Annotated in this window: 45 protein-coding genes; 24 read left to right on the forward strand and 21 right to left on the reverse strand. The window is 67.0% G+C overall.

Annotation, left to right across the window (positions count from 1 at the left end; all coding sequences use genetic code 11):
- Positions 1-4: 4 nt before the first annotated feature.
- From tatC to E3T29_RS14995, 5 genes are all read right to left on the reverse strand, one after another.
- The gene (gene tatC, locus E3T29_RS14975) at positions 5-760 is read right to left on the reverse strand and encodes a twin-arginine translocase subunit TatC (RefSeq protein ID WP_134346376.1); all 756 of its coding nucleotides are present in this window, start codon (positions 758-760) and stop codon (positions 5-7) included.
- A 65-nt stretch (positions 761-825) separates the two neighbouring features.
- On the reverse strand, positions 826-1,038 hold the full coding sequence (gene tatA, locus E3T29_RS14980) for a twin-arginine translocase TatA/TatE family subunit (protein WP_134346377.1): 213 nt from the start codon (positions 1,036-1,038) through the stop codon (positions 826-828).
- Positions 1,039-1,166: 128 nt separating this feature from the next.
- Positions 1,167-2,819 carry an FAD-dependent oxidoreductase gene (locus tag E3T29_RS14985; protein ID WP_134346378.1) on the reverse strand — a complete coding sequence of 551 codons (1,653 nt, stop codon included), beginning with the start codon at positions 2,817-2,819 and terminating at the stop codon, positions 1,167-1,169.
- A complete protein-coding gene (locus E3T29_RS14990) occupies positions 2,812-4,971 on the reverse strand; it encodes a molybdopterin oxidoreductase family protein (protein ID WP_134346379.1) in 2,160 nt (719 codons plus the stop codon). Before E3T29_RS14990 ends, E3T29_RS14985 begins: the two co-directional genes overlap by 8 nt.
- A 6-nt stretch (positions 4,972-4,977) precedes the next feature.
- Positions 4,978-6,390 (reverse strand): MFS transporter, encoded by a 1,413-nt coding sequence (locus E3T29_RS14995; RefSeq protein WP_134346380.1) that lies wholly within the window; start codon positions 6,388-6,390, stop codon positions 4,978-4,980.
- 266 nt (positions 6,391-6,656) lie between these two features.
- Here E3T29_RS14995 and E3T29_RS15000 point away from each other — a divergent pair, with 266 nt between their 5' ends.
- Positions 6,657-7,451 carry an RNase H family protein gene (locus tag E3T29_RS15000; RefSeq protein ID WP_134346381.1) on the forward strand — a complete coding sequence of 265 codons (795 nt, stop codon included), beginning with the start codon at positions 6,657-6,659 and terminating at the stop codon, positions 7,449-7,451.
- A gap of 72 nt (positions 7,452-7,523) precedes the next feature.
- Positions 7,524-7,910 carry a TraR/DksA C4-type zinc finger protein gene (locus E3T29_RS15005; protein WP_134346382.1) on the forward strand — a complete coding sequence of 129 codons (387 nt, stop codon included), beginning with the start codon at positions 7,524-7,526 and terminating at the stop codon, positions 7,908-7,910.
- A gap of 146 nt (positions 7,911-8,056) precedes the next feature.
- Here E3T29_RS15005 and E3T29_RS19735 read toward each other — a convergent pair whose 3' ends face one another.
- The 4 genes from E3T29_RS19735 to E3T29_RS15025 form a co-directional block, all read right to left on the reverse strand.
- Positions 8,057-8,200, reverse strand: a complete 144-nt coding sequence (locus E3T29_RS19735; RefSeq protein ID WP_166792427.1) for a hypothetical protein — start codon at positions 8,198-8,200, stop codon at positions 8,057-8,059.
- On the reverse strand, positions 8,200-8,397 hold the full coding sequence (locus tag E3T29_RS15015) for a hypothetical protein (RefSeq protein WP_134346384.1): 198 nt from the start codon (positions 8,395-8,397) through the stop codon (positions 8,200-8,202). Before E3T29_RS15015 ends, E3T29_RS19735 begins: the two co-directional genes overlap by 1 nt.
- Before the next feature lie 224 nt (positions 8,398-8,621).
- Complete coding sequence (locus E3T29_RS15020) at positions 8,622-9,860, reverse strand: exonuclease domain-containing protein (protein WP_134346385.1); 1,239 nt, start codon at positions 9,858-9,860, stop codon at positions 8,622-8,624.
- Positions 9,861-9,963: 103 nt separating this feature from the next.
- Positions 9,964-11,427, reverse strand: a complete 1,464-nt coding sequence (locus E3T29_RS15025; protein ID WP_134346386.1) for a sugar porter family MFS transporter — start codon at positions 11,425-11,427, stop codon at positions 9,964-9,966.
- 245 nt (positions 11,428-11,672) lie between these two features.
- Between E3T29_RS15025 and E3T29_RS15030 the strand changes: the two genes are divergently transcribed.
- Positions 11,673-12,581: an oxygenase MpaB family protein gene (locus tag E3T29_RS15030; protein WP_134346387.1), complete on the forward strand. Its 909-nt coding sequence runs from the start codon at positions 11,673-11,675 to the stop codon at positions 12,579-12,581.
- A gap of 12 nt (positions 12,582-12,593) precedes the next feature.
- Here E3T29_RS15030 and E3T29_RS15035 read toward each other — a convergent pair whose 3' ends face one another.
- Both E3T29_RS15035 and E3T29_RS15040 read right to left on the reverse strand, forming a co-directional pair.
- Positions 12,594-13,874 carry a M18 family aminopeptidase gene (locus E3T29_RS15035; protein WP_134346388.1) on the reverse strand — a complete coding sequence of 427 codons (1,281 nt, stop codon included), beginning with the start codon at positions 13,872-13,874 and terminating at the stop codon, positions 12,594-12,596.
- A gap of 49 nt (positions 13,875-13,923) precedes the next feature.
- A complete protein-coding gene (locus E3T29_RS15040; protein ID WP_134346389.1) occupies positions 13,924-14,670 on the reverse strand; it encodes a hypothetical protein in 747 nt (248 codons plus the stop codon).
- A 127-nt stretch (positions 14,671-14,797) separates the two neighbouring features.
- Here E3T29_RS15040 and E3T29_RS15045 point away from each other — a divergent pair, with 127 nt between their 5' ends.
- From E3T29_RS15045 to E3T29_RS15065, 5 genes are all read left to right on the forward strand, one after another.
- Positions 14,798-15,298 carry a DUF2087 domain-containing protein gene (locus tag E3T29_RS15045; RefSeq protein ID WP_134346390.1) on the forward strand — a complete coding sequence of 167 codons (501 nt, stop codon included), beginning with the start codon at positions 14,798-14,800 and terminating at the stop codon, positions 15,296-15,298.
- Positions 15,295-17,442: a DEAD/DEAH box helicase gene (locus E3T29_RS15050; RefSeq protein WP_134346391.1), complete on the forward strand. Its 2,148-nt coding sequence runs from the start codon at positions 15,295-15,297 to the stop codon at positions 17,440-17,442. Before E3T29_RS15045 ends, E3T29_RS15050 begins: the two co-directional genes overlap by 4 nt.
- A 179-nt stretch (positions 17,443-17,621) precedes the next feature.
- On the forward strand, positions 17,622-18,425 hold the full coding sequence (locus E3T29_RS15055) for an amino acid ABC transporter substrate-binding protein (protein WP_134346392.1): 804 nt from the start codon (positions 17,622-17,624) through the stop codon (positions 18,423-18,425).
- Positions 18,426-18,437: 12 nt separating this feature from the next.
- Positions 18,438-19,106 (forward strand): amino acid ABC transporter permease, encoded by a 669-nt coding sequence (locus tag E3T29_RS15060; RefSeq protein WP_134346393.1) that lies wholly within the window; start codon positions 18,438-18,440, stop codon positions 19,104-19,106.
- Entirely contained in the window at positions 19,093-19,953 is an 861-nt protein-coding gene (locus E3T29_RS15065; protein ID WP_134346394.1) for an amino acid ABC transporter ATP-binding protein, read from the forward strand. The genes E3T29_RS15060 and E3T29_RS15065 overlap by 14 nt, the downstream gene beginning before the upstream one ends.
- Before the next feature lie 35 nt (positions 19,954-19,988).
- Here E3T29_RS15065 and E3T29_RS15070 read toward each other — a convergent pair whose 3' ends face one another.
- The 5 genes from E3T29_RS15070 to E3T29_RS15090 form a co-directional block, all read right to left on the reverse strand.
- Positions 19,989-20,285, reverse strand: a complete 297-nt coding sequence (locus E3T29_RS15070; protein ID WP_092111002.1) for a hypothetical protein — start codon at positions 20,283-20,285, stop codon at positions 19,989-19,991.
- Positions 20,282-20,629 (reverse strand): hypothetical protein, encoded by a 348-nt coding sequence (locus E3T29_RS15075; RefSeq protein WP_241987843.1) that lies wholly within the window; start codon positions 20,627-20,629, stop codon positions 20,282-20,284. The genes E3T29_RS15070 and E3T29_RS15075 overlap by 4 nt, the downstream gene beginning before the upstream one ends.
- Positions 20,630-20,998: 369 nt before the next feature.
- Positions 20,999-21,538 carry a hypothetical protein gene (locus E3T29_RS15080; RefSeq protein ID WP_134346395.1) on the reverse strand — a complete coding sequence of 180 codons (540 nt, stop codon included), beginning with the start codon at positions 21,536-21,538 and terminating at the stop codon, positions 20,999-21,001.
- Positions 21,539-21,698: 160 nt separating this feature from the next.
- The gene (locus E3T29_RS15085; RefSeq protein ID WP_134346396.1) at positions 21,699-24,686 is read right to left on the reverse strand and encodes an AAA family ATPase; all 2,988 of its coding nucleotides are present in this window, start codon (positions 24,684-24,686) and stop codon (positions 21,699-21,701) included.
- A complete protein-coding gene (locus tag E3T29_RS15090; RefSeq protein WP_134346397.1) occupies positions 24,683-25,879 on the reverse strand; it encodes an exonuclease SbcCD subunit D in 1,197 nt (398 codons plus the stop codon). The genes E3T29_RS15085 and E3T29_RS15090 overlap by 4 nt, the downstream gene beginning before the upstream one ends.
- Positions 25,880-26,052: 173 nt before the next feature.
- Between E3T29_RS15090 and E3T29_RS15095 the strand changes: the two genes are divergently transcribed.
- The 7 genes from E3T29_RS15095 to E3T29_RS15125 all read left to right on the forward strand — a co-directional run bounded on the left by E3T29_RS15095 (position 26,053) and on the right by E3T29_RS15125 (position 33,398).
- The gene (locus E3T29_RS15095) at positions 26,053-26,841 is read left to right on the forward strand and encodes a DeoR/GlpR family DNA-binding transcription regulator (protein WP_134346398.1); all 789 of its coding nucleotides are present in this window, start codon (positions 26,053-26,055) and stop codon (positions 26,839-26,841) included.
- Complete coding sequence (locus E3T29_RS15100) at positions 26,838-27,839, forward strand: 1-phosphofructokinase family hexose kinase (RefSeq protein ID WP_134346399.1); 1,002 nt, start codon at positions 26,838-26,840, stop codon at positions 27,837-27,839. Before E3T29_RS15095 ends, E3T29_RS15100 begins: the two co-directional genes overlap by 4 nt.
- Positions 27,836-29,848 (forward strand): fructose-specific PTS transporter subunit EIIC, encoded by a 2,013-nt coding sequence (locus tag E3T29_RS15105; RefSeq protein WP_134346400.1) that lies wholly within the window; start codon positions 27,836-27,838, stop codon positions 29,846-29,848. The genes E3T29_RS15100 and E3T29_RS15105 overlap by 4 nt, the downstream gene beginning before the upstream one ends.
- Positions 29,849-29,952: 104 nt before the next feature.
- A complete protein-coding gene (gene ptsP / locus E3T29_RS15110; protein WP_134346401.1) occupies positions 29,953-31,704 on the forward strand; it encodes a phosphoenolpyruvate--protein phosphotransferase in 1,752 nt (583 codons plus the stop codon).
- Positions 31,705-31,757: 53 nt separating this feature from the next.
- Positions 31,758-32,036: an HPr family phosphocarrier protein gene (locus tag E3T29_RS15115; protein ID WP_092340598.1), complete on the forward strand. Its 279-nt coding sequence runs from the start codon at positions 31,758-31,760 to the stop codon at positions 32,034-32,036.
- 142 nt (positions 32,037-32,178) lie between these two features.
- Positions 32,179-32,451: a hypothetical protein gene (locus tag E3T29_RS15120; RefSeq protein ID WP_369827297.1), complete on the forward strand. Its 273-nt coding sequence runs from the start codon at positions 32,179-32,181 to the stop codon at positions 32,449-32,451.
- Positions 32,452-32,453: 2 nt separating this feature from the next.
- Positions 32,454-33,398, forward strand: coding sequence for an FHA domain-containing protein (locus tag E3T29_RS15125; protein ID WP_134346402.1), 945 nt, complete (start codon positions 32,454-32,456; stop codon positions 33,396-33,398).
- A gap of 50 nt (positions 33,399-33,448) precedes the next feature.
- On the opposite strand, the gene E3T29_RS15130 is transcribed toward E3T29_RS15125, so the two are convergent.
- A complete protein-coding gene (locus E3T29_RS15130; RefSeq protein ID WP_134346403.1) occupies positions 33,449-33,955 on the reverse strand; it encodes a hypothetical protein in 507 nt (168 codons plus the stop codon).
- Positions 33,956-34,257: 302 nt separating this feature from the next.
- On the opposite strand from E3T29_RS15130, the gene E3T29_RS15135 reads away from it, so the two are divergent.
- The 3 genes from E3T29_RS15135 (at position 34,258) to E3T29_RS15145 (ending at position 38,341) form a co-directional block, all read left to right on the forward strand.
- Positions 34,258-36,069: a gamma-glutamyltransferase family protein gene (locus E3T29_RS15135; RefSeq protein ID WP_134346427.1), complete on the forward strand. Its 1,812-nt coding sequence runs from the start codon at positions 34,258-34,260 to the stop codon at positions 36,067-36,069.
- Positions 36,070-36,238: 169 nt separating this feature from the next.
- Positions 36,239-36,439, forward strand: coding sequence for a hypothetical protein (locus E3T29_RS15140; protein WP_134346404.1), 201 nt, complete (start codon positions 36,239-36,241; stop codon positions 36,437-36,439).
- Between the two features lie 654 nt (positions 36,440-37,093).
- Positions 37,094-38,341 (forward strand): PLP-dependent aspartate aminotransferase family protein, encoded by a 1,248-nt coding sequence (locus tag E3T29_RS15145; protein WP_134346405.1) that lies wholly within the window; start codon positions 37,094-37,096, stop codon positions 38,339-38,341.
- Between the two features lie 39 nt (positions 38,342-38,380).
- Here the strand turns inward: E3T29_RS15145 and E3T29_RS15150 are convergent, their stop codons facing one another.
- Positions 38,381-39,148, reverse strand: a complete 768-nt coding sequence (locus tag E3T29_RS15150; RefSeq protein ID WP_134346406.1) for a gamma-glutamyl-gamma-aminobutyrate hydrolase family protein — start codon at positions 39,146-39,148, stop codon at positions 38,381-38,383.
- A gap of 210 nt (positions 39,149-39,358) precedes the next feature.
- Between E3T29_RS15150 and E3T29_RS15155 the strand changes: the two genes are divergently transcribed.
- The 5 genes from E3T29_RS15155 to E3T29_RS15175 all read left to right on the forward strand — a co-directional run bounded on the left by E3T29_RS15155 (position 39,359) and on the right by E3T29_RS15175 (position 44,083).
- Positions 39,359-40,090: a PspA/IM30 family protein gene (locus E3T29_RS15155; RefSeq protein ID WP_134346407.1), complete on the forward strand. Its 732-nt coding sequence runs from the start codon at positions 39,359-39,361 to the stop codon at positions 40,088-40,090.
- Positions 40,091-40,230: 140 nt separating this feature from the next.
- Positions 40,231-41,064, forward strand: a complete 834-nt coding sequence (locus tag E3T29_RS15160; protein WP_134346408.1) for an arginase family protein — start codon at positions 40,231-40,233, stop codon at positions 41,062-41,064.
- Between the two features lie 226 nt (positions 41,065-41,290).
- Positions 41,291-42,079: a crotonase/enoyl-CoA hydratase family protein gene (locus E3T29_RS15165; RefSeq protein ID WP_134346409.1), complete on the forward strand. Its 789-nt coding sequence runs from the start codon at positions 41,291-41,293 to the stop codon at positions 42,077-42,079.
- A 168-nt stretch (positions 42,080-42,247) separates the two neighbouring features.
- Positions 42,248-43,714: an NAD(P)/FAD-dependent oxidoreductase gene (locus E3T29_RS15170; RefSeq protein WP_134346410.1), complete on the forward strand. Its 1,467-nt coding sequence runs from the start codon at positions 42,248-42,250 to the stop codon at positions 43,712-43,714.
- A 9-nt stretch (positions 43,715-43,723) separates the two neighbouring features.
- A complete protein-coding gene (locus E3T29_RS15175; RefSeq protein ID WP_092340589.1) occupies positions 43,724-44,083 on the forward strand; it encodes a Fe-S oxidoreductase in 360 nt (119 codons plus the stop codon).
- 67 nt (positions 44,084-44,150) lie between these two features.
- Here E3T29_RS15175 and E3T29_RS15180 read toward each other — a convergent pair whose 3' ends face one another.
- Positions 44,151-45,641, reverse strand: coding sequence for a catalase (locus tag E3T29_RS15180; protein WP_134346411.1), 1,491 nt, complete (start codon positions 45,639-45,641; stop codon positions 44,151-44,153).
- Between the two features lie 46 nt (positions 45,642-45,687).
- The gene (locus tag E3T29_RS15185; protein ID WP_134346412.1) at positions 45,688-46,170 is read right to left on the reverse strand and encodes a Fur family transcriptional regulator; all 483 of its coding nucleotides are present in this window, start codon (positions 46,168-46,170) and stop codon (positions 45,688-45,690) included.
- 96 nt (positions 46,171-46,266) lie between these two features.
- Here E3T29_RS15185 and E3T29_RS15190 point away from each other — a divergent pair, with 96 nt between their 5' ends.
- A complete protein-coding gene (locus E3T29_RS15190) occupies positions 46,267-48,324 on the forward strand; it encodes an MMPL family transporter (RefSeq protein ID WP_134346413.1) in 2,058 nt (685 codons plus the stop codon).
- Positions 48,325-48,339: 15 nt separating this feature from the next.
- Here the strand turns inward: E3T29_RS15190 and E3T29_RS15195 are convergent.
- Positions 48,340-49,296: amidase (locus tag E3T29_RS15195; protein ID WP_134346414.1), on the reverse strand; the 957-nt coding region annotated here is incomplete at its 5' end.

Genomic DNA, 49,296 nt, shown 5'->3' on the forward strand with positions numbered 1-49,296 from the left:
CGAGTCAGAGCAGGAGCCCGTCGCTGCCGACCGGGGGTAGCCGGCGAGCCACCCGGCGATCGTGGAGCACCGCGATACCGTAGGCGGCGAAGTAGAGCACCACCATGGGAATGGCGAGCAGGAACATCGACACCAGGTCGGCGGCCGGGGTCGCGATGGCGGTGAACAGAATAATGACGAGCATCGCCACGCGCCAGGATTTGATGATGGAGCGCGCGCTGATCACCCCGGCGAAGTTCAGCAGCACGATGAACACCGGCAGCACGAACGCGATTCCGATGGCGATCATGAGCTTGAGCACGAAGTCGAAGTAGTTCTGCGCGTTGATGAGCGCAGCATCCTGTCGGGGCGCAAAGCTCGTCATGAGCTCGACCACGTGCGGCAGCACGTACCAACCGGCCGCGCACCCGGAAAGAAACAGCGGCACGGCAGTGAAGAAGAAACCGAAGGTGTACTGCTTTTCCTTGCGGGTAAGCCCGGGGGTGAGAAACGCGAAAATCTGGTAGAGCCACATCGGGCTCGAGACGATCAGGCCGACATAGAACGAGATGCGCAGTTTGAGGTCGAACGCACTCGTAATGTCGGGGTAGTTGATCTGCGCGTTGCGATTCTGGGCTCGCACGATCGCGTAGATCGGCTCGCGCAGGCCGTCCCAGACGAAACTCGACAGAAACCAGCCGGCGATCGCACCGACCAGGATGCCGAGGGCCGCCAGAAAGAGCCGCTTGCGCAACTCCAGCAGGTGCTGTCCGAGAGACATCTTGCCTGTGCGCTTGTTTGCACCTTTATCCGGGGCGCTCCGCACCCCCTGCACGACCATCTGGCCTAGACCTTCGGGTTCGGCGTGCCGCTCGAATCGGTGCCGGAGCTGCTGTCGGTCGATGTTTCCTCGGTGCGCTCCGGGGTGATCTCGCTCTTGAAGATCTTCATCGACTGACCGAGACTGCGGGCGAGCCCTGGCAGTTTCGGAGCGCCGAACAAGAGCAGAATCACGACGAGAATGATCAGAAAATGCCATCCGGTCAGGTTACTGAGCATGTAAATTCTCCCTCGAATCAAGTCGGTCGTGCAGCAGTGTAACGGCCACACCCGTGGCGAAACCGGGTAAAGCTCAGCATTTTCTTGGGTTGTAACATTTTCCCTAGAAATCCGGGAGAAACGGATGCCTACCCGGCTGTTCCAGCGGCGGGTTCGGACGTGGCGAAGCGCTCGAGAACGTCGATGATGCGCATTTTGCAGCCGCCGCATCCGGTGCCGGCCCTGGTGGCCGAGCTGATGCAGGCAACGCTGGTGTTGCCGGCCGCGGCCGAGTCGGCGATGGCTCCGACCGTGACCCCGTTGCACCAGCACACGGTCGCACCCGGGTCGAACGCACTGCCCGCGGAGGGCTCGTAGTCCGGCCCGTCGTAGCGCAGCAGTACGGAGCGATCGGCTGGCAGTTCGCTGCCGCGCTCGAACAGCAGCGTCAGTTCGGCGGCGGTGCGCGGCATGCCGACGCAGACGAACCCCTCGAGAATACCGTCACGGGTGACCATTTTCACGTAGCGCCCGTGCTCGGGGTCGGCCCACTGCGAGACGCTCAGGGGTGCCCCGGAGCACCCGGCAGCGTGGGCGTCGATGCTGGCGTTATCAGCGGCACGATCCCACGGGTCGGCGCCGGTGTTTCCCACCGACACGACGTCGATGCCCTCGGCCTTCAGCATGACCACGGCCGACACCGAAGCAGCCAGCGGCAACGCCGCACCCCGGCCTACCACCTCGACGGTGAATCGCGCTGCCAACCAGTCGGCCTGGCGCCAGCCCGGCCCGATCAGGCCGCTGGGCCCGCCGGAGGGCAGCGCGGTGGAAGCGCCGGCGCGAGGCGCAGGAGCCACGTGTGCGCAGTCGCCGATCGCGTAGATGCGCGGGTCTCCCCAGCTCTGTAGGTTTTCATCGACCAGGATTCCGGTCGACACCGGCAGGGCCGCCAGCTGGGCCAGCTCGATGCGGGCGCCGACACCGCAGGAGAGCAGCAGCAGGTCGCCGTGGATCTGCTTGCCGTCAGCACAGATCAGGGCGTCGAACCGGTCCACTCCGTCGTCGTCCTGGTGAAAGAGCAGGCTCTCGGCGCGAGAGTGGTTGACCATGGTCACGCCGGCCCGGCGGGCGCTCTGCGCGAGCACGCTGCCGCCGCCGCGGTCGAGGTTGCGTGCCATGGGAATCTCGCCGTGATAAACCACGCAGGCCTGGGCACCGGCGGTCGCCGCAGCGAGGGCAATCTCCATACCGAGCACGCCCGCGCCGAGCACGACGATGCGGGCTCCGGCAGTCACGGCCGCGAGCACCCGCTGCGCGTCGTCGAGGTCACGCAGCACGGTAACCCCGCGCGGGAGTGGGGCGCCGCTGGTGTCGAGGGTGGCGGCCTCCGCTGGCGGCGCCTGGCGATCGCGGCGCACGCGGGTGACGCCGTCGAGGGTGGGCACGTTGGCACGGGCGCCGGTGGCGAGCACGAGCCGGTCGTAGCGCAACAGCGTGCCATCGCTGAGCGACACCGCACGGCGACTGCGGAGGATGGCCGTGACGCTCAGGCCCAGGCGCAGGTGCACGCCGGCCTCCCGGGCGGCGAGCGTGTCGGTGATATCCAGGCTCTCCCGGTCGGCGTTGCCGACGGCATATTCGGCGATGAGCACCCGGTTGTAGGCGTCCGCGCTCTCGGCCCCGACTACGGTCAGCGTTGCCGCGCCGGCCCGCACGAGCGGCAGCAGCTCGTCGACGAAACGGGCACCGACCGGGCCGTAGCCGACCAGCACGATGTGCTCAGGGTTCCGGTGTTCAGACATGGGCGCCTGCTTCCACGAGCGCACGCACTCGAACGGTCGTCTTCTTGAATTCGGGCATACCGCTCACGGGATCGGTCTCGTCGTCCGTCAGCAGGTTGGCACGCTGATCGCCGGCAAAGTGAAACGGCAGAAAGACCGTGTCAAAGCGGATGTCGGTGCTCACCTGGGCCCGGCAGCGCACCGTTCCCCGGTCGTTGCTGACCTCGACCCAGGCCTCGTCGATGATGCCGAGCTGCTCCGCGGTAGCCGGGTGCAGCTGCAGTCGGGCCTCCGGCTGGGCATCGGCGAGCTCGCGCACCCGCCGAGTCTGGGTGCCGCTTTGGTAGTGCTCGAGCAGGCGGCCGGTGATCAGCGTGAGGGTGCCGTCGACCTGCGCCGGTGCACCGAGGCGACGGGCCTGGACGGCGACGAGGTGGGCGCGGCCGTCGGGGTGGGCAAAGCGGTCAAGAAATAGGCGGGGCGTTCCGGTGGACCCTGCGGGATACGGCCAGAAGGCCGGCTTCTCGGAGTCGAGCAGCTCATAGCTGAGCCCGGAATAGTCGGCCAGGCCTCCCGCCGACGCCCGGCAGAGTTCGTCGAACACCTCGGACGCTTCGGCGCTGAACGTTGACGCCGAGTCGAGCCGGCGAGCGAGTTCCTGCCAGATCCACAGTTCGCTGCGCACGCCCTCCGGCGCGTCGACGGCCAGGCGGCGACGGATGACGCGGCCCTCAAGCGAGGTCATCGTGCCCTCCTCTTCGGCCCACTGGGTCACCGGCAGCACGACATCGGCGAGCACCGCAGTTTCGGAGAAGAAGAAGTCGGCGACGACCAGAAAGTCGAGGGTTTTCAGGGCGGCGCGCACCCGGTCTGCGTTCGGAGCCGAGACGACCACGTTAGAGCCGTGCACGAGCAGGCAGCGGACGCCGCCCGGCTCGCCCAGCGCGCTGAGCAGCTCGACCGCGGGAAGCCCAACGCCGGGCAGGCTATCGGGGTCGACACCCCAGACCCCAGCGACATGCGCGCGGGCGGCGGGATCGTTGATCTTGCGGTAGCCGGGCAGCTGGTCGCATTTCTGCCCGTGTTCACGTCCACCCTGCCCGTTGCCCTGGCCGGTGAGCGTGCCGTAGCCAGAGTGCGTCGTGCCAACAAGGCCGAGCACCAGGCTGAGATTGATCGCGGCGGTGGCCGTGTCGGTGCCATCGGCGTGCTGCTCGACGCCCCGCCCGGTGAGGATGTAGGTGCCGCTGCCGGTCGCTGCTCCGCGCGCAGCCCCGCCAGCGAGGCGCCGGGCTAGTTCACGCAGCTGCCAGACCGGCACGCCGGTCTGTTCCTGTACCCGGGCCGGCCACCACTGGCTCACGCTGCGGCGCACCGCGTCGAAGCCCGTGGTGCGGCTCGCCAGATAATCGAGGTCGGCGAGTTTCTCGGCGATGACGATGTGGGTCAGGCCGAGCAGCAGCACGAGGTCGCTGCCGGGGGTCGGCTGCACGTGCCTGCCGGCGCCGTCGTCGGTGAGTCGGGCGGTCGCGGTGCGGCGGGGGTCGACGACCACGAGGCCGCCAGCGGCGCGGGCGCCCTCGAGGTGGCCGATGAACGGCGGCATGGTCTGCGCCACGTTGGAGCCGAGAATCAAAATGGTGTCGGCCGTGTCGAGCTCGTCGACCCGAAACGGCAATCCCCGGTCGAGGCCGAACGCCCGGTTTCCCGCGGCGGCGGCGCTCGACATGCAAAACCGGCCGTTGTAGTCGATGCGGCTGGAACGAAGCGCCACTCGGGTGAACTTGCCGAGCTGGTAGGCCTTCTCGTTGGTCAGGCCGCCGCCGCCGAACGCGCCGACCGCGTCAGCCCCGTGTTCCGCCCGGGCCTCGCGGAGTTTCGAGGCGACGAGGTCGAGTGCGTCGCTCCAGGAGGCCGGCTCGAAGGTACCGTCAGCCTGTCGCAGCAGGGGTTCGAGAATGCGGTCCGGCGATGTGAGCAGTTCAGCGGAGGTCCAGCCCTTCTTGCACAGGCCCCCGCGGTTGGTCGGAAACTCCCGGCCCGTGACCGTCACGACTGCGGTGGCCTGCGAAACGGATGCTGCGGCATCCGTTTCAACCGGCGTTTCGACCGGGGTCAGCGTCATCGCGCACTGCAGGGCGCAGTACGGGCAGTGGGTTCGGGCCACGGGCATGGGTTCCTAGATCTTCTGGCCGGCGACGGACGAGCCGCGGCGGAGGTAGACGAAGGCGGTGACACACATCATGACGACGTAGGCCATGGCGAAGGCGTAGATCGCGCTGGAGTAGTCGCCGGTCGTTGTCTTGGAGTGGCCGAGCACCTGCGGGATGATGAATCCGCCGTAGGCTCCGACAGCCGAGATGAGGCCGAGAGCTGCTGCCGTCTTGCGTTGGGTGTTGACGTCACCCGAGTTCTGGTGGGCGTCGTTCACTCCGCTCTTGGCCGAGAACACGCTCGGAATCATACGGTAGGTCGAGCCGTTGCCGATTCCGGTGGCGACGAAGATCAGCAGGAAGCTGCCGAGGAACGCCCAGAAGTTTCCGAGCGGCAGCACCGCGACCACCACGAGGGCACCGACGGCCATGACGCCGAAGGCAGCGACGGTGACGGATGCCCCGCCAAAGCGGTCGGCGAGGCGTCCGCCGGCCGGGCGTGCCAGCGAACCGACCAAGGCGCCGATGAAGGCGAGCGACAGCGAGGCGGACGCGACCTGGAAGGTGGAGTAGGCGGGGAACTGGTCGGCGATGAGCTTCGGGAAGACGCTCGCGAAGCCGATGAAGGAACCGAAGGTGCCGATGTAGAGCACGGCGAGAATCCAGAAGTGCGGCTCCTTCACTGCGGCGATGGATCCGGCGAAGTCGGCCTTGGCGTTGGTGAGGTTGTCCATGTGCTTCCAGGCGCCCCACATGGCCACCAGGATGAACGGGATCCAGAACCAGCCGGCGAGCGAGATATTGAGCGTGCCGACAGCGCCGAGGGTGATCACGATCGGCACGATGAGCTGGGCCATCGAAGCGCCGAGGTTGCCGCCGGCCGCGTTCAGGCCGAGCGCGTAGCCCTTCTGACTCTGCGGGTAGAAGTAGGTGATGTTCGACATCGAGCTGGCGAAGTTGCCGCCGCCGAAGCCGGCGAGCGCGGCGACGAACAGCATGACGCCAAACGGGGTGTCCGGGTTGCCGACGCAGAAGCCGAGAGCGATCGACGGGATCAACAGCAGTCCGGCCGAGATGATCGTCCAGTTGCGGCCACCGAACTTGGGGACCAGGAAGGTGTACGGGAAGCGCAGCGTGGCGCCGACGAGGCTCGGCATGGAGATGAGCCAGAACACCTCGGCGGTGGAGAAGGTGAAGCCGGCGGCCGGCAGCGACACGACGACGATGCTCCAGAGCTGCCAGACCACGAAACCGAGGAACTCGGCGAAGATCGACCATTTCAGGTTGCGGGAGGCGATGAGTTTGCCACCCTGTTGCCACTGCTTCTTGTTCTCGGGGTTCCAATTGTCGATCCATCGACCCGGACGGTGCACCAGCACCGCCTCATCGGTACTGGGTGCGGTGGTGCCTGGTGCTGATTCAACGGTGCTGGATGTCATCGAAATCCCCTCAGGAGGTGGTGCAGAGCTGCAGGCAGCCCGGGCGGCTTCCCTGCTTCGACGTTAGCCAGCGCGTGTTTCCGGCCAACGTGGCACCCGTTACCTTTCGATCACCAGATCATCACAGGCTGTTCGGTGGGATGTTGGGGCGCTGTTACATGACGGACACATTCCAGGCGTGGCCCGGTGATACGGGCAGCGGATGCCGGGCGTGGCAGAATTGGACGACCTGCGCCCTGCGTATCCGCTGTTTGAAAGGCCCGCACATGACGATCACCGCCGCCGCCGACGGTTCTGCCCTCGGAAACCCCGGACCGGCCGGTTGGGCCTGGTACGTCGACGACTCGTCGTGGGCGGCCGGCGGCTGGAAGCACGCCACCAACAACCAGGGCGAGCTGAAGGCCGTGCTCGAACTGTTTCGCGCGACAGCGCACATCGACGACGACCTGCTGGTGCTGTGCGACAGCCAGTACGTGATCAACTCGGTGACGAAGTGGATGAAGGGCTGGAAGGCCAAGGGCTGGCGCAAGGGCGACGGCAAACCGGTGATGAACCTCGACCTGCTGAAGGAGATCGACGAGGCCATCGCCGGCCGCCGGTACCGCTTCGAATGGGTCAAGGGGCATGTCGGGCATCCGCTCAACGAGGCTGCCGATGAGCGTGCGCGCGGCGCGGCCGAGGCGTTTCAACGCGGTCGGCCGGCACCGGCCGGGCCTGGTTTTGCCGGGGCTGCTGCGGTAGCCGAACCGGTGGTGGGGGCGCGAGCTGCGGCATCCGTCGGGCAGAGCGGCAGGGGCGCGCCGACCCTCACCTCGGGCCGGGTCACCGAGCGGGCCGCCGCTTACTCGCACGACGAGCTGTTCTCGTTCGACGACCTCGGGGATGACATCGGCGAGGACCACCGCGACTTCACCGACCCGCACGGCCCCGACGCGATGCGCAGCACCAGTGAGCTGCACCGGGTGACGCTCTCGCTCAGCGCCGAGGAACACCGGCGCCTGGTGCAGCGCGCTACGGCCCGCGGAGTGACGATCGAGGAGTACCTGCGTGGCCAGATCTGAGCTGTGCTTGCTCGCACCCGGCCGTTGACGGACCAGCCCACAGCGGCCAACCGGGCCGTGAGACCATGGAGCATGACCGTGTCACCCTTTGACCCCGCTCAACTACACGCGTTTGAGACCGCTCTCAGCGAACGCCGGCGTGAACTGAACCTAGAGTCCCAGCGCCTCGCAGACACCTTCGCCGGCGTGCAAAGCTCGCGCAGCGACGGCTCGGCCGACGGCACCCACGACGCTGAGGCGTCCTCGCTGCGCACCGAATGGTCACGCATGTCGCGGTTCCAGGGCGAAGCCGTCGAAGAACTCGCGGCGATCGATCGGGCCCTGCAGCGGATCGTCGACGGCAGCTACGGCCTGTGCGTGCGCGGCGGCGAACACATTCCGCACGGGCGGCTGGAGATTAAACCGGCCGCTGACCTCTGCATCATGTGCGCGGAGAAAGCCGCTCCGCGCCGCCGCTAGCCCGGCAATCCGTTGCTGGGACTGCTGCGCGATGACCGCCGGTCGGGTACGGCACTGACGGTGCTGGACAGGTGCCGCATCCGCTGGGGAGAGCTGGTGGCCGTCACCGGTTTGGCGCCGGGCGACCCTCTGACCAGTTCGACAGGTCATTGGTGCTGCTCGACCCTCGTCGGCGCTTCGGCCACAGCATCGGAGATTTTCTGGGTGCCGAAGTAGGCGGTCAGAATCAGGATCAGTGCTGTTCCGGAGAAGATTCCGTCGAGAATTCCGGCCGGAAGAAGAGAGATCATCAGCGCCATGGTGACGTCACCATCATGAGATAGAGGTTGTCCTGCAGGTACGGCACGATGAACGAGAAATGTTCCGAGATAGTGCCCTGCTCTACCCCGAGCAGGAGCAGGGGAATGACTCCGATGAAGACGCTGAATTCCATCAGTCCGCCCTGCACGATCAGCAGAATTGCGGCCGCCTTGTAGCTCTTCTTCATGTCAGTGCCCCCGGCAGCCAGTCTAGCGAGGGGTCGGCGCTAGTCCGTGTCGGGGTCTGCTCGTCGCGCTCGCCACGATCGGCCACCTCGACCTGGAGAACGTAGGTTTTGCGGTGGTCGCCTTTTTGGCCCTCGCCTGGGTCATAGCCCTCGCCGCCTGGCGGTTCGGCCACGTTGAAGAGAAATGGTCGGCCGGCGAGGGCTCACGCCACGAATGAACGCGGTCAGCGCACCCCGATGAGAGAGCGCAGGCCGAATTCGGAGACGATCGGAATGCCGTAGTCCCGAGCTTTGCCGGTCTTGCCGGTGAGTGACGCCGGGTCCGCGGCCACGAGCAGCCGGGTGCGCAGGGTGACCGCCGTACCCAGGGACAGGCCCCGTGCGACCAATTCCCGGCTCCAGTCGGAGCGGGCACGGGCCATGTCACCGGTCAGCACGACGATGTCGCCCTGCTCCAGCAGCACGGTGTCGATCGATGCGATCGGCAGCTGCACCACCGATGCGGGTGCCGCCAGTGCTGCGGCAACGGCCTCCGGAGCGACGTCGAGCATGCGTGCGACCGCGATCAGATCGGCGGAATCCGCGATGCTGAGAGCTCCGTTCGACCAGGCCACCCGCACGAGATCCTCGAAATAGCGACGGTGCAGCGCGGTGCACTCCGCGGCATTGATGCCACTGAATTCGGCCAGGACCCGAAGTTCATGTGTTTCCCGAGGCCCGAGAACCCGATCGAGCAGGCACAAATCGAGCAGGGCGAGGTAGTCGAGGTGTTCCTCAGGGCCGGTGTAGTCAGGGAGTTTCACGGCCGCGCGGGCCAGGAAGCTCGGTCTTGCCACCACGTCGTGCGGAGTTGACGGGTCGCGCTGCACCCACTCGGCGTCGGTACCCGCCGCAATTCTCGGCCAGGCAGAACGCTCGGCACGGTCAAGCGCGTCGATCCACGGTGCAGCTGTCGGCGAGCCGTGCACGTAGGCGGCCAGCAGGCTCGCGCACGCCACGGCCTGCACCAGAGCACCGGGGCCTGGTCCGATTTCGATGTCATAGGCGGCGCAGCAATCGACGAGGAGCCGACCGGCCCCGGGCAAATACGTGCGGGCCAACTGCATGGTGCAGACCGCCTCCAGTCCGCGCCCGGGGGCGTAGCCAATCAGCTCGAACTCGCGCATCAGAAATCCGGTGACGAAGTGGGCGTTGTGCGTCACCAATACCCGGCCGCGCAGCAGATCGACCAGGCGCGGTGCAATCTGCTCGAAGGTCGGCGCGCGAAGCAGTTCGGCCGTGCTGACGCCGTGGTTCGCCACGTCGCCGGCGTTGCTTTCGGGGTTGATCACCGTTTCCCAGCGCTCAGCAATGCGACCACCCTCGTCGAGGTGCACCACGGCGACCTCGACGACCCGATCCCGCTGATACGGGAACAGTCCGGTGGTTTTCAAACATATAACGGCGTATCCACGTTCGGGCATGGTCACACTCCACAATCTTGTGTTGTGAAGTTATCCGCAAACCCCGCTCGACGCGACAGCCCGTTCGGGGGCTTGAGGGTTTTACCGCGCACTGCTTTAATTCCTAGTTGGTCGCAGTAGTCTTCCTGGCCGAGTTTTTCGGCGGCAACAGGGTGTCGGCTTCCTCGAGTGACATTCCGTTGGTTTCGGGCACTTTGCGCAACACGAACCAGAACGAGAGCCCGGCGAACAGAGCGTAGAGCCCGTAGGTGATCGGCAGGGACACATCCGCCATCGGGGGGAAGCTGACCGTGATGAGAAAATTCGCGATCCACTGGGCGGCCGCGGCCAACCCGAGGGCCTTGGCGCGAATGGAGTTGGGGAACATTTCACCGAGGAGCACCCACACCACCGGTCCCCAGGACGCTCCGAACGAGATCACGAATAGGTTCGCGGCAACCAGCGCGATCGGGGCCCAGGCCCCGGGCAGGCTGAGTTCACCGTCGACAGTGACCGACTGGCTGAACGCGACCGCCATTGTGGCGAGCGACACCGTCATACCGATGGACCCGGCCAGCAGAATTGGTCGCCGTCCGATCCTGTCGACCAGGGCGATCGCGACCAGGGTGACCAGGATGTTGGTCACACTGGTGATCACCGAGATGGTAAGTGAGTTCGATTCCGCGAAACCGACCGCCGACCACAGGGTGGTCGAGTAGTAGAAGATCACGTTGATGCCGACGAACTGCTGGAACACCGAGAGGATGATGCCGACCCAGACAATCGGCTTGAGACCGAACGCTCTGCCGCGCAGCGAACCGGACTTGTGCGAGCGGGCATCGACCTCGATCGAGCGGCGCATGTCGCGAATCTCCCGGTCCACGTCACCGCTCGGCCAGAGCCGGGTGAAGACGGCGCGGGCATCCGTTTCTTTGTCTTTCAGAATGAGAAAACGTGGAGATTCCGGCAGGATGAACGCGATACCGCCGTAGACGATGGCGGGTACGGCACCGGCCAGGAACATCCAGCGCCAGGCTTCGAGGCCGAACCAGAACTCGCTGCCTGCGCCGCCCGCGCTCTCGGCGAACACGGCGTCGGAGAGCAGGGCCGTGAAGATTCCGAGGGTGATCGCGAGCTGCTGCAACGAGCCGAGCCGGCCGCGCATCTGTCGGGGTGAAATTTCGGCGATGTAGGCCGGTGCGACAACGGATGCGAGACCGATACCGAGTCCGCCGACCACCCGCCAGACGATCAGGTCGACGACGCCGAACGCGAAGCCGGAGCCGATCGAGCTGATCAGGAACACGACGCCGCCGAGCACCATCATGGGGATGCGTCCGTAGCGGTCGGCGAAGCGCCCACCGAAGAATGCTCCGGCCGCGGCGCCGAGCAACGCGCACGCTACCGCGAAACCTGTCAAAGTGGCGTTCAGCCCGAATTCCTGCTGCACCGCATTGACCGCGCCGTTGATGACCGAAGAATCGAACCCGAACAGAAACCCGCCGAGGGCACCGGCGACGGCCAGCGCGATGACTTTTCTGTTGGTACTGGGTGCTGCCAGATCAGTTGCCTTCACGGACGCGGTCATCGTGTTGTGTATCCCTTGTTCACCTGACTAGCCTACTTCGGGTGTCAGCGGATGTCGTGCCGGGCAGGCAATGAGCGGGTGCGCACCAGCCCGAACCGGCTCCACCGCCGTAATGACGGGATTCGAACTGGTCTCGCTCGGGTTTTCCACGAACATGTTCCATGTTGCGAAGAACTTCGAAACTCACCGCTTGTGCCGCCGTCGTTCGCGGCGGGCGTCCAGCGAGGCGGGGCTATCATCCGAGAATGGGCAGATTCACGGACAGCTGGCGCTCGCACCTCCTGGTGACGCTCTCGGGGAACAGCGAAGGTCGGCCGAAATGGGTCGGCCAGATCGCCACCGGCGACGATGCCGGCTACTTCGGCCCTGGCAGTGCCGCTTGGGCCGTTCACGGGGGCATGGCGACCATGGTCGCCGGCATTCGCGCGCTGCTCATGCAGACCCTGCACCCGGGCGCTATGGCCGGCGTGCACGACTGGTCCCGGTATCACGAAGACCCTCTCGGCCGTCTCTCCGGCACCATTCAGTGGCTCATCACGGTGACTTTCGCCGATACCGTCGTCGCCCAGCGGGAATCCGGTCGGGTCGCCCATTTTCACGACCGGGTGAGCGGCACCTACCTCGACGCCCGTGGCGAGGAACGCCCCTATGCCGCGGGTGATCCCGAGCTGTTGTCGTGGGTGCACGTCGTCTTCACTGACGCTTTTCTGCAATCCCATCTGCTCTGGGGCGACGCGATTCCGGGCGGCGCCGACCGCTACGTCAACGAATGGGCCACGGCCGGCGAACTCATCGGAGTGCAGAATGCACCGCATTCGGCCGACGAACTCGCCGCCCAGCTCGAGGGATTTCGCAGCGCCGGCACCCTGAAAAGTGACGCGCGCGTCGCGGAAGCCGTGCGGTTCATCCGCTACCCGCCGCTCAGCCGCGGCATGCTGCCGTTCTACCGCATCATGTTCGCCGGCGCCGTGGCGTCGATCCCGCGCGAGTATCGCGACATGCTGGGCCTCAAGCGGTCTCGTCTGCCTGTTGTTTTAGGTACCCGGCTCGTTCTCGGGGTGGTGGGCACCCTGCTCGGTCCCTCTTCAACCTCAGAGGATGCCGCCCGCGCGCGGCTCGAGCGCATCAATGGTGCCGACGAGCTGACCGCGTGAGCCGGCGGCCCGCTACACCTCGGGTGCGAAGAAGGCCGCCGTTGCCGCGGCGAGCGCCTGCGGATCGTTGACGTGGCACAGCTCCCGGGCCGAGTGCATCGACAAGAGCGGCACGCCAACGTCGACCACACGGATACCCAGCCGGGTGGCGGTCAGCGGTCCGATCGTTGAGCCGCAGGGAACCGTGTTGTTGGAGACGAATTCCTGGTAGTCGACGCCCGCCTGGGCGCAGGTGCGGGCCCAGAGGGCGGCGCCGTGGGCATCCGTTGCGTAGCGCTGGTTGGCATTGATCTTCAGCAGCGGGCCGCCGCCGAGAATGGGCTGGTTGGCCGGATCGTGGCGCTCGGGATAGTTCGGGTGCACGGCGTGTCCGGCGTCGGCCGACAGGCACCACGATTGGGCGTAGGCCTGCAGGCGATCAGAGTCGGTAGCGCCGAGGCCGTGGCCGATGCGGGTGAGAATGTCGTCCAGCAGCGGTCCGCTCGCTCCGGAACGCGACTGCGAACCGAGTTCCTCGTGGTCGAATGCGGCGAGCACGCTGATCGAGCCGCCCGATTTCTGGTGGCTGGTCGCGATGAGGGCGTGCAGGCCGGCGTAGACCGAGGAAAGGTTGTCGAGGCGTCCGGCGGCGAACAGCTCGTTACCCAGCCCGAAGGTTGCGGGCGGCTGGGTGTCGTTGCTGAGGATGTCGTAACCGGCAACATCCGCTGCCTTGAGCCCAGCCAGACCGGCCAGGTGGGCGAGCAGGTCAGCCTCGGATGCCTCGCCGACACCGAAGACGGGCGTGAGGTGACGTTGCCGATCGAGAGTGAGGCCGTTGTTGACCTCGCGGTCGAGGTGCACAGCGAGCTGCGGGATGCGCAGGAACGGCCCGGTACGCACGAGGTGCTCGGTGCCATCCTGCGTGACCAGCCGGCCGGCTAATTCGAGCTCACGGTCGAGCCAGGAGTTCTGCAGCGGCCCGCCGTAAACCTCGACGCCGGCCTGCAGCCAGCCGTGCGAGCCGATCGTGGGCTTCGGCTTGAGTTTGAAACTCGGGGAGTCGGTGTGGGCGCCGAGAATGCGAAACGGCGTCGTGGGCCCGGCATCGGCCGGCTGCGACCAGGCAATCACGGCGCCGTCGCGCACGACGTAGCAGTCGGTGGCGGCATCGGTCCACGCCTCCGACTCGCTCAGCCGGGTGAAACCGGCCGCATCGAGCCGCCGGGCGACTTCAGCGGCGGCGTGATATGACGACGGTGACGCTTGCAGAAAAACGGAGAAATCAGCGATGTAGTCCGGTGTGGCATCCATTCATCCATCCAACCACCCGCGCAGACAAACGGATGCCGCGGCCGGCTACCTACTCGGCGGGCGCGTCATCCGGTGCGTCGGCCTGCAATGCAGCGCGCGCGAAGGCCGCGCCACCGACCGTGACGGTGCCGCGGTCGCCGTGCCAGGCCTCGGTCTGCTCGAACGCGCCGAGCCGGTCGAGCAGGCGCCATTTGGTGTCGACGAGGTGCCAGACCGATTCCGTCGTCGGTTCCTGGCCATCGGACTGGACCCAGCCCAGCGATCCGAGCGCGCGAGACAGGGTCGTGAGGTAGTCCTCGCGGCGAGCCAGCCCGCGGGTCGCGACGAAGAGCAGCAGCAGGCGGGTGGCGTCAGCGACGGCGGGCGTGCGGCTGGAGTGAATGGTGCGGGCGAGATGCCACCAGAGTTGTCGGGGAGAGCCGGACAGGGCGGCGCCCTTTTTGGTGAGCACCAGCATTCCCTTGCTGACCCGCAGCAGTCCGACGTCGCGCAGGTGCCCGCGCAGCTCCTGCAGCGGTCGCAGGTGCACCTCGCGGTTGACGCTGATCGGCCAGCCCCAGTCGAGCTCGACGGAGGCTTCAACGACGACCGCGGGCGGCAGGTGCCCGGCTTTGGTCAAGCGGATGCCGTCGGCCCCGACCCGGGTCAGAATCCACTGCGCCGGGGCCACCATGCGCGCCATGGCCCGCTCCTGCAACAGCACCGCATCTTTCACGCGGGCCTGCCCGATGAGTCGTCGGAAACCGACGACGGCCTGTTCCGGCAGTCGCGTTTCGATCTCCTGAATCACGTTCACCCACCGAGCCTACTGAGCGATCCCGCCGGAACGCGACGGATGCCCCGCGACACGCGCCAGTGACCAGCGAGAGCAGTGAGAATCTGAGGAGGTTGCAGAGGATTGCCGCTGGCAACACACTGGAGCCATGGCTAATGAATGGCGCCGCGTCGTCGCAGCTCTCGCCCATCCGGATCGCAGAGCCGTGTGGGCAGAAGCGGTGCTCCGCGGGTCAGGCGCTCTGACCGAGCCCAGAACGGTGAAAGCCGCCGCCGCGCTGCGGGACGCGGGATTACTCGATGATGACGGCGATGCTGTCACCGCGGTGTTCGGTGAGCTGCTCGCGAGCGAACCCGAGGTGCGACGCGAGGGTGTCGAACGGTTCATTCAGCATGGGCGAATCGAGCGGTACCCGGCGAAGCAGCCTGATCGTGACGAACTACTGGGATGGGTCGCCGCTGCGCTGCCACCAGAGCGAATGTCGGAACGCGAGTTGGGCATCCGTCTCGCGTTGGTCGTGGACGACGTCGTCACCCTGCGCCGGTATCTCGTCGACGCGGGGCTGGTCTCTCGCACGCCGGATGGTGCGGTCTACCAGGTCGTGCAGCGCCCCGCAGCGTCGGCGGCATCTGGCACCCTTGAAGGATGACCGACACCCGCGCATCCGCTCTGGCTATTCTGCGTACGCTCGTGGGGCGAGACGACGCCTCCTGGCACGACGGACAGTACGAGGCCATCGAAACCCTGGTAGACCACCGCCGCCGCGCCCTCGTGGTGCAGCGCACCGGGTGGGGAAAATCGGCCGTGTATTTTGTGGCCACGCTGCTGCTTCGACGCCAGGGCGCCGGCCCGACCATTCTGGTCTCTCCGCTCCTGGCGCTGATGCGCGACCAGGTGGCCGCTGCGGCCCGGGCCGGGGTGCGTGCGGTGTCGATCAACTCGTCGAACGCGCACGAGTGGAGCGATGTGCTGCGCCAGCTCGACGCCGATGAGGTCGACGTGTTGCTGGTGTCGCCGGAACGACTGAACAATCCGTCCTTTCGGGATGAGCAGCTGCCCGCCCTGATCGCCCGTGTGGGCCTGCTCGTGGTCGACGAAGCACACTGCATCTCGGACTGGGGCCACGACTTTCGCCCGGACTATCGCCGCCTGCGCGAGCTGATCGCGCAGATGCCGACGGGCGTCCCGGTGCTCGCCACCACGGCCACCGCCAACAGCAGGGTCGTGCAGGATGTCGCGGAGCAGGTGGGTATGGTCGCCACCGGCTTCAACGGTGCCGGCACCACGGCGGGCACGGCCGAGGTCGTCACCATTCGCGGCCCGCTCGCCCGGTCGTCGCTGCGACTCGGGGTGCTGAGCCTGCCCGATTCGCGGGCCCGGCTGGCCTGGCTGCTCAGCCACCTCGGTGACTTGCCGGGCAGCGGCATCATTTATACCCTCACGGTCGCGGCCGCCGAGGACACCGCGCGGCTGCTCCGCGAAGCCGGTCACGCCGTGCGTGCGTACACCGGCCAGACCGACACGGCCGAACGCGAGGAATCCGAGGGGCTGCTCAAGACCAACCAGGTCAAGGCGCTCATCGCCACGAGCGCCCTCGGGATGGGCTTCGACAAACCCGACCTCGGCTTCGTGCTGCACCTCGGCGCGCCGTCCTCCCCCGTGGCGTATTACCAGCAGGTCGGCCGTGCCGGCCGGGCCACGGCGTCGGCCGATGTGTTGCTGCTGCCCGGAGCCGAAGACGAGGCCATCTGGCACTATTTCGCCACCGCCTCGATGCCCAACCAGGCCAAGGCCCTCGCCGTGATCGGCGCACTCGAAGCCGCCGGAGCTCCCCTGTCGACGCCGGCGCTCGAAGCTCGGGTCGACCTTCGACGTACGCCGCTCGAGCTGCTGCTCAAGGTGCTCGACGTAGACGGCGCCGTGCACCGGGTCAAGGGTGGCTGGCAGTCCACCGGGCAGCCCTGGGTCTACGACCAGGAGCGCTACGAGCGCATCGCGGCCGCCAGGCTCGGCGAGCAGCGGGCGATGCTCGAATTTGAGAGCACCACGAGATGCCGGATGGAATTTCTGCAGCGTGCCCTCGACGACGACAGCGCAGTGGCCTGTGGTCGCTGCGACAACTGCCAGGGCGTGTGGTATCCAAGCGATGTGGCTGACGACGCCGCTGCGACGGCCGCGAAGTCGCTCGACCGGGTCGGCGTCGCCATCGACGTGCGCGCCCAGTGGCCCACCGGCATGAGCAGCCTCGGCGTCGCGGCGACCGGAAAGATTGCGCTCGGCGATCGCGCCGAGCCCGGCCGCGCGCTGGCCCGACTGACCGACCTGGGCTGGGGTGGTCCCCTGCGCGACCTGTTCGAGACGCAGGGCACGGATGCCGCCGCCCCGCCGGCCATGCTGGCCGCCTGTGTGCGCGTGCTCGCCGAGTGGGAGTGGGCCGAGCGGCCGGTGGCCATCGTCGGGGTGCCGTCGCGGCGGCATCCGTTGTTGATCGATTCGGTGGCAGCGTCACTCGCTAGTATCGGTCGGCTGCCCTGGCTCGGCGCCCTGAGTTGGGCGAACGGCGGCCCCACCGGCGAGCCGGGCGGCAGCAGTGCCTACCGGCTGTCGAGCGTGTGGGATCGCTTCGCTGTGGGCCCCGAGCTGGCCGAGGCCCTTGCCCCGTTCGCCGGCCGCCCCATTCTGCTCATCGACGACCTGGCCGACAGCCGCTGGACCCTGACCGTGGCGAGCCGCGTACTGCGCCAGCACGGGGCTTCGGCGGTGCTGCCCTTCGCTCTGGCCCTGCGCTCCTAGCCTGCGGTCTGAGCGGCCGGCTGATCGGCCGGGTGCGCCGCGCCATGGAACGTAACAGGAATATTCAGGGCCGCCAGCGCCTTGTTACGCTTGGGACGCCGCTACCCGCGGCCTCCGCACATTCTGGGGCAGCGCGGCACAACCCGCCCGCCCCAACGAGTTCGTTAGGCATTCCTGTCATGAAGCTCAGATTCATTCCCGTCGCCGTGCTGTCGATCGCTGCCCTCGCCCTTACGGGCTGCTCCGCCCCCGCGGCGGAGAGCGCAACTGGCACCGATGACTCGCTCAGCAGCGTGCTCGACTCCGGCACCCTCACAATCGGCACCGAGGGAACATACCGCCCCTTCTCGTTCCACGAAGACGGTTCGGGCGAGCTCACCGGTTACGACGTCGAGGTGGCCCGCGCCGTTGCCGACGAGCTCGGCGTCGAAGCGAAATTCGAAGAGACCCAGTGGGACGCCATCTTCGCCGGCCTCACCGCCGGCCGCTGGGACACCATTGCCAACCAGGTGTCGATAACCCCGGAACGCCTTGAATCGTACAAGTTCTCCACGCCGTACACCTACTCCACCGGGGTCATCGTCGTTCCCGCCGACAACACGTCAATCACGTCGTTCGCGAGCCTCAAGGGCTTGACCACGGCGCAGTCCCTCACCAGCAACTGGAACGCCCTGGCCACCGAGAGCGGCGCGACCGTCGAAGGAGTCGAGGGCTGGGCCCAGTCGGTCGCCCTGGTCGAACAGGGTCGAGTCGATGCCACGGTCAACGACAAACTGACCTTTCTCGACTACCAGAAGTCCACCGGCGCCGACAACCTGAAGATCGCTGCGGAGACCGAAGACCGTTCGGAAAGCGCCTTCGCCTTCGCGAAGGACGGCACCGCGCTGGCCGACGCCGTGAGCGCAGCCCTCGCGACCCTCACCGCAGACGGAACGCTCGCCGAGCTCTCCGACAAGTACTTCGGCGCCGACGTCAGCCAGTAGCCCCCAGATTCGATGATCCAACCTGACTGGGAGTTGTTCGTCAGCTCGTTCTGGCCGATGCTGGACGGCGCGATTCGAGGCACGATTCCGCTCGCCCTGATGTCGTTCGCGATCGGGCTCGTGCTCGCGATTGCGCTGGCCCTGATGAGGTTGTCGACCCGCAGCTGGCTATCGGGCATCGCCCGCGGCTACATCTCGATCGTGCGCGGCACTCCGCTCCTGGTGCAACTGTTCGTGATCTTCTATGGGCTGCCGTCGATCGGCGTGACCATCGACCCGTGGCCGAGCGCCGTGGTGGCCTTTTCGATCAACGTCGGCGGCTATGCGGCCGAGGTCATTCGCGCCGCAATTCTCTCAGTACCCAAGGGCCAGTGGGAAGCCGCCTACATGATCGGCATGTCGCACCGGCGTGCCCTCACCCGCATCATCCTGCCGCAGGCGGCCCGGGTGTCGGTGCCGCCGCTGTCGAACACGTTCATCAGCCTGGTCAAGGACACCTCGCTGGCCTCGCTGATCCTGGTCACCGAATTGTTCCGCGAGGCGCAGCAAGTGGCTGCGTTCAGCAATAAGTTCATGCTGCTCTATCTCGAAGCAGCCCTCATCTACTGGGTCATCTGCTTGGTGCTCTCCACCGGCCAGGGTTTTCTCGAGAGACGATTGGACCGCTATGTCGCCCGCTGATCTTCCGGCCGCAGATCGTGCGGCCGAGCCCGTTGTTCCACTACTCCGCGTGCGCGGCCTGCAGAAAAGTTTCGGCACCAACTGCGTGCTGGAATCGGTGGACCTCACGGTGGGCCGCGGCCGGGTGCTCGCCCTGATCGGTCCGTCCGGCTCGGGAAAAACCACCATTCTGCGCTGCCTGAACGGGCTCGAACTGCCCGATGGCGGCACGATCGAGGTCGCGGCAGCCTCCCCTGTTGACCGACCCGGTGCCGGCCGGACGCCCGGACGCGGAGCCACCTCCGTGCCCGTGACCCTTGATTTCGCCGCGAAGACCACGCCGAAACAGCTGGCCGGCCTTCGCGACCGCTCGGCCATGGTCTTTCAGCACTACAACCTGTTTCCGCACAAGACCGTTCTGCAGAACGTGATCGAGGGACCGGTCGTGGTGCAGCGCCGCCCGGTTGCCGAGGCAACTGCCGAGGCGTTCGCTTTACTCGAGCGTGTCGGACTGACCGACAAGCGGGACAGCTATCCGTTCGAACTCTCCGGCGGCCAGCAGCAGCGCGTCGGCATCGTGCGGGCACTCGCTCTGCAGCCCCAGCTGCTGCTCTTTGATGAGCCGACATCCGCCCTCGACCCGGAGCTGGTCGGCGATGTGCTGCGCCTGATCAAAGATCTGGCCGCGGAGGGCTGGAGCATGGTGATCGTCACCCACGAGCTTGAATTCGCCCGCGAGGTCGCGCACGAGATCGCTTTCGTCGACGGCGGCACCATCGTCGAGCACGGCGACCCGAAGCAGCTGCTGCGGAACCCCCAGCAGGAACGCACCCGCCAGTTCCTGCACCGGCTGCTCCACCCGTTCTAGAGCGGAGCAGCCGGTGCAGGCAGGCGCGGCACCCGCTACGGGTGCGGCGTGATTATCACAACGGTGATGCGATCGAGGCCGGGACCGTAGTGCCAGTAGATGCGCCCGGCCGTCGGCGTGCGGTGCTCTATATAGGAGTCCCAGACGGCCTCACCCTTCTTACCGGCGAGCGACACATACTTGTGTGAGCGCAATGCCGGGTCGTCAGGGTTCAGCTGCAGCCGACCGAGGGCCGTACGCACCCGCTTCAGACGGCCGACCAATTGTGGTTTCGTTTCGAGGATGGATAATCCCGAGGCCGCTTCCCTCGTGAGAAGAAGCGTAAAACTCATGACTGAGGCTCGGCGGGCGCGGCCGACTCGTCGACAGCGTGCTCCTCATCGGCGTACCGGGTGAAGTCGCCACCCTCGTTGGTCTCGTCCTTGCTGCTGTGCTCGAGGCCGCGCACCAGAGCGGCGCGAATGCCCTCGTCGTCCCAGACCAGAAGTTCCCGGCGAGGAATGGACACGAGCGGGGTGAGCAGAATCTCGCCCTCAGCGTTCACTGCGACGGCGTAACGATCGTCGCGGTGCACACCAGCCTTACCGAACGCCATTCGGGAGCGTTCATCGGCACTGACTTCACCCATCGGAACGAAATCCGACTTGAGTTCCGTCATCTTCTTCAGTTCCACCATCGTCTTCACCCAATCATCTGGTGGCCCAAATCTGTCCGGGTAAGCCACCGGGACCGATCCGTGCCTGTCTGAAAGTGAGATTACCCCAGATTTACATGTGGGTAAACCCCTAGTCAAGAGATCAAGACCATGTATTATGCGCCGCGCGTCGTCGGTAGGGGCGTCCCAGGGTTGTCAGCGACGTCGCCGGCAGGAAGGGCAGACAAGGAAAGACCAGTCCGGTCGGCAGGGCAATCGGACTGGTCTAAGCAGGATCAATATACAACGGCGAGCACCCCTGCTCAAGTGCCAAATTCACCTGTTTTCTTGCGCGATGAGCGAAATCGGGTTACAGCATTTGGACCAGTACGAAGCCCGTGGAATACGCGGTCAGCGGTGCAGCGCTGCCCCGCGCTGCAGCGCCGGGCGGTGCCGAGAATAGGGCTCGCTCGTCGGGGGTGAATCGTTGTCGGCACGCTCGAGCAGGTAGCGGGTCACCGTGTTCCAGTCGGGGAACAGCGGGGTCAGAAATTTGATCAGCTCGCCCTCGAACCGGTCAGCGCCAACGGCCAATCCGTCGTCGACCAGAAAGTCGCCGCGGTTCAGGTGCTTGTGGTGGGAAAGAATGAGCCGCTTATAGGCCGGTCCGCCGGCATCCACTCCGAGATGTTCCTGCACCCACTCCAGTTTGTGCTGCCAGGCACTCGCATTTCCCCACGGTGCCATCGACAGAATGTAGGTGTCGAACGATTGGGCGAGGGTGTGAAACGCGTCAATGGCACCGCTGATCGGCTCCATGCGGGCGAAAATACCCGGCACCTCGTCGAGCCGCTTCTCATAGCGGATGTACTCGGCGTTGGTGAGTCGGTCGATCCCCGATTGCACGTTGACGAGGGTGTTGTCGAGGTCGATATAGAGGATCTTCTTCATTCGGGCTCCCTGGCGCAGCTCGCTTCGTTGCGGCAACGCTCCGATCGTGACAGGCTCACCGCGGATGGGCAATGGCTAAAGCCCACCTCTTGTGGTCAGCCCGGTGGCCTCGAACGGCGCTTGGACGGTCCGGGAACGATTCCGTACCGCCCACGAACGGTCATTCGACGGGTGCGTTGGCCTCGATTCGGCTGTAGCCCTGGTCGGTGACCGAGATACGCAGGGTCGCCGGGATCTGCTCTTTCATGGAGTCGACGTGACTGATCAGGCCGATCGTGCGTCCGCCGGCGCGCAGGGTGTCGAGGGTGCTCATGGCCGTCTCCAGGGTCTCGCTGTCGAGCGAGCCAAACCCCTCGTCGACAAACAGGGTGTCGAGCGTGATGCCGCCGGCTTGCCCGGTCACCACCTCCGCCAGTCCGAGCGCGAGAGCGAGCGAGGCCAGGAAGGTCTCGCCACCCGAAAGAGAGTGCGTCGCCCGGGCTCGACCGGTGAACTCATCGCGGATCGCCAGCCCCAGTCCCGACCGAGCACCGCCCTTCACTCGGGAGTCATCGTGTTCGAGGGCGTAGCGGCCGCTGGTCATCGTGCGCAGCCGCAGGTTGGCCGCCACGACGATCTCTTCCAGCTGGGCGGCCAGAACGTAAGTCTCCAGCCGCATCCGTTTCGTGTTCGGTTCGTCTCCCTGCACGACGTCGGCCAGGCCTCGTACCTGGGAGTGTTCGTCGAGCAGATCAGCGGATGCCGCGAATCGCGTGGTAACGCCCCGCACGAGCACGTCCAGCTGGCCGGCACGTTCGGCGAGCGAGCTGTGCGCGCCCACAGCGTCATCGCGCGCGCCGCTCGCGGCTGCGAAGGCCAGCCGGGATGGCTCGAGATCGACCGGATCTGGCGCAAGATCGATCAGCTCAGGATCTGCCGCTGCCGCCAGGGCCGCTGCACGCTGGTCGTCATAGGACCGCACATCGTTCGCCAGCTGCGCGGTCTGGCGCTCGCCCCGCCGCGCCGCGGCAGCGGTTTCCTCGTCATCAAAGGCTTGCTCCGCCAGTTGGCTCGCGAGGTCGAGGTCGGCCGCATCACGAGCCGCGGCGCGCTGCTGGCTGAGCACGAGGGCGTCGTCGAGGGCGCGAGCGCAGTCCAGCTCGTGCTGCAGAGCGCGCGCCTGGTCGGTCACGGTATCGCGATCACCACGCTGCGCTCCCACGCGGGCCACGAGCAGGTCACGCTGCCCCGACCGTTCGCTGTGGGTGTCTGCCGCAGTATCGCGTGCCGCCCGAAGGCTCACCACCGCGGCTCGTGCGTGGGCCTGGGCGTCCCGCAGGTCGGCGTTTTCCTGCCGAAGCCCACCGACCAGGTCGGCAGCCGTGCGCGCGGTGGCCAACCTGACCCGGGCGGCCACGCCTTCGGCGCGGAGCTCGTCAACACTTCGTTGCCCGGCCAGCGCCTGCGCCTGCCCGAGACGATTCGTCAGGGAGGCCTGGGTCTCCTGAGCATCGGCCAGTTCGCGCTGCCGGCCCTGCATCTGCAGTTGGGCCGAATCGAGGTCGGCTGCAGTGACCTGTTCGCCCTCCGCTGCTGCGGGAGCCGGGTGTTCGACCGAACCGCAGACCGGGCAGGGCACACCATCGACGAGGCGGCTGGCCAATTCGGACGCCTGCCCGGCGAACCGACGAGCCACGAGGGCCTCGTAGTCAACGGCAGCCGCCGCGTTGTCCCGACTGCGGTCGAGCAGTTGCACGCCCGCCCCGGCCAGCTCGGTCTGCAACGACACCACGTTTTCGGCGGCCGTGAACGCGGCGTCGGACCGGCACACGGCGTCGTCGGCGTCGGTCTCGCCGGAGGCGGCGAGGGTTGCGGCCGCGAGTTGCTCGCCGACGAAATCGATCTGCTGAGGCAGCTCATCGATGCGATTCTGCGCACGCGTCAAACCGTCGGTGTGGCCGGTGAGCACGTCGAACAAAGCGGTGATCTCGTGGTTCAGGGCAGGGAGCTGCTTCTCTTCCGCGAGTACCTCCGCGAGCGCTCCGAGACGTCTCACGAGGGCGTCCATGATCGGACGCAGCGCCGGCTCGGACTCGCTCTGCGCCGTGCTGCCGCTGACACCGGCGCTGCTGTCGCCGAACGGCAGCCAGGCGACCCGCGCCAAGGTTTCAGCGGCCAGAGCGGCCTGCCAGTCGGCAGTCGCGGCCCGGCTGCTGCGAATGTGCGGCCAGACCCGTGCCGCCCGGGCGGCCCGCAGCAGTGTGCTGCGTTCTTCCTCGACCTCGGCCCGGCGGCCGTCGAGGGTGGCGAGAGCGGTGTCGGCCAGAGCGCGGCGGCCCTGACGCCGCTGGGTCTCCGTGGCCGCGCGGTGGTCGGCAGTGGCTTCAGACAGCAGAGCGGCCGCACTGGCCGACTCCTCTGCGGCGGCGTCGACTGCGCTGTTCAAGTCGGCCAGAGCGCCCTGAAACCAGCCCAGGTCGGGGGCGATGGGCGGTTCAGAAAGCCGAAGCTGATGCATGGCAGCGGTGGTGTGTTCGACGATGTCGCGCTGCACGTCAGCGAGCCGGTCGTCGAGTGATTTGCGGCGCTGCACGAGCGCGGTTTCCAGTTGCTCAAATCGGGTGGTCCCGAACAGGGTGCGCAGCACGGCACGGCGTTCATCGGTCTTGGCCAGCAGAAAGTATTGGAACCGGTTTTGGGCGAGCAGGATCACCTGCAGGAACTGGTCGGCCTTCAGGGGCAGGATCGCGCTCAGTTCCAGGCCGACCGCGTGTGGTTTGGCCGCAAGGCCTTGCCACTCGGTGCCGTGGAGCACCTGCAGTACAGCGGTGGGCGCCGCGGTGGTGGTTCCGGTGCCGTTCTTCTTCGCCCGCTCGTAGGCGGGGCTGCGCAACAGGCGATACTCACGCCCGCGCAGGCTGAAGTCGAGTTCGACAAAGGTGGGATCATCGGGCTCGCAGTAGTCGCTACGCAACGGCTGCTTTCCATCGAGAAACCGCGGCACTTGGTCATAGAGAGCGAAGCAGATAGCGTCGAGAATACTGGATTTGCCGGCGCCGGTCTTGCCTGTGATGAGAAAGATGCCGTCGGCATCGAAACGTTCGAAATCGACAATTTGTTCAGTCTTATATGGCCCGAATCCGGCCAGACGCAGTCGCTGGATCTTCATGCGTTCACCTCCTTCACACTCTGTTCGTTTAACAGTTCTGCGACCAAAGCACTTTCAAACTCGCTGGGACCGACCCCGTTGCGCACGAACGACAGGAAGCCAGCCACAATCTCGGTATCCCCCGTGGCCGCGCGAATGCGCTCGGCGTAGGTGGAGCCCTCCGCATCGAGAGTGATCGTGGGGCGGTGCTCGAGCGTCACCGCGTGGACAAATCGGGATTGCAGCGCCCGCATCGCGTCGAGCGGGCGCACCCGGTCGGTGAGAATGGCTTTCACCCAGTCGCCCTCGTTGTCGGCGAATGCTTCGTTAGCGAGCAGGTCGGCGAGTTCGCCGGTGAGTACCGCGAGCCGGCGCGGAACGGGCAGGTCGACCCACTCCACGGCACCAGGGTCGGAGCCCAGGCCGTCGGCGCCGAGTTCGACCAGCCAGGCACCGCGCGGCTTGCCGGCCTCGGCGAAAGAGTAGTGCAGCGGCGCCCCGGAGTAGCGCACCCGCGGGGTGAGGGTGGCTCGCCCGTGAATGTGGCCGAGCGCGACGTAGTCGCAGCCGTCGAACACCGACAGCGGTACGACGTCGAGCCCGCCGGCGGTGATATCGCGCTCCACATCGCTCGACTCGGCGGCCGGGGCGACGCCGGCCGCGAAACAGTGCGCGAGGACGACGCTGCGGCCACCCCGGCCGCCCGCAGTGAGGCGCAGCGCCAGGTCGTCCCGAATGCGCGTCATGGCGAAGTCGAGCACCTGGTCGTGCGTTTTCAACGGTACCCCGGGGTGCAGGTGGCGAATGAGCGCCGGCTCCAGATAGGGGATGCCATAGAAATGAACCGGGCCGTGCTCGTCGGTGAGCGTGATCGGCGAAGCGTATTGCTCGGGCCGGGTCAGGATGTGGATGCCGGCCAGCGCTGCCCACTCGGCCTGAAACCCGAGCCGGGTGGCCGAGTCGTGATTGCCGCTGGTCATCACAACGGATGCCCCGGCCTCTTTCAACCGCCGCAGCGTGTCGGTCAGCAGCGCGTAGCTCTCTTTGGAGGGCATTGCGGAATCGAAGACATCACCGGCCACGGCCACCACGTCGACACCGCGTTGCACCACCACCGCAACCAGTGCGTCCAACACGAGACCGAGGTGCTCGAGCGTGGAATGGGTATGGAAGGTGCGCCCGATGTGCCAGTCCGAGGTGTGCAGAATCTTCATACCAATTACGCTACCGGGGCCCACCGACATGCCCGACCGGCAGCATCCGCGCGCCGCTGCGCAGCAATATTTCTTTGTTTATCTTCTTATTTCTTGACAAACAAAAATAAACACAGCTAAAGTCAATGAAACCAACTTCGTGACCAACATCACTCACCGTCGAGGAGGCATTCGTGTTCGCCGAAGAACGTCAACTCTTGATCGCCGCACTCGTGGCAACCCAGGGCCGGGTCACCGTCACCGACCTCGCCACGCGATTCACCATCACCGCCGAGACGGTACGCCGCGACCTCGACACCCTCGAAGCCGCCCGCCAGCTGCGGCGCGTGCATGGCGGCGCGGTCGCTATCGACCGCCTGAGCCTGTCCGAGCCGAGCCTCAACGTACGCCAGACCCAGCACCTCGACGAGAAGTCGCGCATCGCCGACGCCGCCATGCGCATGATTCCGGCCAGTCGCACCGGTTCGATCCTGCTCGACGCCGGCAGCACCACGGAGCTTCTCGCCGACCGCCTGGCCAGCTTCACTCCGGCTGTCAGCGGCGACCAACTTCTGGTGATCACCAACGCGGTGCCGATCGCCGGCAAACTCTCCAGCAACGAGACAATCCAGCTGCACATTCTCGGGGGCCGCGTGCGCGGGCTGACCAGCGCCATCGTCGGTGCCGGAACCGTCGCGCAGCTCGGGTTGCTGCGCCCCGACATCGCCTTCATCGGCACCAACGGCATCAGCGCCACCTTCGGACTCAGCACCCCCGACTCGGTCGAAGCGGCCGTCAAGGCGGCCATCGTCACCTCAGCGAGGCGCGTCGTCGTGCTCGCCGATTCCAGCAAGCTCGACCAGGAGACGCTCGTCTGTTTCGCCGCCCTCGCGGCCATCGATACCCTGATAACGGATGCCCCGCCATCCGCTAATCTGGCCGCAGCCCTCGCCGCGGCCGACGTCGACGTGGTGATCGCATGATCGTCACCCTGACCCCCAACCCGAGCCTCGACCGCACCATCGAGCTGGCCGGCCCGATCGAACGCGGCGAGGTGCAGCGGGCCGTGGCCGCCCACAGCGAACCCGGCGGCAAGGGCGTCAACATCTGCCGCGCCCTCGAAGCGAGCGGCATTTCAAGCCTCGCAATTTTGCCCGGTGACGCCGACGATCCGGTGCTGCTCGCCCTCACCAGCCAGTCAATTCCACACCTCGGCCTGCCGATCGGCGCGCCCCTCCGCAGCAATGTCGCGATCACAGAACCCGACGGCACCACGACCAAGCTCAACGAACCCGGCCCCGTACTGAGCCTCGCCCAGCAGGATGCCCTGGTGGAACTCGTTCTGGAACAGTCGGTCGGCGCGAGCTGGCTGGTGCTGGCCGGATCGGTCCCCCCCGGCGTGCCCGACGACTTCTACGCGCGTATCATCGTCGAGCTGCGCACCCGACTCGGTAGCCAGGCGCCGAAAGTCGCCGTGGATTCCTCCGGCGGCCCGCTCGCCGCGGCAGCTCTGGCCCACCCCGACCTGCTCAAGCCCAACGGTGAGGAACTCGCCGAGCTGAGCGGCCTCTTCGACGGCGACACGCTCGAAGCAAACCCCGATCTCGTCGTCGACGCAGCTCGCGTTCTCATCGCCGGTGGTGTCGGCGCCGTGCTGGCCACCCTCGGAGCGAAGGGCGCCGTGCTCGTCACCGCCGCCGAAAGCTGGCTCGCCACGACTCCCCCAATGCTCGCCGTGAGCACGGTCGGTGCCGGCGACTCGGCCCTGGCCGGCTACCTGCTGCAGAGCAACCTCGGCGCGAGTGCCCCCGATTGCCTGCGCCAAGCCGCCGCCCACGGCGCTGCCGCCGCCTCCCTGCCCGGTTCCACTGTTCCCGCCCTGCACCAAACCAACCCCAGCGCCGTCACCGTGACGGACCTTGCCCCAGTCCTGGCCTCCGAGCCGGTCCTGGCCACACATCCAAAGGAGGATAACCAGTGAGCGCACTGATCACCCCGGAGCTTGTTGCTCTGGACACCTATCTCGGTACCGAGCCGAAAGACGTCATTCGGCACCTGGCCGAGCTCGTCGTCGGCGCCGGCCGAGCCACCGAGATCGAATCTCTCTACGCGGATGCCCTGGCCCGCGAAGCGAAGACCGCCACCGGCATCCCGGGCGGGCTCGCCATTCCGCACTGCCGTTCCACGGCCGTGCTGGAGCCCACCCTGGCACTGGCCCGCCTGTCGACGCCGGTCGACTTCGGTTCCAAGGACGGCCCGGCCGACCTCGTCTTTCTTATTGCGGCGCCGGACGGCGCCGACCAGGAGCATCTGAAGATTCTGGCCAAGCTGGCCCGGTCGCTCATGAAGAACGACTTCACCGCGGCCCTGCGGGACGCGTCGACCGCGCAGCAGATCGTCGAACTCGTGGGCAACGTCGTCGCCCCGGTGCCGGTTGCTGCCGGCGCCCACGCCGGCAGTGCCGAAAACGCGAACGCCGGCACCGGCCCCGCACGGTCCGGCATGAAGCGCATTGTCGCCGTCACGGCCTGCCCGACCGGCATCGCCCACACCTACATGGCCGCCGACTCCCTCGTGGCCGCCGCCAAGGCCGTCGGAGTCGACCTGCAGGTCGAGACCCAGGGCTCGGCCGGACTCACCCCGCTCGACCCCGCCGTCATCGCAGCGGCCGACGCCGTCATCTTCGCCGTCGACGTCGACGTGCGTGGCCGGGAACGCTTCGCCGGACTGCCCGTCATCAACGCCCCGGTCAAGCGCGGAATCGACGAACCCGGACGATTGATCGAGGAAGCCCTCGCCGCCGCGCTCAACCCGAACGCCCGTCGCGTCAGCGGCACCGTTGACCTCGGTGGCTCATCAGAGGAGAAGAGTGAGCACCTGGGCCAGAAGCTCAAGCGAGCCCTGCTCACCGGTGTCAGCTACATGATTCCGTTCGTCGCCGGCGGAGGCCTGCTGATCGCCCTCGGCTTCGCCCTCGGCGGCTTCGAGATCACCAAGGTCGCCGATGCAGTCGTGCTGAACAACAGCCTGTTCAACCTTCCCGACGGGGGCCTGAACATCTATCTGGGAGCGGTCTTCTTCAAGATCGGCGCCCTGTCGATGGGCTTCCTGGTTCCCGCGCTGGCCGGCTACATCTCCTTCGCCATCGCCGATCGCCCCGGCATCGCTCCCGGCTTCGTCGCCGGTGCCGTGGCCGGATTCATGGGTGCCGGGTTCCTCGGCGGCATCGTCGGCGGACTGCTCGCCGGTGTCGTCGCTGTGAACATCGCCAAAATCAACGTTCCACGCTGGCTGCGCAGCCTTATGCCCGTCGTCATCATTCCGCTGATCGCGTCGATCGTCGCCTCCGGGTTGATGTTCATCGTGCTCGGCGGTCCGATCGCCCTGCTAACCGTGGGACTGAGCGACTGGCTAAACGGCATGACCGGGGCATCCGCTGTGATTCTCGGTGTCATTCTCGGCCTCATGATGGCCTTCGACCTCGGCGGCCCGGTCAACAAGGTGGCCTACGCCTTCGCCGTCGCCGGCCTCGGCGCAGCCACCCTCGCCAACCAGGCACCGTGGCAGATCATGGCCGCGGTCATGGCCGCCGGCATGGTGCCGCCGCTCGCGATGGCCCTGGCCACCGTGGTCGACCGCAAGCTGTTCAGCCTCGCTGAGCGGGAGAACGGCAAGGCGGCCTGGCTTCTCGGGCTCTCCTTCATCTCCGAGGGTGCCATTCCGTTCGCCGCCGCCGACGTCTTCCGCGTAATTCCGGCCAGCATGCTCGGCGCCGCCGTCACCGGTGGACTGTCGATGGCCTGGAACATCACGAGCAAGGCACCGCACGGAGGCGTCTTCGTGTTCTTTGCGATCGACAACTTCTGGTTGTTCCTGCTCGCAATCGCGATCGGTACTGTTGTATCAGCGTTTGCCGTTGTCGGACTCAAGCGCTACGCCGTGCGGAAGCGTCCGGTTGACGCTCCGGAAGCCGTGCTCGTCAACGCCTGATCCGGTGCCGGCGCCGCGCGAACCAGCGCAGCCCAAACGACGCGCGCGACCGCAGTTCCGCAATACAGTGACGCCAGCCGAATGCTGGGATGAAGGAATCGAGGATGATCGTGCAGACGCTTTCAGGCAGTGCCGGTGCAGGCCAGGCACCGGCAGACCAGGCCGAGACCGGCCGCACCTTCTCCGGAGTCGGAGTCAGCCCCGGACGCATCATCGGTTCCATCCTGCTGATGCCCAAAGCGGTTCGTGAACCCGCAGTCGGCGAGCAGTTGGCTGCGGGAACAAGCGCGGAAGACGCATCCGCTCTGCTGCGCACCGCGGCGAAAGCCGTGCAGACCAACCTCACGGCGCGCTCGTCCTCGGCTTCGGGCACCGGCCGGGAGGTGCTGGAAGCCACAGCACTAATGGCGAACGACCCGATGCTGGTGAAGGCCGCAGTCAAGCTCATCACCAACGGCGCCTCGGCGGAACGCGCAATCTGGGACGCCGCCGCGTCGGTGGCCGAGATGCTGCACAATCTCGGCGGCTACATGGCCGAGCGAGCGACCGACGTCCTGGATGTGCGGGGGCGTATCGTCGCCGAGCTGCGCGGCGTTCCCGCGCCCGGAATTCCCTATTCGGACACTCCGTTCGTTCTGGTCGGCGAGGACCTCGCGCCGGCCGACACCGCCACCCTCGACCCGGCGAAAGTCATGGCCCTCGTCACCTCGAGCGGCGGGCCGCAGTCGCACACGGCCATCATTGCTCGCGCCCTCGGGCTGCCGGCCGTGGTCGCCGCAGTGGGGGTCGACTCTCTCGCTGACGGCACCCTGGTCTTCGTCGACGGAGCCGCCGGCACGGTCCTGGTCGACCCCGGCGGCGACGAGGTCGCGCTCGCCAAGGCGTGGGAGACAACCACCGCCGCCCTCGCCGTGTTCGACGGGACCGGGCGAATGAAGGACGGCCACCTGGTTCCGCTGCTCTCCAATGTCGGTGGCGCGAAGGATGCGGTCAAGGCCGCGGCAGCCGGTGCCCAGGGCGTCGGGCTGCTGCGCACCGAGTTCTGCTTTCTGGAACGCGACACCGAGCCCACCATCGCCGAACAGGTTAAGGCCTATCGCGGCGTGTTCGACGCTTTTTCGGGCAAGAAGGTGGTCGTGCGCACGCTTGATGCCGGCGCCGACAAACCACTGCCGTTTCTGACCGATGCCTCCGAGCCCAACCCGGCCCTCGGCGTGCGCGGCTACCGCACCGATTTCACTTCGCCCGGCGTGCTCGAACGCCAGCTGCAGGCCATCGCGCAGGCCACCGAGGGCACCGAAGCCCAGGTCTGGGTGATGGCGCCGATGATCTCCACCGCCGAGGAAGCCGAACATTTCGCCAGCCTCTGTGCCGCAGCTGGCCTGAAAACGCCCGGCGTCATGGTCGAGGTCCCCTCCGCTGCCCTGACCTCCGCGAGCATTCTCGAACACGTCGATTTCGTCAGCCTCGGCACCAACGACCTCACCCAGTACGCCATGGCGGCCGACCGGCAGCTCGGCCCGCTCGCGGGCCTCAACACCCCGTGGCAGCCCGCCGTGCTCCAGCTGATTCGGCTGACCGTGGCCGGATCGCGCGACGAGGGCCACAACAAACCCGTCGGTGTCTGCGGCGAGGCCGCTGCCGACCCCGCCCTCGCGGTCGTATTGGTCGGCCTCGGCGTCACGACCCTGTCGATGACCGCACGGGCACTCTCCGCCGTCGCCGCTGTGCTCGCCAGCGTGACGCTCCCCGAGGCCGAGCAGCTGGCCAAACTGGCTCTGACGGCGCATTCGGCAGCGGATGCCCGTCGCATCGTTCGCGAGAAACTACCCATACTTAACACGCTGGGGCTCTAACCCGCCACACCCGTTTCACCGTACTTTTCACGCGCCTATCCCTGGAGGATCCCATGTCTGAACGAACCGCCGTCATCGCCAGCCGCGTCGGCCTGCACGCTCGCCCGGCCGGAATTTTCGTCGCCGCTGTGGGCGAGCTGCCCCTCGAAGTGACCATCGCCATGGCCGGCGAACCGGCCGACGACGCCATGGACGCCTCGAGCATCCTCTCGATCATGAGCCTCGGCGCCTCCAACGGCGACACCGTCGTGCTGCGGGCCGAGGGTGAGGGCGCCGAGGAGGCTCTCGACTCACTCGTGAAGATTCTCGAGACCGACCTCGACGCCGAATAATGCCCGTTCCCGTTTTACCCAAAATCCTTTACGCCACACAGCTAGGTAAATAGGCTAGGTAAATCTCGAGGTTCTCTTCCTCCTGACCGGTGCACTTGCCGGAACCTGCACCATTCTCTGTGCGAGCGAAAAGGAACTTACCGTGACCGAACGACAGACATACCTGGGCAATGTCGAGAACTCCGCTGACTCCGAGGAGCGCACCATCAAGGACTGGACCGACCTCGGCCAGGAAATGTGGTCCTATCTCACGGGCAAGGGTGCAGCGATCAACTACAGCTTCATCGATATGGTCGTCGAGGTTCCCCGCGATATCGGTCCCGACGCTCCGCGAGCCGTGTGGAAGTTCAACGGCACCCTGCGTGTAACGACGAGCGACCAGAAATCCGTCGGCTCCGATCCCTTCCGCGGCTAAGCATGGGCTCCTCCGCGAGCGTGCCCCCGGCCTCGAACATCGATCTGCACATCGATCTCGCCTTCTCGCTGGAGGAGCCATCGGCCCGGCCCGATGGCTCCTCCGACGGTTCGACCGGCGACACTTTTGGAGCCGCCGACACCATGCAAGGCACGATCACTGCAGACGGCAGAGATGTGACCATCTACACGAGCAACCCGGAAATGTTCGTGCAGGGCCGGGCACTCAACCTGGAACCGTTGCGCGCACTGGCCGGCGAGTTGGCGAATCGTGGATTGACGGTGTCCGTCACCGGCCCCGTCGGGCTCATCGCCCGACTGGGCGACGTACAGGCATCCGTCACGCAACGTCTGGTGACGCGGTCACCGCACATCGTTCTCGGGTCGAGAAATGCACTCGGACCGCTGGTGCAGGCCCGCTTGCGCGGGCAGGCCCGCATGCCGGTGGCGATTCCGCTTCCACCGTCGACCGTGTTTCCGCTCGCGCCGACCTTCGACCGGCGCAGCCGCCGCCGGGTCACGACGACGCACTACACGCCGGGAAGCGGGCGCCCGCGCCTCATTTTCGTCGTGGGGTCGAAGAATTGGAACGGACAGATGCCCCGAGAGTTCAACCTGCTTCCGGGCACGACGACTATCGGTTCGTCGGCCGACGCGGACCTGCAACTGCCCGGCCTGAAACCCCTGCACGCCGAGATTCGCCACGATGACAACGACGAGTACCGCCTGTTTCCGATCGGTGAGGTCGGGGGCAGTTCCCGGCCGGCCGAAGACGGCCGCAGCATCGGCAATGGACAGATTCTGCGCACCGGTTCGCGGCTTGAAATGGGCCCGTGGCGGATGGGCTATTTTCGAGAAGAGTTCGCCGATCACGGCCGCCCGTTCGGCGGGCGCGTCGGCGGCGAACTGGCCTTCCAGAAACCACAGCCGCCCCGGCCGCGCAGCTGACCGGCCCTGTGGGTGCCGCACCTCTGTGCGACACTCACAGGGCTAAGAAGTTACGACGTGAAGAGGCCGGTCCAGACCGCGCGTGATCCCGATTCTCCGATGAGCGCCACGGTCACCACAGCTCCGATCGCGCTGACCAGAACGGCCAGGTCGAGAATGATGGTGGCTACTAGACGTCCCCTGCGGCTCGGCACAGCGGATGCGAAACGCCCGCCGGCACCGACAAAATAGCGATACCAGACCCACTGCACGACGGCCACGAGGAACAGGGCGATCACCCACGGCAGCATGGTGCGACCGAGCGCAGTGTGGGTTCCGAGCAGCGGGGTGACGTTGACGAGGCGGGATTGCAGCCACTCTCCCGCCTGCACCGCCAGGGGGACCAGCGCGAGCGCGGCGAGGGCCACGAGCGGCGTCACGATACCCAGCCGCCGCCGAACGGCCGGCCAGAATGCAGTGAGCAGCGCGCACAGTGCCGCCAGCGGAACCACGATCACGACGGCGTGCACGATGAGGACGTGCAGCGGCAATCCGTTGAATTCCCAATCAAAGTTCATGGTGCGTCTCTCCCGATGTCGAGTTCGCGCCGCGCCGCGCCGGTTGTGCTCGACCGGCCGGAGACGTCCGGCCTGAGCGGGCACTTAGTGCGCCTGATCATTGCACAAATCGAGCTGATTCGACGTAAATGAGTCGAAGTGGCGAGCTGCCGGCATGCTCACCCGCTATCGGGTCACGCCGTAATCAGCGGTGGGCGGGGTGCCGACCGGCACCCCGCCCACACTCGTGCGAGGGTAGACGGGTGACCTATACCGCTGCGAACGCCTTCACCACCCGTCCGACCCTGCAGGGAACATTTGGCATGACCGCCTCGACGCACTGGCTCGCGACGGCCTGCGCCCAGGCCGTGCTCGAACGCGGCGGCAACGCCTTCGACGCGGCCGTGGCCGGCGCCTTCGTGCTGCACATCGTCGAACCCCATCTCAACGGTCCGGGCGGCGACATGACCGGCGTCTTCGTCACCGCCAGCGAACCGGATGCCCCCCGCATCTTGATGGGGCAGGGCCCGGCCCCAAAGAACGCCACCATCGAGCACTACCGGTCGGAAGGCCTCGACCTGGTTCCCGGGTCTGGTGTGCTCGCCGCGGCCGTTCCCGGCGCGGTCGACGCCTGGCTCGTGCTGCTGCGCGATTACGGCACCTGGGAGCTGTCTGACGTGCTCGCGTTCGCCCTCGGGTACGCGCGCGACGGGCATCCGATTCTGGGTCGGGTCGTCGCCACGATCACCTCCGTCGCGACGCTGTTCACCGAGCACTGGCCCACCTCGGCAGCACAGTGGATGCCGGATGGTCGCCTTCCACAGGCCGGCGACCTCGTGACCAATGCGGCCTGGGCGCGAAGCCTCGACCGTCTGCTCGCGGCCAGCGCGGACGCGGCCGTCGCGACCCGCGAGGGGCGCATCGACGCGGCCAGGCAGGAATGGCGGGAAGGGTTCGTGGCCCGGGCCATCGTCAACTTCGGGCGCACGCCGCACCGCCATTCCTCCGGCACCGATCACGCCGGCGTAATGACCCTGGCGGATCTGGCCGGTTTCGAAGCGAGCATCGAAGAGGCCGTGACCGTCGAGTTTCGGGGTTACACGATCGCCAAGACCGGCGCCTGGGGCCAGGGGCCGGCGCTGCTGGCGACCCTGATGATTCTCGATGGTTTCAGCGACGAGTACCTTGACCCGTCGACCGCGCTGGGCGCGCACACGATTCTTGAGGCGCAGAAGTTGGCCATCGCCGACCGGGAGGCCTACTTCGGCGACACCACGGTACCCCTGAATTACCTGCTCTCGGCCGACTACGCGGCCACCCGGCGGGCTCTCATCACGGATGCCGCCTCGCACGAGTTTCGCCCGGGCATCGTTCCCGGCCACGCCCCGTACTACCCGGTACTGCGCACCGACTACACAACGGAGGCGCTGTCAGAGCAGGGTGCGGGGGCATCCGCTGGGGTGGGCGAACCGACGGTGGCCGCGCCGGCCAGCGCTGCACCATCTCGCACCGTGGCCGAGCCCGAAACGCTCTCGACCGGCGAACTGCGCGGTGACACCTGCCACATCGACGTCGTCGACCGCTGGGGCAACATGGTCTCGGCGACGCCGTCGGGTGGCTGGCTGCAATCGTCGCCGACGATTCCCGAATTGGGGTTCTGCCTCGGCTCCCGGCTGCAGATGACCTGGCTCGAGCCGGGCGCACCCTCGGCACTGACCGGCGGCAAGCGGCCGCGCACGACCCTCACGCCGACGCTCGTACTGAAGGACGGGCAGGCGGTGACGGCGCTCGGCTCCCCCGGCGGCGACCAGCAGGACCAGTGGCAGTTGCTGTACCTGCTGCGCACGATCGTCGGCGGCTATACCCCGCAGCAGGCGATCGATGCGCCCGCGTTTCACAGCACCTCGTTTCCGGGTTCGTTCTGGCCGCGCACCTGGGAGCCCGGCGGCGCCGTGGTGGAGGATCGGCTGGGCGACGCGGTCATCACCGAGCTGGAACAGCGTGGCCACCGCATTACCCGCGCCGGCGACTGGGCACTCGGCCGCATCTCGGCGGTCACTCGGGAGCCGCAGACCGGGCTGCTGCAGGCGGCGGCTAACCCGCGCGGGGCTCAAGGCTACGCGGCCGGTCGTTAACCCGGCGGCAAAATACCACCCTTTCGGGTTTTCTGCTGTCCCCACGAGTGGGGAGGACATCAACCTGTCTATCCCCACTACATTGGAGCAATCGAACCGATTACCCGAGTCGGCGATGGAACGGACAATCGTGAAAATGTTGCAGACAGAGTGCCCAGAATGCCAGCAAATGGTATGGATCACGTCGGATACCCGGTTCGCGACCTATCACTCGTTGGCTAACTCCACCACGGATTGCCCCGGCTCCCGCATGAACGTTCCGGTGCCCCCCAAACAGACTGCTGCGAGCCGTCGGCGCGCGCAGGCCGAGCTGCTCGCCTGGACCCACACCACGAGCGCGGTCGGCGCCGGCAAACACCAGGCCGCCTGACCGGTTGTTCCCCGGGATCGACATCGACTCACCCGACCAATCGATGCCTTCCCCGTTCCGGTTCGCAAGAGCGGGAAATTCGTTGCCTAAGCACTCCTGAAGCAACAATTTTTCCGCTCTCGCGCGTTGTGGCGGCGCGGGGTTGGGGTAGCGCTGGTGGGCGGCATCCGCTTCGCGCAATTCGTCGTCGATACCCACAGCCTGCGATCTTCAACTGTTCGACCTCCCATCCGGGTGGGTCACTGTTCGTAAATTCACTGTCAGTGACTTTTCTTGCTCACGAATGACCACGTGGATTTGTCGGGATGTCTCCTAGATGTTTCCAAAGAATTAAAACAGCGCGGCGGGGTGCACCCGGACGGGGGCGGCCCGCGAACCCTGCCGTTGCAACGGATGCATAACAAACCGACCGACCGGGAGTGGCTGGCTGCCCGGTGAGGGTAGACTCCGTTTTCCATTTTTATCAGCCTCTTCTCAGGCCGTCCCCCGTACGGTTATACACGGAGTTCCCCCACTCCAACGATTGGCCCCGGTATATTTCTCACCTCCCCCCAGGCGAGAAGTGCCGGGGCTTTTTCGTGATCTCGGCCCGGCCAGATGCCGATGGCGCGTAACGTTCGGCGCGGCACTCCGCGATGGGCCTAGCGTGGAGGAATGAGCCTTCGCACCGAACCGACGCCCACCACGAGCCCGGCACCGCGGCCCGACAAACACGACCCGGCCACGCTGGGCTTCCAGACCCAGTCGGTGCATGCCGGCAACGAGATCGACGCCGGGTCGGGCGCGCTGCGCACGCCGATCGTCATGGCCAACTCGTATGCCCTGCCGGAGGACCCGTCGACGCTGAGCTGGTCGGGCGCGACCCCCGGCCTCTACACCCGCAACACCGGCACTAACCAGCAGGGCCTGCAGCAGAAGCTCGCCGTGCTCGAAGGCGGCGAGGACGCGGTGGCGCTGGCCAGCGGGGTCGCGGCGCTGCACGCCGTGTTCTTCACCCTGCTGAAGAGCGGCGACCACGTCGTCGTCGCCAACGTGACCTATGAGGCCTCCTACCGACTGTTCACGGAGCTGTTGCCGGAGAAGTACGGGATCGAGGCCACCTTCGTCGACGCGACGGACCTGGCGGCCGTGCGCGGCGCCATCCGCTCGTCGACGCGGTTGATTCACATTGAGACGGTCGGCAACCCCACGACCGCGGTAACGGATGTCGCGGCCGTCGCGACGATCGCGCACGAGGCCGGCGCGCTGCTCTCCATAGACAACACGTTCACGCCACCACCGCTGTTTCGCCCGATCGAGCACGGAGCTGACCTGGTCGTGCACTCGCTGACCAAGTACATCAATGGGCACGGCGATGCGATGGGCGGCGCGGTGATCGGCCGGGCAGCGCTGATCCGCCGGATCAAGCTCGACGCGATGGTCGACGTCGGCGGTGTGATCAGCCCGTTCAACGCCTGGCTGATCATGCGCGGCTCGGTCACCCTGCCGCTGCGCATTCGGCAGCACTGCGAGTCGGCGCTGGCCATCGCCCGCTTTCTGGAGGCCGACCCGCGGGTGGCGTTCGTGGCCTACCCGGGTTTGGCGTCGCATCCGCAGCACGCCGTCGCGCTGCGACAGCTGTCGCACGGGTTCGGCGGGGTGCTCGCCTTCGCGGTCGCCGGCGACAAGGCCACGCAGAACCGGTTCGTCGCGAACCTGCGCGTGATCACCTCGGCCGTGTCACTCGGCCACGACGAGTCCCTCATCGTGCACGTCGACAATTCCGGGCCGCGCGTCGCGGCCTACCCGGCCGCGTTTCGCGAGTTCGGGCACCTGCGCTTCTCGGTGGGCCTCGAGGACACCGCTGATCTGGTGGCGGATCTCGTGGCGGCGCTCGATGCCACGTTCTCGGCTGCTACCTGAGGCGTGCGAGGTGCGGCGGCTTGCTTCGACGGTGCGATCTTAGGCGGCGAGCGCGTTCGTGACCCGCGCCCGGGCGTCGTGCTGGGCGGCGAGGCCGGCCAGGAGCAGCGCCAGCTGGTCGACCGGGGCATCGGGCGCCTCGGGGTGCCACTGCACACCGGTGATCGGCGCGATCTCGTGTTCGAGCGCTTCGATCAGGCCATCGGGAGCGTGCGCGGCAGCAACGAGGCCGGAACCGAGGCGGTCGACGATCTGGTGGTGGGCACTCTGCACCGAGATGTCGACGCGGCCGAGGCTCGCGGCGAGGGTGCTGTCATTGCTGAGCGTGACGTCGTGGGTAGAGAGGATCTGGTCGATCGGCACGCCGATGTTTTTGTGGATGCCGTCGTCGATGTGCTGCACCAGGTTGCCGCCGAGGGCGACGTTGATGATCTGCAGGCCACGGCAGATGCCGAGCAGCGGGGTGCCGAGCGCGAGGGCGCGCTGCACGAGAGCGATCTGCCCCTCGTCGGCGGCGGCGAAGTGCGCTGTCTCGCCCTCATAACCGGTGGAGCCGCCGTAGAAGTTGGGGGTGACGTCTTCGCCGCCGACGATGACGAGGGCGTCGGCATCCGCTGTGAGGCGAAGCAGGGCGGCGGGCGTGACGTCGGCCGCAGCGACCCGCGTGACGGTCCAGCCGGCTTTGTCGGCCTCGGTGACGACGCGGGCATTGAGCACCTGCACCTTGGCGTGATACGCGGGGCGGTCGGGACGCGCGGTGGTGACCTCGACGACGGCGAGCATCCGGTTCGTGAATTCTTGGTTCATGGCGCGGCTCCCGTCGTGTCGTGTTGTTTCCATTGTGGGCGGGGCGCGCGTGGCACGCGAGCGCCCCTGTAACACGGGGCAACATCGCTCCCGGTTCGGATTTTCGGCAGTTCCCAGACTCGTGTCTGCCGGTCACCCTAAACTTTGCAACAGGCACGCACGTTCCTGGCGAGACCTCGCCCAGGATCACTCCTTTGAAAGGACCTCCGAATGACCAAGCAGTCCATCTTCGGCCGTATTGCCCAGCTCGCGAAGGCGAACATCAACTCGATCCTCGACTCGGCGGAAGACCCCGCAAAAATGCTCGACCAGATGGTGCGCGACTTCTCCAGCAGCATCTCCGACGCCGAAAGCGCCATCGCCGAGACCATTGGCAACCTGCGACTGCTCGAAGACGACCACCGCGAAGATCAGGAAGCCGCCGTGGAGTGGGGCGACAAGGCCCTCGCGGCCAGCCGCAAGGCCGACGAACTGCGCCTCGTCGGCAACGCCGCCGACGCCGACAAGTTCGACAACCTTGCCAAGGTCGCGCTCGGTCGCCAGCTCACCTCCGAGAAGGAGGCGCGGGCCGCCGAACCGCAGATCCAGTCGCAGACGGCCATCGTCAACCAGCTCAAGACCGGCCTGAACGCCATGAAAGAGAAGCTGGTGCAGCTCACCAACAAGCGCGCCGAGCTGATCGCCCGGTCGAAGACCGCCCAGGCGCAGGCTCAGGTGATGGACGCCGTCAAGAGCATCGACATGATGGACCCCACCAGCGAGGTCAACCGGTTCGAAGACAAGATCCGCCGCGAAGAAGCCCGTGTGCGCGGTGCCCAGGAGCTCGCAGCGTCGAGCCTCGATGCCCAGTTCGAAAGCCTCGACGACCTCGGCGAGCTAACCGAAGTGGATGCGCGACTAGCGGCTCTCAAGGCCGGCAACACCGCAGCCATCGAGGGCTAGTCGCTGAGTGGACAACTTTGAGTGGTTGCGAGCCCGTCACACCCACCAAAGTTGTCCACTGAGGCGTCGTTTGACGGAGGAGAAATTCGCTGCTGGCGAAGCGGATGCTTGCGGCCCCGGCGGCTGCGCCATACTGAGGTATGGCTCCCACCTTCGTTGTAGTGCCGCAGTGGCAGGGTTCGATTTCTCCGCGCGCGATGCGCCTGGTCGACGGGGCGGCGGCCATTCAGGGCGACCTGCCGTTCTCGGCCACGCGCCTGGTCGACGTGCCGGTCGAGGCCGGTGATGCGCTCGATACCGGCGTGCACCGGTTCTCCGCGATCGCGCAGGTGCGCGAGCGCCACACCAAGATTTTGAAGGACACCACCGACTGGGCTTTGTCGATCGGCGGCGACTGCGGCATCGCGCTGGCCGCGGTGGAGCACGCGGCGCGCACGCATCCCAATGATCTGGCCGTGGTCTGGTTCGACGCCCACCCCGACCTGCACACGCCGGAATCCTCGCCGTCGGGCGGGTTCTGCGGCATGGTGCTGCGCGCGATCATCGGCGAGGGGCCGACCGAACTCGACCTGCAGGCTTCGAGCACCGTGCCGCTTGAGAACGTGGTGCTGGCCGGCATTCGCGACGTCGACGACGCCGAAGACGTGCTGCTGCACGAGCGCAGCCTGGTGAGCGTGTCGTGCTCGGAGCTGGCCGACCCGGCCGCGCTCGTCGCGGCCATCGCGGCGACCGGCGCCACGCACGTCTTCGTGCACATCGACCTCGACGTACTCGACCCGTCGGCGCTCGACGGCCTGAGCGACCTGATTCCATTCGGGCTGAGCGTGGCCGATCTCGGCGGCGCGATCACCGCGCTGCGCGCCGAGTTCACCCTCGCCGGCGCGACCATCACCGGGTTCGCGCCCGCCTCGCCCGAGGCGGCGAACGACGACCTCCCGAGCATCCTGCGCATCATCGGGGCGCTCACGCGCTGAGCCCGGCTTCCCCACAAAATCAGCGGGCACCGTTGCCGCATAACTCCTGCAATTTCTGGCCGGCTGACGGCGCATCCGTGTCTTTCCGGGCAACTCCGCAGGACCCCACACAAATTGCAGGAGTTATGCCGGGGCGCAGGACCACACAGTCCGGCCAGGACCGCAGGATTTCACACCAGCCAGAATTCACACCAGCCAGAATTCACACCAGCCAATGGAGGCATACATGACCGACCAGCCCCGCATTCTCACCGAACGCCGCGGCCACATTCTGCTGATCGGGCTGAACCGGCCCGAGAAACGCAACGCCGCCGATTTCGCCCTGCTGCAGCAGCTGTCACTCGCCTACGGGGAGCTGGACCGCGACCCCGAACTGCGCGTCGGACTGATCTACGCGGTCGGCGAGCACTTCACCGCCGGGCTCGACCTCGCCGATATCGGCCCGAGGCTCGGCCCGAACGGACTCGACATGGTGCCGGAGGGCGGCATCAATCCGTGGCAAGTGGATGGCATTTCGGTGAGCAAACCGGTCGTCATCGCCGTGCAGGGCACCTGTCTCACCCTCGGAATCGAGCTGATGCTCGCGAGCGACATCGTGGTCGCCGCGCAATCCACGAAGTTCGGGCAGATCGAAGTGGCCCGCGGCATCCTGCCGTTCGGCGGCGCAACCATTCGGTTTCCGCGCGCAGCCGGCTGGGGCAATGCCATGCGCTGGCTGCTCACCGGCGACCTGTTCGGCACCACCGAGGCGCACCGCATGGGACTCGTGCAGGAGATCGTGCCCGACGGCACCCAGTTCGATCGCGCCCTCGAGCTCGCCGACAAGATCGCCGCCCAGGCTCCCCTCGCCATCCAGGCCACCCTCGCCAACGCGCGGATGGCAGAGCGGGAGGGGGCGGCATCCGCTGAGGCAGCGCTGCAACCCGCCCTCGCCCGCCTGGTGCAAACCGAGGACTCCCGAATCGGCATGCAGTCCTTTCTCACCCGAACCCCCGCCATCTTCGGGGGCCGCTGACCCCTCCCTCTTGGGACGGGGCCCAGGCCCCGTCCACGGGCCCAGTTTATAAACTGGGCCCAAGGCCAGAAGGTGGGCCCGGAGCCGCCGAGGCGACCAACTCATTCGCCAGAACCTCGGGTAGGCTACTCCAAACCCGCACACCGCCACCCCCGTCAAGGAGATTCAATGTCGAGTCAGAGCTACGACGTCATCGTGATCGGCGGCGGCGCTGTCGGCGAGAACGTCGCCGATCGCACCGCGCAGGGCGGCCTCACCACGGTCGTCGTCGAGAGCGACCTGGTCGGCGGCGAATGCTCCTACTGGGCCTGCATGCCGTCGAAAGTGTTGCTGCGCAGCGGCGCCGCCCTCGCGGCAGCCCGCCGGGTACCCGGCGCCGCCGAGGCCGTCACCGGTACCGTCGACGTGCGCGCCGCCCTGAAACAACGCGATTCCATTGCGAGCAATTGGAAAGACGACGGCCAGGCCAAGTGGCTCGACTCCGCCGGCATTGCCCTGGTACGCGGCCACGCCCGCCTTACCGGCATCAAAGAAGTCACTGTGACGCAAGCGGATGGCGTGGTGACCGTTCTCACCGCCACCCACGCCGTCGTCGTGAGCACCGGGTCGGCGGCGCTGCTGCCCGATATCCCCGGGCTGAAGGACATCGACCCCTGGACCAGCCGGGACGCGACGAGCGCCCAGCAGATTCCGCCCCGCCTGGCCGTGATCGGCGGCGGTGTCGTCGCCGCCGAGATGGCCGCAGCGTATGCCTCGCTCGGGTCGGCGGTGACCGTCATCGCCCGCAGCGCCCTGCTCGGCGGACAGGAACCGTTCGCCGGTGAACTCGTCACGGCAGCGCTCCAGGAGAACGGCGTCACCGTGCTCGTCGGGCCCTCCACCACCGAGGCGCACCGCGAAGGCGGCGCTGTCACGCTCACCCTCGACGACGGCAGCACGGTGACAGCCGAGAAGGTACTCGTGGCCATCGGCCGCACGCCGCGCACCCAGGACCTCGGCCTCGAGACGGTCGGCCTCAACGGCGGCGACTGGCTCGCCGTCGACGACACACTGCTCGTGCAGGGCGACTCCCCAACGCTCGCTGGCGACTGGCTCTACGCCACCGGCGATGTCAACCACCGGGCGCTCCTCACCCACCAGGGCAAGTACCAGGCCCGCGCGGCCGGCGATGCCATCGTGACCCGCGCGGCCGGCACCCCGGTCGATAACGCACCGTGGGGCGCGCACGTGGCGACGGCCGACCACGCCGCCGTTCCTCAGGTGACCTTCACCGACCCGGAGGTGGCGTCGGTGGGACTGACCGCGGCATCCGCTGTGAAGGCGGGATATCGCATCCGCATCCTGGACTACGACCTGGCCAACCTGGGTGGCTCCGCGGTGCTCGCAGTCGGCTACGTCGGCAAGGCCCGGGCCATCGTCGACCTCGACCGGGAGGTGCTGCTCGGCGTCACCTTCGTCGGGCAGGACGTCGCCGAACTGCTGCACTCGGCCACGGTCGCCATCGTTGGCGAGGTTCCGATCAACCGGCTGTGGCACGCGGTCCCGAGCTACCCCACCCTTAGCGAGGTGTGGCTGCGCCTGCTCGAGGCCTACGGTCGTCCCGGGTTCACCGAGAACGACGGGCGGAAGAATTAGGCTGAGCGGATGCGCCGCCTCCTCTTCGATTCACCGTTCAGCCGCGCCGGCTTCCTGTACGCAACCGCATTCGGGCTGGTCTGGGGCTCGATCTGGAGCACCGGGCGGGTCGAAAAACGGGCCGGACTGTTCGTGTTTCGCGGCATGCCGCCGTGGACCTTCGGACGCGGCGGCTCCTGCGTGGGCGGCTGCTACCTCACCAACCAGAACGTCACCGCGGCCGTGCTCGAGCACGAGGCCGTGCACAAACGCCAGTGGCAGCGCTTCGGCATGGTCTTTCCTCTGCTCTACGCGGTCGCCGGGCGCAATCCGCTCACGAACCGCTTCGAGATCGAGGCCGGTCTGAAAAACGGCGGCTATATCCGCTAGCGCGAGCGGATGCACGAAACCGCCCGGCCTGCGAACAGGCCGGGCGGTTGTGATCAACCGAGACGTGCTACTTCGCGGCGACGTACTCCGCGTCGACGGCAGCGGCTTCGGCGAACACGGCGAGGTTCGCGCGCAGCTTGGCGCCGAGGTCGGCGTCGACGCTGGTCCAGTACCAGATAGCGCGCTCGGTGACCTCTGGCCGGGTCACGCCGCTGATGGCACCGGTGATGGTGTCGAGGAACCGGGCCTTGGCGGCGTCGTCGTAAACCTCGCGGTACAGCGTTCCGGCCTGGCCGAAGTCGCTGTCTTCGCTGCGCAGGGTGGCGGCAGCACGCAGAAGCGTTCCGTCACCCTCCCAGGCACCCTCGCCGGCAGCAGCCGGGTCGGCGACGGGGCCGCCGAGGGAGTTGGGCGCGTAGTTCGGCTGGTCGGCTGAGTTGAAGTGGTGACGCTGCGCGCCGTCCTGCGAGTAGTTGTTCACCGGGCTCTGGGGAGCGTTGATGGGCAGCTGCGCGTAGTTGGTGCCCACGCGGTAGCGCTGAGCGTCGGGGTAGGAGAAGATGCGCGCCATGAGCATCTTGTCGGGGCTCGCCGCGATTCCGGGAACGAGGTTGGCCGGCGAGAACGCCGCCTGCTCGATCTCGGCGAAGAAGTTCGCCGGGTTGCGGTTGAGGGTGTGGGTGCCCACCGGGATCAGCGGGAAGTCGGCGTGCGGCCAGACCTTGGTCACGTCGAACGGGTTGAACCGGTAGGTGTTGCCCTGCTCGTACGGCATGACCTGCACGGAGACGTTCCAGGACGGGAAGTTGCCGGCGGCGATGGCGTCGGAGAGGTCGCGACGGTAGTAGTCAGCATCCGCTCCGGCGATGAGCTCAGCCTCAGAGCCTTCCATCTCCACGTTGCCCTGGTTGGATTCGAAGTGGTACTTCACCCAGAAGCGCTCACCGGCCGCGTTGATCCACTGGTAGGTGTGCGAACCGAAGCCGGGCATCTCACGCCAGGAGCGCGGCAAGCCGCGGTCGCCCATGAGGTAGGTGACCTGGTGTGCCGACTCCGGGGAGAGGGTCCAGAAGTCCCACTGCATGGTCGCGTCGCGGAGGCCCGTGCCCGGCAGACGCTTCTGCGAGTGGATGAAGTCGGGAAACTTGATGCCGTCGCGGATGAAGAACACCGGGGTGTTGTTTCCGACGATGTCGTAATTGCCCTCGCTCGTGTAGAACTTCACCGAAAAACCGCGAACATCGCGCCAGGTGTCTGGACTGCCCTGTTCGCCAGCGACGCTGGAGAAGCGCTGCAGGGTGGGGGTGACGGTGCCGGGCTGGAACACGGCCGCGCGGGTGTACTTCGAGACGTCGCCGGTCACGACGAACTCGCCGTGCGCTCCGCCGCCCTTGGCGTGCACGATGCGCTCCGGAATGCGCTCGCGGTTGAACTGGGCGAGCTTCTCGACCAGGTAACGGTCGTGCAGGGCGGTAACGCCGTCGGCGCCGACGGTGAGGGAGTGCGCGTCGCTGGCGACGGGCGTTCCCGTCTGGTCTGTTGTGGGCTTGATAGTCATGGTGCTCCTTGATTGTGAACAGCAACGCGAGGTTGTCGGGGGAAGTTTAGGGGGCCAAAGTGTCGGCCTGGCACTGTGCGCAGAGGCCCCAGTAGATGACCTCGGCGGCGCGCACGTCGAAACCGAGCGCATCCGCTGGAGTAAGGCACGGGGAGTGGCCGACGGCGCAGTCCACGTCGTGCACCACGCTGCAGCGGGTGCAGACGATGTGGTGGTGGTTGTCGCCCACTCGGCGTTCGAACAGCGCGGGCGAACCGGCCGGTTCGATCTTGCGCACCAGCCCGGCGGCGGTGAACGAGGCGAGCACCCCGTAGACCGCCTGCAACGACGTGCCCGGCAGGTCGGAATGTACCGCGCCGAAGAGGGCGTCGGCGTTGGAGTGCGGCTTGTCGGTAAGGGCGCGCAGCACCGCCAGCCGCGGCGCGGTCACTTTGAGACCGGCAGAACGGATGCTGTCGGCCAGCGCGGCGGCGTCGGCTGCGGCCGGGCGAAGCCCCGCATCGTGGTGGCTGGCATCGGTCAAAGGCATGCTTCAACCCTAGCAGTTGTTTTGATTGATTCAAAACAATTTTGGAGCCTCGTTTACCTAGCTAGGATAGCGATTATCGAGGTTCTGGGAGGAACTGTGCTCGCCATCTCACGCTTCATCACCGGCAAACGCACCGCCTGGGCGGTTCTACTCGGTACCATCATTGCCGTCGGACTGTTGTTCGCCCTGCTACCGGCTAATGAATCCGCAGATTTTCCGGCCGCCGGGTTGCCGGAAAGCAGCCAGGCCGCACAGGTCACCAAGCTCCTCGCCGAGTTTCCCTCGGCCGATCAGACCGCGGCGATCGTGGTCTGGAGCCGCGACGGTGCCGCACTAACGCTGGCCGACAAGACCGCGATCACCGCCGCCGCCGAGGAGCTCGGTGCCGCGTCGATCGCCCCCCGGGCAGCGACTCCCCAGTTCAGCGAGGACGGCCAGGCCGCCCTGAGCGTGATACCACTTCAGGCCGCGACGGCAACGGCCGATATCGAGAAGACGGCCACCGACATTCGTTCTACGGCGTCGGCCGGAATGCCCAGCGGTCTGAACGCCTATGTCACCGGGCCGGTCGGTTTTCAGGCGGACATCACCAATGCCTTCGCCGGAGCTGATTTTCGCCTGCTGCTGGTGACCGTGATCGTCGTGGCTGTGCTCTTGATCGTGACGTACCGCAGCCCGGTGCTCTGGATCGTGCCGCTCGTCGTGGTCGGCCTGGCCGACGGCCTGGCCGGCAAGGTGGCCGGGGCGCTGGCCGAGCCGCTCGGTTTCGCCCTCGACGCGTCGATCTCGGGCATCCTGTCGGTGCTGGTCTTCGGCGCGGGCACCAACTACGCCCTGTTGCTCGTGGCCCGCTACCGCGAGGAATTGCTGCACACCGAGAACCGCAACCAGGCGATGCGCACCGCCGTGACGAGCGCCGGCCCGGCGATCGCGGCGAGCGGCGGAACGGTCGCGCTGAGCCTGGCCACCCTGGTGTTCGCCGAACTGGCTGGTAACCGGGCGCTCGGCATCGCCTGCGCCATCGGCGTGATCATCGCCATCCTGTTCGCCCTGCTCGTGCTGCCGGCCGCCCTCGTGGTGTGCGGGCGCGGGCTGTTCTGGCCGTTCATTCCGCGGGTGCAGGCAGGGGCCGCCGCCTTGCGCACCGGCTTCTGGACCAGGCTCGGCCGAGGCGTGTCGAAGCATCCGGTGATCATCACGGTCGTGTCCATGCTCGCGATCGGGTCGCTCGCGTTCGGGCTGAACGGCGCCGCCGTCGGGCTGAGCCAGGCCGATCAGTTGCTCGGCAACCCGGAGTCGGTCGTTGCACAGGACATCGTGGATGCGTCATTTTCGGCTGGGCTGACCAGCCAGACCGTTGTGCTGGCGCCGGATGCGGCATCCGCCGATGCCGTGGCGGTCGCACTGAAATCCCCCGGCGTCTCCTCGGCCGTGGCTGGCGAGAACGCCGGCGGCCTCACCCGCATCGATGTCACGCTTGACAGCGAGCCGGGCAGCGACCAAACCTTCACGGCCATCGCCGCGCTGCGCAGCGATTTAGCGGATGCCCCGGCCGCGGTGTCGCAATCGCTGGTCGGTGGCAGCGATGCCACGGCCCTCGACACGAAAACCACGGCCGAACGCGACCAGGACCTGATTCTGCCACTGATCCTCGGCATCGTCTTTCTGATTCTGGCACTGCTGCTGCGCTCGCTCGTGGCGCCGGTGCTGCTCATCGTGACCGTGCTCGGCACCTTCTTCGCCAGCCTCGGCGCCTCGAACCTGATTTTTCAGAACCTGCTCGGCTTCAAGGCCTTCGACACCAACGTCGTACTGTTCGCGTTCCTGTTCTTGGTGGCACTCGGTGTGGACTACAACATCTTTCTGACCACCAGGGCCCGCGAAGAGGCCAAACGCTACGGCACGCGCGAGGGCATGGTGCGGGCGCTCTCGTCGACCGGCGCGGTGATCACGAGCGCCGGAATTCTGATCGCGGCGGTGTTCGCCGTGCTCGGGGTGCTTCCCGTGGTGGCCCTCACCCAGATCGGTGTGATCGTCTGCATCGGGGTACTGCTGGACACCCTCGTCGTGCGCACCGTGCTCGTGCCGGCGCTGGTGTTTCTGGTCGATGACCGGTTCTGGTGGCCGTCGCGGCCGGTGTCCACCCGGCAGTAGCCCCGGCTGCCAGGGTTACGCCGGCTCGGGCGGCACCCGATCCTGCCAGCGGATGCGCCGCTCCAGCTGCGCGCCGAGCGCGAGCAGCGTGGCCTCGCCGCCCGGCCTGCCGATGAGCTGCACGCCCATCGGCAGGCCGTCGTCGGTCTGGTGCACCGGCAACACGATGGCCGGCAACCCGCTCACGTTGATCATCGAGGTAAACGGCGTGTACTGCACCTGCTGGGCGAAGTTGGCCTCGGCGTCGTCGGCGTCGTACCAGCCGACCGGTCGCGGCGTCAGGGCCATGGCCGGGGTCAGCACGGCATCGAATTTGGACAACTGGTGAATGAACGACCGCTCAAACGCGGTCAGTGCGGCGAGCGCCTCGGCCAGGTCGCGGGCACCGAGCGCGCGGCCGCGGGCCAGCAGCCACTGGGTCAGCGGTTCGAGCAGGGCGATCTCGGCCTCGGTTTCAGCCGGGATACCGGCAGCTCCGGCCTGCCAGATGGTGCGGAACGCCGGCACGTAGCTGGCGTCGGGCTTCAAAGCGGTCTCTTCGAGCCCGTGGTGCAGGGCGGCGAACCCTGCGACGGCCAGGTCGAGGGCGGCTTGCGCTTCGGGGGCGATCGCTATGGAGTAGTCGTTATCCCAGGCCGAGGTGGTCATGACGCCGAGCTGAAACCGGCCTTCGCCGCGCACCGCCGCCGCGAGCAGCGGCGTTTCATCGCCGGGGGCGCGCAGGGCGTAGTGGTGGTCGGGGTGACCGTCTCGGGGAGCGATCATGGCGTCGAGCAGCAGCGCGGCATCCGCTACGGTGCGGGCGAGCGGGCCGCCGACCGGGAGGCCGCCGAGCTTGTCGATGCCGGAGGCGGCGGGCACGCGCCCGCGGCTCGGCTTGAGCCCGACCAGTCCGCAGGCGGCAGCGGGAATGCGAATGGACCCGCCGCCGTCGGAGCCGGGCGCGAACGGCAGCAGCCGGGCGGCGACCGC

The organism is Cryobacterium sp. TMT1-66-1 (assembly GCF_004403435.1).
GTDB classification, from domain to species: domain Bacteria; phylum Actinomycetota; class Actinomycetes; order Actinomycetales; family Microbacteriaceae; genus Cryobacterium; species Cryobacterium flavum.

What these genes read in the sequence shown, in the direction of transcription:
- E3T29_RS15055 (WP_134346392.1), top strand. Translation starts at nt 17,622, where the DNA reads ATGAAGCTCAGATTCATTCCCGTCGCCGTGCTGTCGATCGCTGCCCTC.
- E3T29_RS19735 (WP_166792427.1), bottom strand. Translation starts at nt 8,200, where the DNA reads ATGATCTCTCTTCTTCCGGCCGGAATTCTCGACGGAATCTTCTCCGGA.
- E3T29_RS15135 (WP_134346427.1), top strand. Translation starts at nt 34,258, where the DNA reads ATGACCGCCTCGACGCACTGGCTCGCGACGGCCTGCGCCCAGGCCGTG.
- ptsP (WP_134346401.1), top strand. Translation starts at nt 29,953, where the DNA reads ATGATCGTGCAGACGCTTTCAGGCAGTGCCGGTGCAGGCCAGGCACCG.
- E3T29_RS15025 (WP_134346386.1), bottom strand. Translation starts at nt 11,427, where the DNA reads ATGACCGCGTCCGTGAAGGCAACTGATCTGGCAGCACCCAGTACCAAC.
- E3T29_RS14990 (WP_134346379.1), bottom strand. Translation starts at nt 4,971, where the DNA reads ATGCCCGTGGCCCGAACCCACTGCCCGTACTGCGCCCTGCAGTGCGCG.
- E3T29_RS15065 (WP_134346394.1), top strand. Translation starts at nt 19,093, where the DNA reads ATGTCGCCCGCTGATCTTCCGGCCGCAGATCGTGCGGCCGAGCCCGTT.
- tatC (WP_134346376.1), bottom strand. Translation starts at nt 760, where the DNA reads ATGTCTCTCGGACAGCACCTGCTGGAGTTGCGCAAGCGGCTCTTTCTG.
- E3T29_RS15125 (WP_134346402.1), top strand. Translation starts at nt 32,454, where the DNA reads ATGGGCTCCTCCGCGAGCGTGCCCCCGGCCTCGAACATCGATCTGCAC.
- E3T29_RS15060 (WP_134346393.1), top strand. Translation starts at nt 18,438, where the DNA reads ATGATCCAACCTGACTGGGAGTTGTTCGTCAGCTCGTTCTGGCCGATG.
- E3T29_RS15015 (WP_134346384.1), bottom strand. Translation starts at nt 8,397, where the DNA reads ATGAAGAAGAGCTACAAGGCGGCCGCAATTCTGCTGATCGTGCAGGGC.
- tatA (WP_134346377.1), bottom strand. Translation starts at nt 1,038, where the DNA reads ATGCTCAGTAACCTGACCGGATGGCATTTTCTGATCATTCTCGTCGTG.
- E3T29_RS15070 (WP_092111002.1), bottom strand. Translation starts at nt 20,285, where the DNA reads ATGAGTTTTACGCTTCTTCTCACGAGGGAAGCGGCCTCGGGATTATCC.
- E3T29_RS15035 (WP_134346388.1), bottom strand. Translation starts at nt 13,874, where the DNA reads ATGGATGCCACACCGGACTACATCGCTGATTTCTCCGTTTTTCTGCAA.
- E3T29_RS15150 (WP_134346406.1), bottom strand. Translation starts at nt 39,148, where the DNA reads ATGAACCAAGAATTCACGAACCGGATGCTCGCCGTCGTCGAGGTCACC.
- E3T29_RS15100 (WP_134346399.1), top strand. Translation starts at nt 26,838, where the DNA reads ATGATCGTCACCCTGACCCCCAACCCGAGCCTCGACCGCACCATCGAG.
- E3T29_RS15075 (WP_241987843.1), bottom strand. Translation starts at nt 20,629, where the DNA reads ATGGTGGAACTGAAGAAGATGACGGAACTCAAGTCGGATTTCGTTCCG.
- E3T29_RS15020 (WP_134346385.1), bottom strand. Translation starts at nt 9,860, where the DNA reads ATGCCCGAACGTGGATACGCCGTTATATGTTTGAAAACCACCGGACTG.
- E3T29_RS15130 (WP_134346403.1), bottom strand. Translation starts at nt 33,955, where the DNA reads ATGAACTTTGATTGGGAATTCAACGGATTGCCGCTGCACGTCCTCATC.
- E3T29_RS14995 (WP_134346380.1), bottom strand. Translation starts at nt 6,390, where the DNA reads ATGACATCCAGCACCGTTGAATCAGCACCAGGCACCACCGCACCCAGT.
- E3T29_RS15140 (WP_134346404.1), top strand. Translation starts at nt 36,239, where the DNA reads ATGGTATGGATCACGTCGGATACCCGGTTCGCGACCTATCACTCGTTG.
- E3T29_RS15115 (WP_092340598.1), top strand. Translation starts at nt 31,758, where the DNA reads ATGTCTGAACGAACCGCCGTCATCGCCAGCCGCGTCGGCCTGCACGCT.
- E3T29_RS15090 (WP_134346397.1), bottom strand. Translation starts at nt 25,879, where the DNA reads ATGAAGATTCTGCACACCTCGGACTGGCACATCGGGCGCACCTTCCAT.
- E3T29_RS15000 (WP_134346381.1), top strand. Translation starts at nt 6,657, where the DNA reads ATGACGATCACCGCCGCCGCCGACGGTTCTGCCCTCGGAAACCCCGGA.
- E3T29_RS15160 (WP_134346408.1), top strand. Translation starts at nt 40,231, where the DNA reads ATGGCTCCCACCTTCGTTGTAGTGCCGCAGTGGCAGGGTTCGATTTCT.
- E3T29_RS15045 (WP_134346390.1), top strand. Translation starts at nt 14,798, where the DNA reads ATGGCTAATGAATGGCGCCGCGTCGTCGCAGCTCTCGCCCATCCGGAT.
- E3T29_RS15050 (WP_134346391.1), top strand. Translation starts at nt 15,295, where the DNA reads ATGACCGACACCCGCGCATCCGCTCTGGCTATTCTGCGTACGCTCGTG.
- E3T29_RS15155 (WP_134346407.1), top strand. Translation starts at nt 39,359, where the DNA reads ATGACCAAGCAGTCCATCTTCGGCCGTATTGCCCAGCTCGCGAAGGCG.
- E3T29_RS15030 (WP_134346387.1), top strand. Translation starts at nt 11,673, where the DNA reads ATGGGCAGATTCACGGACAGCTGGCGCTCGCACCTCCTGGTGACGCTC.
- E3T29_RS15165 (WP_134346409.1), top strand. Translation starts at nt 41,291, where the DNA reads ATGACCGACCAGCCCCGCATTCTCACCGAACGCCGCGGCCACATTCTG.
- E3T29_RS15085 (WP_134346396.1), bottom strand. Translation starts at nt 24,686, where the DNA reads ATGAAGATCCAGCGACTGCGTCTGGCCGGATTCGGGCCATATAAGACT.
- E3T29_RS15145 (WP_134346405.1), top strand. Translation starts at nt 37,094, where the DNA reads ATGAGCCTTCGCACCGAACCGACGCCCACCACGAGCCCGGCACCGCGG.
- E3T29_RS15175 (WP_092340589.1), top strand. Translation starts at nt 43,724, where the DNA reads ATGCGCCGCCTCCTCTTCGATTCACCGTTCAGCCGCGCCGGCTTCCTG.
- E3T29_RS15180 (WP_134346411.1), bottom strand. Translation starts at nt 45,641, where the DNA reads ATGACTATCAAGCCCACAACAGACCAGACGGGAACGCCCGTCGCCAGC.
- E3T29_RS15185 (WP_134346412.1), bottom strand. Translation starts at nt 46,170, where the DNA reads ATGCCTTTGACCGATGCCAGCCACCACGATGCGGGGCTTCGCCCGGCC.
- E3T29_RS14985 (WP_134346378.1), bottom strand. Translation starts at nt 2,819, where the DNA reads ATGTCTGAACACCGGAACCCTGAGCACATCGTGCTGGTCGGCTACGGC.
- E3T29_RS15080 (WP_134346395.1), bottom strand. Translation starts at nt 21,538, where the DNA reads ATGAAGAAGATCCTCTATATCGACCTCGACAACACCCTCGTCAACGTG.
- E3T29_RS15170 (WP_134346410.1), top strand. Translation starts at nt 42,248, where the DNA reads ATGTCGAGTCAGAGCTACGACGTCATCGTGATCGGCGGCGGCGCTGTC.
- E3T29_RS15005 (WP_134346382.1), top strand. Translation starts at nt 7,524, where the DNA reads ATGACCGTGTCACCCTTTGACCCCGCTCAACTACACGCGTTTGAGACC.